The following is a 57671-nucleotide window of genomic DNA, read 5'->3' as shown; positions in this document are numbered from 1 at the left end:
GCTTCGTTTCGGTGAGCGTGATCTTGGTGAGCGTGTTCACTGTTCGTCTCCCGTTTCAGTCGCGGCCGGTCAGGGTCACGAAGGCGTCGTCCAAAGAGGTCTTCCCGGTGTGTTCGCGGAGTTCGAGCGGGCTTCCGGTGGCGACCACGCGGCCGGCGTCGAAGATCGCGAGGCGGTCGCAGAGGCGCTCGGCCTCGTCCATGAAGTGAGTGACCAGCAGGACGGTGACGCCGGTGTCGCGCACGCCCTCGACGAGCTTCCAGGTGTCGCGGCGGGCGTGCGGGTCCAGTCCGGTGGTCAGCTCGTCGAGCACGGCGACCTCGGGGCGGCCGACCAGGGCGAGCGCGATCGAGACGCGCTGCTTCTGACCGCCGGAAAGCTTGCCGAAGTACTTGTTCCGCTGCCCGGTGAGACCCAGCTGCTCCAGCAGTTCCCCGGGGTCGGCGGGGTTCGGGTAGAAGGAGGCGTAGAGGTCGAGTGCCTCCTGGACCTTGATCTTTTCCGGCAGGCGGCTCTCCTGGAGCTGGGAGCCGAGGCGCTGCCGGAGGGTGGCGTGATCCTTGCCCGGGTCGAGACCGAGCACCGAGATGCTGCCGGAGTCCGGCGCGCGCAGCCCCTGGAGACATTCGACGGTGGTGGTCTTACCGGCGCCGTTGGTCCCGAGGATCCCGAAGATTTCGCCCTGTTCCACGTGGAACGAAACGTCGTCGACCGCGACGTGCTCCCCGTACGTCTTGCGGAGGTTGGTGACTTCGATGAGTGGCATGCGAAAAACGTTATGGCGCAACGGGTTCGGTCAGAATGGCGCTGGAACCCCAACCAGGGTGGGGCTGGACCCACCCCCTTCGTGGGGCTGCGACCACTGCTTTCCGGCCGTTCGGTGCGCGAGACTTCTCGCATGATCCGCACCTACCGCACCTCGGTACGACGAGGGTTCGCGCTCGCCGGCCTGGCGCTGGTGAGCTGGTTGGACCTGCTGCTCGAACTGGTGGGTTTCTGCCTCCTCTGCGTCGGCCTGGTCTTCGCGTACACGCTGGCCTTGGAGGGGACGCGTCCGCGCGCCGCGCTCACCCGGCGGCTGGCCGGACGCTGGTGCGGTATCGAGGTCGAGCCGCCGTACCGGCCCGCCCCGCCGGAGCCGGAACGCGAGCGCGACGGCTGGTACCGCGACGGGAACAACCTGTTCAAACGGTCGTGGTTCCTGCGGTGGACCAAACGGTTCGAATGGATCTCCGACGATCCGGCCACCGGCCGCGACCTCGGCTGGCAGCTGTGGAACCCCTTCGCCGGGCTGCTGCTCGTGCCCGCGGTTCTCGTGGCAGGGCCGGGGGCGCTCCGGCTGTACGGGAAGTGGACGCGCTGGTGGCTCGGACCTCGTCCGGCCCGCTCGGAAGGCGGCTGGTTCAAGACGAGGCTGAAGGCGCTCGGATTCCAGCTGGCCCTGGTCGGCCTCTCGGTCGCGCAGCTCGCGATGGCGATCCCGACGCTGCTCGTGCTGGCCGTCGGCTTCGCGCCGCTGTTTCCCACACTGGTCGTCGCCGGCCGGTCGGTGACCGACACCTTGCGCCGCGAGGCCAAGAACTGGACCGGCGTCCGGATCGATCGGCCGTACCTGCCGGAGCCGTCGTTCCCCGTGCCGCGACCGGACGGGCTGTACCAGCGTGGGCGGCAGCTGTACGACACGCCGTGGTGGCCTGCCCGCTTCGACCGCTGCCGCTGGGCGATCCGTGACCGCGCGACCTGGCGCGACATGGCGGCCGCGGTGGTCAACTCCGTGGTGCTGTCGCTGATGGCGGTGCCGACGGCGGCGCTGGTGTTCTTCGGCCTCTGGGGTTTCCTGGCGCTGTGGGTCTGGCGGCCGATCGCGCGGTGGACGGACACCTCGTGGTCGATGATCGGCCTGCCGGAGGCGACCACGCACTGGCAAGCGCTCGCGATGACCCCGGTGGTCGTGGCGGCGTTCATCGCCGGGCTGGTCGCGACACCGTGGCTGGCTCGTAAGGGCGCACAGTTCGCGAAGCTGCTTCTGGGACCGACGGAGGCTTCGCGGCTGGGGCAACGCGTCGAACGGCTGAAGCAGACGCGGACGGACGCCTCGGTCGCGCAAGCCGCCGAAATGCGGCGCATCGAACGGGATCTGCACGACGGCGTCCAGTCGAGGCTGGTCGCGATGGGGATGAAGCTGGGTGCCGTCGAAGCACTGATCGACAGCGATCCGGCCGCGGCGAAACGGCTGGCCGCCGAGCTCCGGCAGACGTCGTCGGAGACGCTGACCGAGTTGCGGCTGCTGGTGCGCGGGATTCACCCGCCGGTGTTGTCGGAGCGCGGTCTCGGTGACGCCGTGCGGGCGATGGCGCTGGACAGTCCGCTGCGGGCCTCGGTGACCGGTTCTCTTCCGCGTCTCGAACAGCCTGCGGAGGCGTGCGCGTACTTCGCGGTCAGTGAGCTGCTGGGCAACGCGGCGAAGCACGGTGAGGCGCGGCGAGTGTCGATCGACCTGGATTACGACGACGGTCTGCTGCGGATCGAAGTGACCGACGACGGGAAGGGCGGCGCGAACGCGGCCGGGGGGAGCGGGATTCGCGGGATCGAACGCAGACTCGGCACCTTCGACGGTACTTTTGCTCTGACCAGCCCGCTCGGCGGGCCGACGAAGGCGACCCTGGAGATCCCGTGCCAGCTCGACCCCGATGCGTCGTCGCCGAGGACCAGTACCTCCTCCGAGACGGCCTGACGCATCTGTTGACCGCGCACGGTTTCGACGTCGTCGAGGCGGTCGGGACCGGGCCGGAGCTGGAACGGGCGCTGCGTTCGCATCGGCCGGACGTGTCGGTCGTCGACGTCCGGATGCCGCCGACGCTCACCGACGAGGGTCTCCAGGTCGCGTTGGCTGTGCGGCGCGACGTTCCCGGGCTGCCGATTCTCGTGCTGTCGCAACATGTCGAGCAGCTCTACGCGCGGGAACTGCTGGCCGACGGTGCCGGTGCGATCGGATATCTGTTGAAGGACAGGGTCTTCAACGCGGACCAGTTCATCGACGCGGTGCGCCGGGTGGCGGGCGGCGGGACCGCGATGGATCCCGAAGTGATCGCGAAACTGGTGGCGGGCAACGCTTCCGACCCGCTCGCCGCGCTGACCCCGCGTGAACGCGAGGTGCTCGGGCTGATGGCCGAGGGCTGTTCGAACGCCGCCATCGCGGGGCGCCTGCACTTCAGCGAGGGGGCGGTGGGGAAGCACACCGCGAACATCTTCGCGAAACTCGGCATCGTCGCCTCGGACGACACGAACCGCCGCGTGCTCGCGGTCTTGGCCTACCTGGGCACTGGCGGTTCGTGAGTGCCGCCGCGTGATCAGCCGCGAGTTCCGCCTCCAATCACACGAGTTCCGCCTCGGATCACGCGAGTCACGCCTTCAGGACGGCACGCGTGATCCGACGGACGACTCGTGTGTCCAGACGGCCGACACACGTGATCCGACGGCCGACACGCGTGTCTACACGGCCGACACGCGGCGGGACCCCGGCCGCAGGCCGTGTCGTCCATCCAGTCACGCGTGTCGTCCGTCTGATCACGCGTGCCGTCCGACCCACCCCTCCCCGAACGCCAAGAAGGACCCCACTCAGTGGGGCCCTCCGTGACTTTCCCGGCAGTTGTCCACAACCCTTCCCGGCTGTGGACAACCCCCTGTGACCAGCCCTTTTCCCTCCTCCAGCCGGTAGACTGAGTTCGGGGCCGCCCCCTGGGACGGGTGGGGGGCTGGGTAGGTGAGTCAAGAGCGGGAAATGCGGGTCATTTCGTCTCGTTCCACGACCTTGACGCGTTCCCGGCCGTGCGGGACGCCGAGGGACTTCTCGTGGGCGTCGAGTTTGCTCCAGCCGTCCCAGGTGGTGAAGGGGACGCCGCGTTCGGTGAGGAAACCGAGGATCGCGTCGGGGTCGTCCACCGCCGGGGCGGTGAGGTTGTCGGCGTCGGCGAGCAGGCTCGCGATCGTTTCGGCCGCGTCGCCCTTGGTGTGGCCGATGAGGCCGACGGGGCCGCGCTTGATCCAGCCGGTCACGTAGACGCCCGGCACCTGGTCCTCGTCGATGTCCAGCACCCGGCCCGCCTGGTTCGGCACGGTTCCGGTGGTGTGGTCGAACGGGATCTCCGGCAGGTGCGAAGACAGGTAGCCGACAGCCCGGTAGACGGCCTGGACGTCCCAGTCGTGGAACTCGCCGGTGCCGCGCACGTTGCCGTCACCGGTCAGTTCGGTGCGCTCGGTCCGCAGGCCGGTCACCTTGCCGTCCTCGCCGACGATCTCGCACGGCGAGTGCAGGAAGTGCAGGTGCAGCCGCTTCGGCCGGTCGCCCTGGTCGCGGATCGCCCACTCCTGAAGGGTCTTCACGACCATGTCGATCTGCTTCGACGCCCGCAGCGCGGCGATGCTGCCCTCGTCGAACTCGATGTCCTCCGGGTTGACGATGACTTCGACGTTCGGCGAGTGGTCCAGCTCCCGCAGTTCCAGCGGCGTGAACTTCGCCTGCGCCGGGCCGCGGCGCCCGAACACGTGCACGTCGGTGACCGGGCTGGCCTTCAAACCCTGGTAGACGTTGTCCGGGATGTCGGTGCTCAGCAGCTCGTCCGCGGTCTTCGCGAGGACGCGGGCGACGTCGAGCGCCACGTTCCCGACCCCGAGGACAGCGACCGACGTCGCGTTCAGTGGCCAGGTCCGCGGCACGTCCGGGTGCCCGTCGTACCAGGAGACGAAGTCGGCGGCGCCGTAGCTGCCGTCGAGGTCGATCCCGGGGATGTCGAGTGCGCGGTCGGCCATGGCGCCGGTCGAGAAGATCACCGCGTCGTAGAACTGGCGCAGGTCGTCGAGCTTCAGGTCGGTCCCGTAGTCGACGTTGCCCAGCAGCCGGATGTTCGGCTTGTCGAGGACCTTGTGCAGGGCGGTGACGATGCCCTTGATCCGGGGGTGGTCGGGCGCGACGCCGTACCGGATCAGCCCGAACGGCGCCGGCATGCGCTCGAACAGGTCGATCGTCACGTCGGCGTCGGACTTGTCGAGGATGTCGGCGGCGTAGATGCCGGCCGGACCGGCACCCACGATGGCTACACGAAGAGAACGGCTCACCCCTACCACGGTAAGTTAGGTTGCCCTAACAATCATTGTGATCTGGCGTACGGTCCACCTGGTGGGAGCCGCTAAGCTGTTTCCATGCGCGTACTCGTCGTCGACAACTACGACAGTTTTGTCTACAACCTGGTCCAGTACCTGGCCCAGCTCGGCGCCGACTGCACCGTCTGGCGCAACGACGTGGTGGACATCGACAAGCTCGGCGAGTTCGACGCGGTCCTCGTCTCTCCCGGCCCCGGAACCCCGGAACGCGCTGGTCAGAGCATGGACGTCATCCGCAAATGCGCCGACGAGCGCATCCCGATGCTCGGAGTCTGCCTCGGCCACCAGGCCCTCGGTGTCGTCTTCGGTGCCACCGTCGACCGCGCCCCCGAACTGCTGCACGGCAAGACCAGTCAAGTCCACCATTCGGGCGATGGGGTCCTCGCCGGACTCCCCGGTGAATTCACCGCCACGCGGTACCACTCGCTGACCGTTTTGCCGGAAACCATCGACGACGCCGTGTTCGAGATCACAGGCCGCACCGAGTCCGGTGTCGTGATGGGCATGCGCCACCGCGAGCTGCCGCTCGAAGGCGTCCAGTTCCACCCCGAGTCCGTGCTCACCCAGGGCGGGCACCGGATGCTGGCGAACTGGATGGCTTCGGCCGGGCACCCGGTCCCCGACGCCACGGTCAACGAACTCGAACAGGCCACCCGCGCGCTCCAGAAGGCCGCTGCTGCGTGACCTCGCTGATCCGGCTCGAAGGAGTCGGTAAGCGCTACGGGCGCGGCGAACCCGTGCTCGTCGAAGTCGACCTCGACGTCCCCGCCGGGCGCGTGATCGGCGTCCTCGGCTCGAATGGCTCGGGGAAGTCGACACTGCTCAGGATCCTCGCGGCACTTTCCCGCGAGACCTCGGGAACCGTCGTCGGCACCCCGAGGGTCGGCTACCTGCCGGACCGTTTCCCGGCGGGTCAGCGGATGAGCGCCAGGGCGTACCTGCGGCACATGGCCCGCATCGACGGACATGTCGACTTGTCGGCCATCGATCCGTTGCTGGACAGGCTGGCGCTGGTCGGCGGCCCGGACGCGCCCCTTCGGACCCTCTCGAAGGGCAACGCCCAGAAGGTCGGCCTCGCCCAGGCCGTCCTGGCCGGGCCGGAACTGCTGATCCTCGACGAACCCTGGTCCGGCCTCGACGTCGAAGCCCACACGGTGCTCGGCGAACTCGTCGCCGAGACCAAGGAACGCGGCGCGAGCGTCGTCTTCACCGACCACCGCGCGGCCGCCGTGCACGCCCACGCCGACGACGTCTACCGGATGGACGCCGGCCTCCTGACCCGCGTCGAAACGGCCGCGAAAACCGAAAGCGCGACAAGGATCGTCCTCGACGGGCCCGGCGGCGACTGGTCGGCGGAGCCCGGCGTCAGCGAGGCCGTGACCGACGGCGAAAAAGTCGTCCTGACGGTCGAAGCCGGGCACACGGACGCCGTCCTGCTGCGCGCGCTCAACCGCGGCTTCTCGGTCCGGGAGGTGGCGCCGTGCTCGCCATGACCCGCTACTACCTCGCGCTGCTCGGCCATTCCCAGCGCTACCTCCCCGCGATCCTCGCCTACATCGCGGTCAACACCGTGCTCTACACGGATCCGAAGTCGCCGTTGCTGCCGCAGTACGGGATCAGCGCGGGCTCGCTCCTGGTGGTCTCGTGCTGGCTGACGATCGCGATGCTCGACGTCGAGGACCCGGTCCAGCGGCTGGTGACCTTCAGCCACGCCCGGCGCTGGCGATCGGTCCTCGGCGGCGCCGCGTCGGCCGTCTTCGGCTGCGCCGCCGTGCTGGTCCTCGTCACGGTGCTCTGGTCAGGCCTCCGGACCGGCGGCTTCACGATCGGCACCTTCGCGCTGGGGGCGGCGGCGCACATGGTGTGCGCGCTGTTCGGGATCGCCATCGGCCTGCCCTGCTCCCGGTTGCTGATCCCGCGCGTCGGCTGGTCGGTGCTGGCCGCGATCTTCGCCCTCGCGGCCGTGCTGCTGGTGAAATGGCTGCCGCTGGCCAACCCGCTGCTGCGCGCCCTGACTTCGCAACAACCCTTGCTCGGCCCGTTCACGGTGGCCGTGGTGGCGGCGGTCGCCGCCTTGCTCGTGAGCACGACGGCCGTCGGATTCCTGCTGCGCCGCAACGCCTGATGCCGCGTCTCATCGTGCTCAACGGCCCGCCCGCCTGCGGAAAGTCGACGCTCGCCCGGCTCTACGCCGAAAACCACCCGCTGACGTTGAACCTCGACATCGACCGGATCCGCGGCCTGCTCGGCGCCTGGCGCGACGACGCCGCGAAGGCCGGCGTGCTCGCCCGCGAGCTCGCCATGAGCGCCGCGCGGACCCACGTGCTCCGGCGGTTCGCCGAACGCACGCGCGCGGCTGCCGAGCCCGAACACGTCGAAGCACACGAGATGCTGGGCGGTCCAGGCCAGCTGGCGGCGATGTACGACCGTCTCGTGGAACTCGTCTCAACGAGACCGAAAGCGGCCGTGGTGCGGACCCGCGACGGTCTGGTCAGGCAGGCGTACGAAGGGCTTCTCGAACAGCTGGCATGAAAAAGGGCCCGCACGAAACCGTGCGGGGCCCTTCGCTCAACCGTCGATCACGGAGGCGGGATGATCCCGCCGCGCGAACTCGACGACGTCGGTGAGTCGTCGTCTTCCACGATGAACAGCGTGATCGGCGCGTTCTTCGCGACCTTCGCACCGGCCTGCGGGTTGGTCTTGCTGATCTTGCCCGCCAGATCCCGGTCACCGTTCTTGTCGGCCTGGGTGTTCGGAGTACCGCTCCAGCCCAACTGCTGCAGCTGCCGGAACGCCTGCTCCTCCGTCATGCCCTTCAGGTTCGGCATGTCGAAGGTCTCCTGGCTGCCGTCCGAAACCGTCACCGTGACCACGCTGCCGACCGCGAGCTTGCCGCCGTTCGGGGACTGGTCGATGACGGTGTCCTTGGGCTCGCTGGAGCTGGCGGTCTTGAACGACGGGGTGAACCCTGCCGCCCGCAGCCCGGCGTCGGCCTCGGACTTCGTCTTGCCCTTGTAGTTCGTGACCGTCTTCAGTTCCTTGGACTTGGCGACCGTGATGTCGACCTTGGAACCCTGGTCGACCTCGGCCTGCGCCGCCGGGTTCTGGCTCAGGACCTTGCCGGCCTCGTTCGGGTCGTTGGTCTCTTCCTCGGTGGTCGCACCGAGCTTCAGCCCCGCCTCGGTCAGCGCCGCCAAGGCCTCGGCCGAGGTCTTGCCCTTGAGATCCGGCGCCTTGACCTTCTGCGGCTTGGAGCCGACGGTCAGCGTGATCTTGTCCGTGGTCGGCGTGACCTGCCCCTCCTTCGGGCTGATCGCGATGACCTTGTCGATGTCGTTCTCGTCGCAGGCGGGCAGACCGTTGACGGCCTCCCCGGTGCAGGGAACCTTCTTGGTCTGCTCGAACGAGTTGAACCCCGCGCCCCGGAGCGTGTCCTTCGCCGTGGCCTCGGACTGACCCATGACCGACGGGATCGCCTTGCTCTCGGCGCTGGTGCCGCCGAAGGCGTTCGACAGCCACATGATCAGCAGCACGATGGCCGCCAGCGACACCACGAGACCGGCGATCAGCCAGGCGCGGCGCTTCTTCTTCGCGGCCGGGTCTTCTTCGTCTTCCTCGTACTGGTCGTAGCGCGGCGGAACCCGGCGGTCGGAGTCCATGACCTGGGTGCGCTCGTCCTCCGACATCACCATCGGCGCGGACGGCCGCTGGCCGGACAGCGTGCGGACCAGGTCCGAACGCATCTCCGCCGACGACTGGTACCGGTTCGCCGGGCCCTTCGCGAGCGCCTTGAGCACGACGGCGTCGAGCTCGGGCGCCACGGCCGGGTTCACCGACGACGGCGGGTTCGGGTCCTCCCGCACGTGCTGGTACGCCACCGCCACGGGGGAGTCGCCGGTGAAGGGCGGCTCCCCGGTGATGAGTTCGTACAGCACGCAACCGGCCGCGTAGACGTCCGAACGCGCGTCGACCGACTCACCGCGCGCCTGCTCCGGCGAGAGGTACTGCGCCGTGCCGATCACCGCGGCGGTCTGCGTCATCGCGGACTGCCCGTCGTGCATAGCGCGCGCGATGCCGAAGTCCATCACCTTGACGGCGCCGTTCTTCGTGATCATCACGTTCGCCGGCTTGACGTCGCGGTGCACGATGCCGTGCCGGTGCGAGAAGTCCAGCGCCGCGCAGACGTCGGCCATGACCTCCATCGCCCGCTTCTGCGACATCGGGCCTTCGGTCTTCACGATGTCCCGCAGAGTCCGTCCTTCGACGTACTCCATGACGATGTAGGGCAGCGGGCCGAACTCGGTGTTCGTCTCGCCGGTGTCGTAGACGGCGACGATCGCCGGGTGGTTCAGTGCCGCCGCGTTCTGTGCCTCGCGACGGAAACGTTCTTGGAACTGGGGATCCCGCGCCAGGTCGGCACGCAGGATCTTGATCGCCACCTCCCGGCCCAGGCGCACGTCGTGGCCGTGATGGACCTCGGACATGCCTCCGTAGCCGAGCGTTTCGCCCAGCTCGTAGCGGTTGCTGAGCAGTCTTGGTGTGCTCATCTCTGCGTGCCGTTCCATTCCGTCCAAGGTTTGCTGCTCATCATTCCTGGATTCGCCTGCCCGGCAGACTCCTCGGTGCCGCCCTCCGTCGGCGCCGCGGGGTACGCGGACGTCGGCGTAGGACCTACAGGCTTCTTACCCGGAGCCGGTACCTGTTCACTCGTTTCCACGCCGCCCGACTGCTGTCCGTTGCCCGAACCGACCAGTCTCACGATGAGGAAGGCTCCTGCCACCAGTACTGCGATCAGGATCACCGCGAGCAGCACCCACCAGCCCCAGTGCGGCCGTCTGCCGGGCAGACGACGGACCGCCATCGGGGGCGGGCCGGTGACCGGGTGCATCGCCGGATGCGACGCGGGTCCGATCGCCACCATCGGGTTCGGCGGCGAGTGCGGGCCGGGCGGCACCTGCTGCGGCAGCACCGGCTGACCCGCGGAGTAGGCCACGTTGACCAGCCCCGACGGCGTCGGCAGCGGCAGGCCCGCGCGGACCGCCGCCACCGCGGCCGCGAACTCGCCGCCGCTGTTGTACCGCTGTCTCGGATCCTTGATCAGGGTCGCCTCGATGACCGCGCGGGCGCCCGGCGGCACGTCCGGCGGCAACGGCGGCGGGAGATCGCGGATGTGCATCATCGCGACCGTCACCGCGTTCTCCGAAAGGAACGGCCGGTGCCCGGTGAGGCATTCGTAGCCGCACACGGCCAGCGAGTAGACGTCGCTCGCCGGTTCGGCGTTGTGCCCGAGCGCCTGCTCCGGAGCGATGTAGTGGGCGGTGCCCATGACCATTCCGGACCTGGTCACCGGGGCGGCGTCGGCGGCCTTCGCGACCCCGAAGTCGGTGATCTTCACCTGCCCGGCCGGGGTCACCATGATGTTGCCCGGTTTGACGTCGCGGTGCACGAGGCCGGTTTCGTGCGCGGCCTGCAACGCGTTGCCCGCCTGTTCCAGGATGTCCAGGGTGCGCTCGGCGTTCAGCCGCCCCTCGCGGGTGATGATCGCGGCCAGCGGATCGCCTTCGACCAGCTCCATCACCAGATACGCGATCGACAGCTCGTCCGCGACCGTCTCGCCGTAGTCGTGCACGGCGGCGATACCGGGATGGTTGAGCGACGCCGTCATCCGCGCCTCTGTCCGGAACCGGTGCAGGAACTCCGCGTCGCCGGACAGCTCCGCCTTCAGGATCTTGACCGCGACCGTCCGGTCCAGCCGCGTGTCGCTGGCCTGCCAGACCTCGCCCATCCCGCCGACGGCGATCCGGTTCGTCAGCTTGTACCGGTCGGCCAGCAGCTGACCCGAGGACAGCATCCGCTATCCACCCCCGAGCATGGCGTTGACGGCGGCGCGGCCGATCTCCGCGGCCACGGTGCCACCGGTCGCTTCGAGCCCGCGGTTGCCACCGGACTCGACGACCACCGCGACGGCGATCTTCGGGTCCATCGCCGGCGCGAACCCGGTGTACCAGGCGTGCGGCGGGGTGTTCTTCGGGTCGTTGCCGTGCTCGGCGGTGCCGGTCTTGGAGGCGATCTGGATGTCGCCGCGCTTGCCGGCGCCCTTCGTGTTCTCCTCCGACGCGAGCATCATGTCGCGCAGGATCGCGGCGTTCGCGCTGGACATGGCGGCGTCGCCGGTCAGTTCGCTCGGTTTGTAGTCCTCGATGGTCGACAGGTTCGGCGCCAGCAGCGACTGCACGAGCTGCGGCTTCATCGCCATCCCGTTGTTCGCGACGGTCGCCGAAAGCAGGGCGTCCTGCATCGGGGTCAGGCGCACGTCGCGCTGCCCGATGGCGCTCTGGAACAGGGCCGCCTTCGAGTCCAGCGGGCCGAGGGTGGACGCGGCGACCCGCATCGGCACGGTCAGATCCTCGCCGACACCGAAGTTCTTCGCGGTCGCGTTCAGCTTGTCCTTGCCGAGTTCACCCGCGAGTTCGGCGAACGGCACGTTGCAGGAGTACCGCAGCGCTTCCTTCAGCGTGCTGCCCTTGCAGGCCGCGCCGCCGTAGTTCTCCAGCGTCGTCTGGGTGCCGGGGAGCTTGACGTTCGGCGCGGTGTTGACCGGCATGTCCGCCGTCTTGCCGTCTTCGAGCGCGGCCGCGGTCACCAGCAGCTTGGCCGTCGAACCCGGCGGGTAGCTTTCCGAGATCGCGCGGTTCAGCATCGGCTTCTTCGGATCGTCGCGCCACTGCCCCCACGCCGCGATCTGCTCCTTGCCGACGTGCGAGGCGAGCTTGTTCGGGTCGTACGACGGCGTCGAGACCATGGCCAGGATGCGCCCGGTCTTCGGCTCGAGCGCGACCACCGAACCGGTGTAGCCCTTCTGCGTCATCAGGTCGTACGCGGCCTTCTGCACGGCCGGGTTGATCGTCAGCCGCACGTTCCCGCCGCGCGGGTCGCGGCCGGTGACCATGTCCGACAGGCGCCGCACGAACAGCCGCGGGTCGGAACCGTTGAGGACGTCGTCCTCGGACCGCTCCAGGCCGCCCGAGCCGTAGTTGATCGAGTAGTAGCCGGTGACCGGCGCGTACATCGGGCCGTCGACGTAGGTCCGGATGAACTTGTACTTGTCGTTCGACGGGTCGACCTTCGCGAGCGCGGAGCCGTCGGGGGTGACGATCAGGCCGCGCTGACGGGAGTACTCCTCGTAGAGCACCCGCAGGTTGCGCGAATCCGTGCGGTAGTCGTCGGCCTTGACCACCTGGATGTAGGTGGCGTTGGCCAGCAGGAGCACCACCATGACGAGCATGGCGACGCCGACCTTGCGGAGCGGGGTGTTCACGACGTGCTCCCCTCACCGTTCGCGGACGGCCGCTGGACCATCACCGTGTGCGCTTCGGCGAGCGGCGCCTGGGGCTGCTGCGGCTTCGGCCGCACCGCGGGTTTGCGGGCGGCGTCGGAGATTCGGAGCAGAAGGGCCACCAGGATGTAGTTCGCGAGCAGTGAAGAACCACCGCGGGAGAGGAACGGGGCGGTGATCCCGGTGTTCGGGATCAGGTTCGTGACGCCGCCGACGACGACGAAGATCTGCATGACCAGGGCGAACGACAGGCCGCCGCCGAGGAGTTTGCCGAAGGTGTCGCGGACCGCGAGGGCGCTGCGCATCCCGCGCATCGCCAGGATCAGGTACAGCATCAGCATCGCGGCGAGGCCGATGAAGCCGAGTTCCTCGCCGATCGCGGTGGTGATGAAGTCCGTCTTGGCCTCGGGGACCATGTCCGGCCGTCCGGCGCCGAGGCCGGTGCCGCCGACCCCGCCGGTGCCGAGCCCGAACAGACCCTGCGCGACCTGATAGCCGCCGCCGGCGTCGTCGTAGGTGGCGAGCGGGTCGATCCAGTTCCGGACGCGCTGCTGGACGTGCGTGAACAGGTTGTAGGCGATGATGGCGCCCGCGGCGAAGAAGCCGACGCCCAGCACCACCCAGATGACCCGTTCGGTCGCGACGTACAGCATCACCAGCGTGACGCCGAAGAACAGCAGCGACGTCCCGAGGTCCTTCTCGAACACCAGCACGCCGAGGCAGGCGGCCGCCGCGATCAGGATCGGGCCGAGGTCACGGGCACGCGGAAGTTCGACGCCGGCGATCTTCTTGCCCGCGACCATGAACAGGTCCCGCTTCGTCACCAGGAACGAGGCGAAGAAGATCATCAGCAGGATCTTCGCGAACTCACCCGGCTGGATCGAGAAGAACGGCAGCTTGATCCAGACCTTCGCGCCGTTGACCTCGGAAAGGCTCGACGGCAGCACCGCGGGCAGCGCGAGCGCCACGATGCCGACCAGACCGCAGATGTAGCCGTAGCGGGTCAGCGTGCGGTGGTCGCTGATCACGATCAGCACCACCACGAACAGCACGAGCGAGATCGCCGTGAACAGCACCTGCTTGGTGACGTCCGGCGTGTACTCCTTGCCTTGCTGGACCGCGCGTTCCGCGAGCGCCAGGTCGATCCGGTGGATCATCACCAGGCCGAGCCCGTTCAGCAGCGCGACACACGGCAGGATCACCGGGTCCGCGTACGGCGCCCAGCGGCGGACGGCCAGATGCGCGGCCGTCAGCACCCCGAGGTAGGACAGTCCCAGCCAGATGATCGAGCTGGTGAGCTCCTGCTCCTGGTTCGCCTCCACCAGCACGAGCGCGACGGTGACGATGAACGTCGCGAAGGCCAGGAGGACGAGCTCCGTCCCGCGCCGCTTGGGCAGCTCGCGCGGAGGGTTCGTGGCGAACTGGGCCGAAGCCGGATCGGCGAGCGGCGTGCTCATCAGTTACCGCCTCCCGGTGCTGCCGGTTCCGGCGTCGAGCAGTCCCTCCCCGCTGGCTGGTTCGCCGAACTCGGCGAGGCGGGGGTAGAAGGGGGAGCCGCCGACGACGACACCGGAGGCGACGACGCGGAAGGCGGCGTGGAAGTCGAGCTGGTGTTCGGCTTGCAGTCGGCCAGCTGCTTGTGCGGCCGCAGGAAGTCGTCGATGTACTTGCGGGCGTCGTCGAGGTTGTCCTTCTTGACGCCGTTCTTCACCGCGATGCGCGCGTCCTCCTGGAGGGCGGGCACCAGCAGCTTGTCGGTGCACAGCCCGCCCGGCGGGCACGAGCCCTGCTCGTAGGCGTGCAGGTCGATGCCGAGGATGCTGCCCGGGACGCCGCGGTAGATCACGACCTCCTCGCCGGGGCCCTCGCCGACGTAGTACTGGCTCAGCACGAAATACCGCGTGGCGATCGCCGCCGCGGCCAGCACGATCAGGACGACCACCGCTCCCGCCAGCCAGCGAAATCGCCTCCGGCGCTTGACCTTGGGGTCCTCCTGTTGGGGCTGGACCTCGGGCCGCGGCTGCGGCGCGGGCTGGGTCAGCGCGCGGGCGCGGGCGGCGGGGGAGTCGCCCTGGTGGAACTCGTCACTGCCGTCACCGGCGGCGCCGCCCACTATGGGCGCGTCCTCGCCGAAGTCGACGTCGACGACGTCGGCGATGATCACCGTGACGTTGTCCGTGCCGCCGCCCTTGAGCGCCAGCTCGATCATCCGGTCGGCGCAGGCCTGCGGATCCGGGATCTGGATCGCCTCGGACAGCGTCTCGTCGCTGACCATGCCGGACAGGCCGTCCGAGCAGATCAGGTACCGGTCGCCGGCGCGGGCCTCGCGCACTGTCAGGCTCGGCTCGACCTCGTGCCCGGTGAGCGCCTTCAGCAGCAGCGACCGCTGCGGGTGCACCGCGGCCTCTTCCGGCGTGATCCGGCCTTGTTCGAGAAGTTCGTTGACGAAGCTGTCGTCCCGCGTGATCTGCGAGAACTGCCCGCCGCGCATCAGATACGCGCGCGAGTCGCCGACGTGCACGACACCCATCCGCGAACCGGCGAACAGCACGGCGGTCAGGGTCGTGCCCATCCCGTCGAGGTCCGGGTCCTGCTGGACGAGTTCGGCGATCGCCGCGTTGCCGTTCTGGACGGCTTCCCGCAGCTGCGCCAGGAGATCGTCGCTGGGGTCGTCGTCGTCGAGCGGGGCGAGGGAGGCGATGACGACCTTGCTGGCCACCTCACCCGCGGCGTGACCGCCCATGCCGTCGGCGAGGGCGAGCAGGCGGGGACCGGCGTACACGGAGTCCTGGTTGCTGGAACGCACCAGGCCCCGGTCGCTGCGAGCCGCGTAGCGGAGGACGAGAGTCATGGGCGAAGCTCGATCACCGTTTTGCCGATCCTGATGGGGACTCCGAGCGGGACCCGGAGGGGTGCCGTGACCTTAGCCCGGTCAAGGTACGTCCCGTTCGTCGAGCCCAGATCTTCCACGTACCAATCCTCCCCGCGCAGGGCGATCCGGGCGTGCCGGGTCGACGCGTAGTCGTCGTCCAGCACCAGGGTCGAGTCGTCGGCGCGGCCGATCAGGATCGGCCTGCCGTCCAAGGCGATCCTGGTGCCCGCCAGCGCACCATGGGTCACGAGCAGCTGCTGAGGCGACTTCCCGCCACGCGGCTTCTTGTTTTCCTTCTTCTTGCGACCGAACGTCGGGACGGCGACTCGCAGCCCGGAGGCCGCGTACAGATCCGAACGGACGACACGCAACGCGGCGAACACGAAGAGCCAGAGCAGCACGAGAAAGCCCACCCTGGTGAGTTGAACGACCAGCTCTGGCACTTGTTGTGTCCGCTCCCGTTTCTCCTGTACGCCGCGGAGAGCGCGTGCCGTCCGGGATGGTCGGCTCCGAACGGCCTTGCTCTCCGCAGCCGACCTGAGGTGCCGATCCACCACAGGCCCGCACCGCAATTCTGCGATACCCCCTCCGGACCCCGCCGGTCAGCCCTGCGTACGGAACACGAGAGACGAGTGGCCCACGCGGATCACGTCCCCGTCCGCCAGCTGCCAGGTCTGCACCGGGGTGCCGTTGACGGTCGTGCCGTTCGTCGAACCGATGTCCGCGAGCGTCGCGCTCTGGCCGTCCCAGGTGATCTCCAGATGACGGCGCGAGACGCCCGTGTCCGGGAGCCGGAAGTCGGCGTCCTGGCCACGGCCCACGACGTTCCCGCCCTGCTTCAGCGAGTACGAGCGGTTCGAACCGTCGTCCAGCTGGAGGCTCGCGGAGAGCTGACGGCCGGCCGCGGGCTGGCCGCCGTAGCCGCCACCCTGCGCGTACGGGTCCGCGGCGGGCTGGCCGTACTGCTGCTGGCCACCGCCGTACTGGTCGTAGCCACCCTGCTGCTGCTGGCCGCCGTACTGGTCATAGCCGGGCTGCTGGGCGCCGCCACCGTAACCCTGGTCGTAGCCGCCTTGTTGCTGCTGGCCGCCGTACTGGTCGTACCCGGGCTGCTGGGCGCCGCCGCCGTAACCCTGGTCGTAACCACCCTGCTGCTGACCGCCGTACTGGTCATAGCCGGGCTGCTGGGCGCCGCCGCCATAGCCCTGGTCGTAGCCGCCTTGTTGCTGGCCGCCGTACTGGTCGTAGCCGGGCTGCTGGCCACCGCCGTAACCCTGGTCGTAGCCGCCCTGCTGCTGGCCGCCATAACCCTGGTCGTACCCGGGCTGCTGCTGGCCAGCCTGCTGTCCGTAGCCGTACTGGCCCTGCTGCTGGCCGTACGGGTCACCCTGGTCGTATTGGCCGTAGCCGGGGGGCTGGCTCATTGCTGGGTCTCCTGCGTTGCTGGGTCGTGCCGACCGTGACGATCCCTCGACGCCGTGGGGCTTGACGTCGGGATCGACGGACGAACGGGTCTTGAACTGTCCAGTATGCAGCGCCTCGTTGCGCTCGAGCGAAACTACGACGTCACCATAGGTGTCCCAACCGTGCTCGGCGAGGTGTTCCTTGACCGCCTCCGCCAACACCGACGTGACCCGACGTTCGTCTCCGGCCATGCGCTCGTGATCAGCCTGCCCCAACGACACGATGTAGTGGTTGGGAGCGAGCTGTCGACCACCGGCCAGCTCACGAACGTTCTCCTCGCTCTCGCGCTCAAGCGCCACCGCCACTTCCTGCGTGACGACGTTGCCACCGAACATGCGCGCGAAGGTATTGCCCACGAGGTTCTCGAGCCGCCTATCAAAGCGCTCTACGCGGCCCACCGGGCAACCTCCTCACACGTGTGCTTCCCCGTCGATCCTATCCGGGTACGGCCAGTCGGACACGGCCCCCGGTGAAACCCGTCAAAACCGCCTGCTACGCTTTGCGAGCTGTCAGAGAACGAAGCACTCGGGCGAGTGGCGGAATGGCAGACGCGCACGGTTCAGGTCCGTGTGTCCGAAAGGACGTGAGGGTTCAACTCCCTCCTCGCCCACTCTTGGTTGAGGCCCCCGTCGCTAGCGCGACGGGGGCCTCTTTCGTGTGGTCGTCGGTCGTCAGTACCCGGGGGGCCGAGCCCCCCCCGGACCTCCACGGTGCGTTAGGGCGGCGGTTGGCAAGTGGGTAAGGGCTGAAGGGGACTTTCGCCTCATTAGATGCAGCGAAAGGGCCCTTCACCTCATGTGATGCGGTGAAGGGCCCTTTCGGCTCGTCGTGTGTGGGTCAGTTCACGCCGATCAGGTCGACCACGAAGATCAGGGTCTCGTTCGGCTTGATGACACCGCCGGCGCCGCGTTCGCCGTAGGCCAGATGCGGCGGGATGACCAGCTGACGGCGACCGCCGACCTTCATCCCCGCGACACCCTGGTCCCAGCCGGGGATGACCTGACCCTTGCCGAGGCCGAAGCGCAGCGGCTCACCGCGGTCCCACGACGCGTCGAACTGGTCACCGGTCGAGTGCGAGACGCCGACGTAGTGCACCGAGACGGTGTCGCCGACCTTCGCCTCCTGGCCGTCCCCGACGGAGATGTCGGTCTTCACCAGGTCGGCGGGCGCTGCGCCCTCCGGGCGGTCGATCTGGGGCTTCTCCAAAGACATGGTGACAAGCTACCTGTGCAGGTCCGGGGTCCGCAGGACGAGTGTTCGGCCGAACGGTGGCAAGAACGCGAATAGTCTTCACAAATTTGAATACCCGTGGGTAGTGTGCGCCTCGTCACTCTCCGACGACGGAGGTCTTTCATGCGACGAGGCATACGGGTCTTGACGACGCTAGCGGGATTGACGCTGGTGGCGGGAACCGTTCCGGCACTTCAGGCGAGCGCGGCGGAAGCCCCACAGAGCTCCGTGGTGGCGGCCGCGCTCGACGACTACTGCGGTGGCCAGTGCGGCGACATCCTGCCGCCGGGCACGAAGGGGAACGCCACACTCGCCGAGATCCTGGCGCACAAGGCGTTCGGCACCCGTCCCGCGCATTCCGCCGACCAGCTCGGCAAGTACGCCTCGCTCGCCGACGGCTACAAGACGCTGACCACGGACAAGATCAACCAGTTCTTCAACGACGCATCGTTCGGGGTCCGGTCCGGACAGGTCGAGAGCACGATCAAACCGCGTTCGGACGTGACGATCACCCGCGACAAGGCGACCGGCGTCCCCCGGATCGTCGGCACGACACGGCCGGGCACGATGTACGGCGCCGGGTACGCCGCCGGGCAGGACCGCCTGTGGCTGATGGACATCATGCGCCGGGTCGGCCGCGGCCAGCTGACCTCGTACGCCGGTGGCGCGCAGGGCAACCGCGAACTCGAGCAGAGCTTCTTCGCCTCGGCGCCCTACACCGAACAGGAACTGCAGAAGCAGATCGACGACGCCGCCGCCAGCGGTCCGCGCGGCGCGCAGGGCAAGGCCGACGCCGAGGCCTACGTCGAGGGCGTCAACAAGTACATCTCCGACGCGCACAGCGGCCGCTACTTCCCCGGCGAGTACGTCCTGACCGGACACGTCGACGCGATCACGAACGCCGGGACCATCGAGCCGTTCAAGCTGACCGACCTCGTCGTCCTCGCCGCCGTCGTCGGCGCGCAGTTCGGCGCCGGTGGTGGCGGTGAGGTGCAGAACGCCATCGCGAAGATGGCGATGCAGGAGAAGTACGGACTCGAACAGGGCGACAAGGTCTGGAAGAGCCTCCGGTCGGAGGACGACCCCGAGACCGTCAAGACCCTCCACAGTGGACAGAACTTCGACTACGGCAAGGCGCCCGCGAACCCGCAGGGCGCCGCGATGCCGGACAAGGGTTCGGTTTCCGGGCAGCAGCTGGTCTTCGACCCGACCGGTTCGGCCGGAACGGCGACGCCCGCCAAGGTGGACGTTCCGGCGCCCGAGGACCAGAAGGCCGTCCGCGGCATCTTCGACGACGGCGTCCTGCCCGGGAACATGCTTTCCGAGAAGCACGGCATGTCCAACGCGCTGGTCGTCTCCGGCGCCAAGACCGCGAGCGGTCACCCGGTCGCCGTCTTCGGCCCGCAGGCCGGCTACTTCGCGCCGCAATTGCTGATGTTGCAGGAACTCCAGGGCCCGGGCATCAGCGCCCGCGGCGCCTCCTTCGCGGGCATCAGCATGTACGTGCTGCTCGGTCGCGGCAAGGACTACTCGTGGAGCGCGACCTCGGCGTCGCAGGACATCACCGACACCTACGCCGTCGAACTGTGCGAGCAGAACGGTTCCGCGCCGACCAAGAACTCCAACTTCTACCGCTTCCGCGGCCAGTGCCTACCGTTCGACGTCGTCGAGCGCAAGAACGCCTGGAAGCCCACCATCGCCGACGGGACCGCCGAAGGTTCGTACACGCTGCGCAGCTTCCGCACCAAATACGGACCGGTGACGAGCCGGGCGCTGGTCGGCGGCAAACCGGTCGCGTACGCGTCGCTGCGGTCGACCTTCCAGCACGAGATCGACACGATCATCGGCTTCCAGAAGTTCAACGACCCGGACGCGATCAAGTCGGCGAAGGACTTCCAGGCCGCGGCGGCCGACGTCAACCAGACCTACAACTGGTTCTACGCCGACTCCCGCGACATCGCGTACTTCAACTCCGGCTCGAACCCGGTCCGAAATCCGAACGTCGACCCGGCGATGCCGGTGAAGGGCGACGCCGGATTCGACTGGCAGGGCTGGAACCCCGACGGCAACCTCGCGAACTACACGCCGTCGTCGCAGCATCCGCAGTCGGTCAATCAGGACTACTACATCAGCTGGAACAACGCGCAGAGCAACGGCTACGCGGCCAGCGGCGCGGACAAGAGTTCGGTGCACCGCGGCGATCTGATCGACGCGCGGGTCAAGAAGATGGTCTCCAGCGGCACCAAGGTGACGCGGGTGAACCTCACGCAGGCCATGGAGGAGGCGGCACTGGCCGACCTTCGCGCGGAGAAGGTGCTGCCGGAACTGCTCAAGGTGCTCGACAAGGCGCCGGTGACCGGGCCGGCCGCGGACGCGGTGGCGAAGCTGAAGACGTGGCTTTCCGCGGGCGCCCTGCGCTCGGAGACCTCGCCGGGCAGCAAGGCCTACGCGAACGCCGACGCGATCCGCATCATGGACGCCTGGTGGCCGCTGCTGGTCAACGCCCAGTTCAAACCCGGCATGGGTGACGCCGCCTACGCCGCCATGGTGGGCGTGCTGAAGATCAACGAGTCGCCTTCGGGCTGGCAGAACGAGATCCCGGGCAAGCACGTCGGCCAGGCGCACGCGGGTTCGTCGTACCAGTCCGGCTGGTGGGGCTACGTGCACAAGGACATCCGGTCGGTCCTCGGGCAGAACGTCGCCGGTCCGCTGCCGGTGAAGTACTGCGGTGGCGGCGACGTCAACGCCTGCCGTCAGGTGCTGCTCGATTCGCTGACGCAGGCGGCCGCGCAGCCCGCCAACACCGTGTACCCGGGTGACGGGGACTGCGGCGCGGGCGACCAGTGGTGCGCCGACACGATCATCCACCGCGCGCTCGGTGGCATCACGCAGGACAAGATGAGCACGCAGAACCGGCCGACCTTCCAGCAGGTCGTGGAGTTCCCGGCGAAGCGCGGCGACAACATCGCCAACCTCGCCACCGGCCGTTCGGTGAGCGCGAGCAGTCACGAGACCGGCTGGTACAACTCGCCGCCGTCCAACGCGATCGACGGGAACCCCTCGACGCGCTGGGCGAGCGACTGGAGCGACAACCAGTCGATCACCGTCGACCTCGGTTCGGCGCAGCGCGTTTCCCGGGTCGTCCTGCACTGGGAATCCGCGTACGGCAAGGCGTACAAGGTGCAGGTCTCGTCCGACGGGACGAACTGGCGCGACGTGGCGTCCATAGTGGACGGAGACGGCGGGCAGGACAACGTCGCCTTCGAGGCGACCGACGGCCGTTATGTCCGGATGGCCGGTGTCCAGCGAGGAACGAAGTACGGCTACTCCCTCTACGAGTTCGAGGTGTACGCCCACTAGCCGGAACACGGTTTACGGTGGCGGGGTGAACACGAACGACTGGTCACCCCGCACCCTCGCCGTCGCCGCCGGACGCCCGGAGGGCCCCGGCGAACCGCTGAACGTGCCGATCGTCGCGGCGAGCACCTTCGACGCCGGCGCCGATCGCGCGTATTCGCGGGAGAACGGCACCCCGACCTGGGAAGCCCTCGAAGCCGCGATCGGCGCGCTCGAAGGCGGGCACGCCACCGCGTTCGCCTCGGGGATCGCGACGCTCAGCGCCGTCGTCGACACACTGCCGGTCGGCGCGAAGGTCTGCGCCCCGACGTACTCCTATGCCGGGTCGCGTGGCCTGCTCGCGCACGCGCATCGCACCGGCCGCCTGGTGGTCACCGAGATCGCGCCGGACGACACGGCCGCGTGGGTCGCCGCCGCGGACGCCGACCTGCTGTGGCTCGAATCGCCGACCAACCCGACGCTCGACGTCATCGACATCGAGACGATCGCCGCCGCCGCGAACGGCCTGGTCGCCGTGGACAACACGTTCGCCACCCCGCTCGGGCAGCGGCCCCTCGAACTCGGCGCCGACATCGTCGTGCACAGCGCGACGAAACTCATCGGCGGCCACAGTGACTTGCTGCTCGGCCTGACTATCGCGGCCGACGAAGGCGTCGCGAAGGACCTGCGTGACGCGCGCACCCGGATGGGGGCGACGCCGGGAGCGCTCGAAGCGTGGCTGGCGCTGCGCGGGCTGCGGACGTTGCCGGTCCGCCTGGCCGAGCAGACCCGCACGGCCGCGCTGCTGGCGGCCCGGCTGGTCGACCATCCCGCGATCACCCGGGTGCGCTATCCCGGTTCCGGCACGATGATCGCGTTCGAGCTGCCGGACGCCCAGACCGCGGACAAGGTCATCGGGTCGCTGCGGCTGATCCGCGCCGCCACCAGCCTCGGCGGGGTGGAGAGCCTGGTCGAGCGGCGGGCGTGGCTGGCGGGTGACGCCCACGTTCCCGCCGGGCTCGTCCGCTTCAGCGTCGGGCTCGAAGATCCGGAAGACCTGTGGACCGATCTGGCTTCCGCGCTCGGCTAGCGCTTCGAGGCCCGGTGTTCTGATCGTGACCTTGAGGTTGCCGGGTACCCGTTTTGACGGCTGAATGGTCAGTCTCTCACCGGTAGGTACTCCGAACGTGTGAACCGGTCGGTAACAAACGCCTGGGTAATCGCGAGAATTCGCAGCTTCGGGCACTGAAACCGACGTTTTCGCGCCGTTCGGAGGCTGCCGAAAAAATGCTTCCGCAGCGCAACCGTTCCGGCCGTCCGGGTGTTAACATTGCCCCGTCGCCCGGAGATTTTCCCTCTGCTGGGCGACTTTCAGGCCCTTGTATCGGGCCGGATCATTCTGATGTTACCGGTTTTCCCAGTGGTTCTTGTCACTGTCCTTTCGCTACTGAAGACCCGCACTTTTCGGGCAAGATCGCGCTGTCACCCGAACGTGGGATTTTCCCCCGGGTGGTCGCATGGTGGGGGTCACCATGCGTTGCGATGCTTTTCACTGGGAGATCACTTTGAAGAAGACGTTGGGCCGCCTCGCGGGCGCGGTGCTGGCCGGCGCCGTCATCTCGCTGGCCGTGACGCCGGTCGCGATGGCGCAGACCGAAACGACGACGGAGCCCCCCGCGGCGCCGACCGAGACGTCGGCCTCCGTGCCGCCGGGGCCGACCTACACCGGTGGTCCCGTGACCACGGCTCCGCCGGAGACGAGCACCCCGACCTCGTCGTCCTCGCAGCAGCCGACGCCGACCAGCGGCAAGCCGTCCGAAACCTCGGGCAAGCCGACGCCGACCAAGACGTCCAGCCCGACCCCGACCCCGACCGAGGAGCCGAAGCCGGACTTCACCGTCGGCGCCGGCTACATCGACCCGGACGGCATCGGCGCGCTGGCCGTCATCTGCGCTTCGGAGCCCACCGGCGTCACCGCGGCGGACTTCGAGATCCTCGAGTCGTTCGAGGACGGCAGCGGCACGTACACCTGGATCTACATCGTCCAGGTGAAGCCCGGTTTCAAGGGCAAGTCGAGCACCTTCACCTGGACCTGCGACGGCAAGCCGGGTCAGGGTGACATCGAGTTCGAGGAGACCGTCGGCGGCGGCGCGACCGCGCCGGGCGCCAAGGTGAAGAAGCAGGTCAAGCTGAAGCCCAAGGGCGGCATCGAGACCGGTTTCGGCGCCACCGCGGCCTGATCGGATGTCCATGAAGTTTCCGAGGCGGGGTGGTCGCGCGGTCGCGGCCACCCTGTTCCTTTCCTTCGCACTGGCCGGTTGCGGTTCCGACGCCACCCCTCCGGCTGCGCCGCCCGCGACCGCCGCGGCAGCGGCTCCTTCGGTCGCCAAGCCGTTCAACGGTATTCGCCCGACGAGCGTGAAGATCCCCAAGATCGGCGCCGAGTCGAGTCTCGTCACGGTCGCGATCGACAAGGACGGCAAGATGTCCGTGCCGACGGCGAAGCACCCGATGCAGGCGGCCTGGTACCGGCTTTCCCCGGTGCCCGGTGAGGTCGGGCCCGCGATCCTGCTCGGGCACGTCGACGGCAACAAGCAGCCGGGTATCTTCTTCAAGCTCAAGGACGTCAACCCGGGCGACGAGGTGCTCGTCGAGCGCAGCGACGGCAAGAACCTGAAGTTCGTGGTCGAGAAGAAGGACCAGGTTCCCAAGGACCAGTTCCCCGAGGAAGCGGTCTACGGCAACACGGACAAGCCGCAGCTGCGGCTGATCACCTGTGGCGGTGTCTTCGACAAGGAAGAGCACAGCTACAAGGACAACGTCATCGTCTACGCGAATCTTGTCGCTTGACGACTGACATGAAAGGCCCCTTCATTGCAAAATTTGCGATGAAGGGGCCTTTCATAGCATCTGGGGGAGAGCTCAGCCCACACCCGCGGCGGGGAACGGGAACCCGCCGGGAGCGGCCGCTTCGGGATCGACCCACTTCCGCATCCCCGCGTCGCAGGCCGCGTAACCCCAGTTGATCAAGCGCTCCTGGAGTACTTCCGGCAGCTTCGTCAGCCGCGTCGGGGTCTCGGCCAGTTCCTGGGTGGACTTCACCGGCGACGGAAGCGCGTCCTCCAGCTCGAAGTTCTCGAGGTTCACGTAAGAACCCCAATAGGCGCCCGCGAAATCCTTCTCCACATACGACTTCAGCAGCGCGCCCCGCCGCAACTCGCGGACCTGGTTGTCGATCACATCGAGGACGCGCAGCAGCTGCCGTCCCCAGTCACGCTTGACCTTCGGCGTGACCTTCATCCGCTTGCCCGCGTCGCTGACCAGTACCGTCGCGTGCGCTTCGACCGGATCCAGGCCGAGGTTGTCGTAGACGCCGGCGTCGCTCAGCACGATCTTGCGGCCCGCCTCCTCCGACAGCGGATCGTGCAGCACCACCGGCGACAGCATCGGCGGGAACGCCGAGGACGCGGCCACCGCGGTGGCGAGCGGGATGTTCCCGTGCGGTCCGTCCTGCCGGAAGAACCACCACAGCGCGCCGTCCTGGAGGTTCGTCGCGGTGAAGACGAACTGCGGGCCGTCGGGGTCCAGATCCTTGAGACAGCAGTCTCCGAACAGGTGTTTCGCGTACACCCGCGCGAGTTCCTCACCGGCGCTTCGCCACGGCATCGCCATGGCCAGCAAGGTGACCGGGATGTCCAGTCGCGTACGCGCCAGGTTCCGGACCGGCGCGACGACCGCGTCGTGGAAGTTGTCCGCGACACCGTTTTCGAACTTCAGGTCCGACCACGCGTGCGCGAGCGCGCCCGCGGCGATCGAACCGCCCGAGACGCTGGAGAACGTCGAGATCTTCGACAGCCAGCCGAGTTCGTTGAGCCGCCACAGGGCTCCGGTGTGAAACAGCATCGCGCGATAGCCGCCGCCGGAAAGCGCCAGGCCGACGCCTTGGCGGGGGCTCGAAGGCTCCGTGTCATCCCCCATGTGAGCGAGTGTAGGGGGCTCAAGCAAGCAGAGGCCGCAACAGGCGTCGCTGTTCCACGGGGACGTACTCGGCGTAGTTGTCGTAGAGCGCCCGCTTGGCCAGCCGCGACGCGCGTTCGCCGTCCGAGTCCCGGATCGCTCCCAGCACCTCTTCGTGATGCGTGAGCCAGTTGCACATCAACGCGGTCCGGTCGTCGGCGTGCTCCAGTTTGTCTTCGATGAGTTCCAGGACGACGCCGCGGACGACCTCGCCGCTGATCACCAGCAGCGGATTGCCCGTCGCACGGGCGATGGCCTCGTGGAACGCCACGTCCGCGTGGGAGAACTCCGCGAATCCCTTCGAGACACCCGCGCGCATCGCCTCCAGTGCCGCGTCCAGTTCGGCGAGATGCTCTTCGGTCCTGAGCTGCGCGGCGAGCAGATGTGCGGAACCGTCGAGCACCATGCGGAACTGGAGGAGTTCGGACAGGCCGAGGTTCTCGGCCCGCGCCAGCCGGTGCATGGACCGGTGCAGCGCGGCGGGTGAAGCGGCCAGGACCTCGGGGCCGCGCGGGTCGCCAGGCCGCGAGCGGATCATTTCCGCCGCTTGCAGCACGCGCAGCGCTTCCCGCACGGTCGAGCGGCCGACGTCGAACTGGACCATCAGCTCGCGTTCGCTCGGCAGCCGGTCGCCGGGTTTGATCCGGCCGCTGAACACGGCTTCCTCGATCTGTTCGACGACGCGCTGGTACGCGCGGACAGGGGCGACCGGCTCGAATTCCATCTTGACCCTGCCGTCTCGTCTGGTTTACTGGTCAGACCAGTCTACCGGTCAGGGGGCAGGATGAAAGCCCGGATCCACGCGGCCGCGGTGGCGTTGCTGCTGGTGACGTCGGGTTGCTCCGCCGGTTCGAGCGCCACGGTCGCCAAGGATCCCGGCACGCTCGCCATCGGCTACACCGCCGAACCCGCGAATTTCGACTTCACCCGCACCGACGGCGCCGCCATCCCGCAGGCCCTGCTCTACAACGTCTACGAGGGCCTGGTGAAACTCGACGCGGACGCGAAGATCGTGCCGCTGCTGGCCGAATCGTGGACGGTTTCGGGAGACGGCAAGACCTACGACTTCAAGCTCCGGAAGAACGCGAAGTTCTCCGACGGCGCGCCGTTCACCGCCGAGGACGTCAAGTTCTCGCTGATGCGCGTCAAAACCGACTGGACCGTGTCGATCAAGTCCACAATGGACGTCGTCGACCGGGTCGACGTCGTCGCGCCGGATCACGCGCGGGTCGTGCTCACGAAACCCAGCAACGGCTGGCTGTTCAGCCTCACCAGCAGGCTCGGCGCCATGTTCAGCCAGACCGGCGTCGCGGATCTGGCGAACAAACCGGTCGGCACCGGGCCGTACACGGTGTCCTCGCGCCGGCGCGGCGATTCCATCGTGCTCAAGCGGAATCCCGGCTACTGGGGCACGGAACCGGCGTACTCGACCGTGGTCCTCAAGTACATCAAGGATCCGACGGCGCTCAACAACGCCTTGCTCAGCAACGGGATCGACGTCATCTCCGCGATCACCGTGCCGGATTCGATCCCGCAGTTCCAGAGCGACGACCGGTTCACCGTCGTCGAAGGCACGACGAACAGCGAGGTCACGCTCGCGTTCAACAACGCCCGCCCGCCGCTGAACGACGTCCGCGTCCGCCGCGCGCTGTCGTACGCGATCGACCGGAAGGCGTTGCTGGACACGGCCTGGGCCGGTCGCGGCACGCTCATCGGCAGCATGGTCCCGCCGACGGATCCCTGGTACGAAGACCTCTCGAACGCGTACTCGTTCGATCCGGCGAAGGCGAAAGCGCTGCTCGCCGAGGCAGGACTGTTTCAGTCAGGGCGAGCTACTCCCTCGCTGCGGCTTCGGATCCCGAACCTGCCGTACGCCGTTTCGGCCGCGCAGGTGGTGGCGTCGCAGCTGGCGGACGTCGGGGTCACGGTGACGACCGAGCCGCTGGACTTCCCGGCGGTGTGGCTCAAGCAGGTCTTCACCGACCACGACTACGACCTCTCGATCATCCAGCACGTCGAGGCACGCGACATCGTCACCTTCGGCAAGCCCAAGTACTACTGGGGTTACGACGGCAAGGACGTCCAGCAGGAGCTGGCGAAGGCCGACGCCGGAACGCCCCAGGAGCAGATCGACGCGATGCGGCACGTCGCGCGGCGGCTGTCCGAGGACGCGGCCGCGGACTGGCTCTTCCTGTTCCCCAACGTGATCGTGGCGAAGAACAAGGTGACCGGGTTCGTCCGCAACCAGGTCAGCGAGTCCTTCGATCTCACGGGATTGGCGCCGCGATGACGGTCAAGGTCGTGCGCCGGGTGGCGATCCTCGTGGCCAGTGTGCTGGTCGCGTCCATCGTGGTGTTCCTGTTCATGGCCGTGCTGCCGGGCGATCCGGCGCAGGTCGCGCTCGGCGTCAACGCGACGCCGGAGCTGGTCGCGAAGACCCGCGCCGAATTCGGCATCGACAGGCCGCTGGTGACGCAGTACTTCGACTGGATCGGCGGTGTCCTGCACGGCGACTTCGGCCGCTCGTACGTCACCCGCGAGGAGATCGGACCGGCGCTGACCGACCGGCTCGGCGTCACGTTGTGGCTGGTCGGGGCCGGGATGCTGGTGGCGTTGCTGATCGCCGTCCCGGCGGGCACGTTCGCCGCGGTGCGGCACCGGAAGGCCGACGGCGCAGCGGTTTCCGGGCTGTCGCAGCTCGGCGTCGCCATCCCCGCTTTCCTCGCCGGCATCATCTTGGTGCAGATCTTCGCGGTGCAGCTGCGCTGGCTGCCCTCCGGTGGCTGGACGCCGCCGGTGCAGGACCCCGGCGAATTCCTCCGCGGTCTCGTCCTGCCCGCCTTGTCGCTGGGGCTCGTGCAGGGCGCGGTGCTCACGCGCTATGTGAGGTCCGCTGTGCTCGACACGCTCGGACAGGACTACCTGCGCACCGCGCGCTCCAAGGGACTCCGCCCGTTCCAGGCGCTGTTCCGGCACGGCCTGCGCAATGCCGCCGTACCGGTGGTGACGGTGCTGGGTCTGCAACTGTCGACGCTGCTGATCGGCGCCGTCGTCGTCGAGCGCGTGTTCGTACTGCCGGGGCTGGGCAGCATGCTGCTCGACTCGGTGGCGTCGCGGGATCTGTTGTCCGTGCAGGGGATCGTGCTGGTCTTGGTGGTCGGCGTGCTGCTGGTGAACTTCGTGGTCGACGTCCTGTACACGGTGCTCGACCCGAGATTGCGGGGTTCCTGATGCGTAACCGCAATCTCGTGATCGGCGGTGTCCTGGTCGCGCTGATCGTGCTCGCCGCACTGCTTTCGTTCGTGTGGACGCCGTTCGATCCGGTGAAGGTCGACGCGCCGAACCGGTTGCACGAGTTCAGCGGCTCGAACCCGCTCGGCACCGACAGCTTCGGCCGCGACGTGCTCAGCCAGATCATGGTCGGCGCGCGGACGACGCTGTACGTCGGCGTGGTCGCGGTCGGCATCGCCGCGCTGATCGGGACGCCGCTGGGCATCCTCGCCGGGATGTCGTCGCGGTGGCTCGGCGAATTCGTCATGCGCGTCAACGATCTCGTCCTCGCGTTCCCCGCGCTGCTGCTGGCGATCATGTTCGGCGCGGTGTTCGGGGCCGACACGCTGACCGCGATGGTGGCGATCGGCATCGCGACCATCCCGTCGTTCGCGCGGATCGCGCGTTCGGGGACGCTGCAGGTGATGAGCAGCGAGTTCGTGCTGGCCGCGCGGTCGGCGGGCCGGTCGCGGCTGAACATCGCGGCGCGGCACGTGCTGCCGAACATCTCCGGGCTGCTGATCGTGCAGGCGTCCGTGTCGTTCGCGATCGCCGTGCTCGCGGAAGCGGCGTTGTCGTTCCTCGGCTTCGGCACGCGGCCGCCGACGCCTTCGTGGGGCCGGATGCTCCAGGAATCCCAGGTGTTCCTGACCCTGCACCCGCGGCTCGCGCTCGTGCCCGGCGTCGCGATCGCCATCGCGGTCCTCGGTTTCAACCTGCTCGGTGACGGCCTTCGCGATCGTCTCGACCCGCGATTGGCGGCGCGGCTATGACCCTCGAAGTCCACGATCTCGGGATCGGCGACCTGGTCCGCGGCGTCTCGTTCGACGTCGCCCGTGGTGAGCGAGTCGGGCTGATCGGCGAGTCGGGGTCCGGGAAATCGCTGACGGCGTTGTCGATCATGGGGCTGTTGCCCGAAGAGCTCGCCGCGTCCGGCTCGGTGAAACTCGACGGTCGCGAACTGCTCGGCGCTCCAGAGAAAGAACTGTCGCGGCTGCGCGGCAACGACCTGTCGATGGTGTTCCAGGAGCCGATGACCGCGCTGAACCCGGCGATGCGCGTCGGCGCGCAGGTGGCCGAGCCGATGCGGATCCATCGCAACGGGGGGAATCAGCGCGCCGAGGCGTTGCTGGATTCCGTGGGACTACCCGGGACTTCCCGGGCGTATCCGCATCAGCTCTCCGGCGGGCAGCGGCAGCGCGTCGTCCTCGCGATCGCGCTGGCCAACGACCCGAAGCTGCTGATCTGCGACGAGCCCACGACGGCGCTCGACGTCACCGTGCAGGCGCAGATCCTGGAACTGATCCTCGACGGCGTCCGCGAGCGGGAGAGCGCGCTGCTGTTCATCACGCACGACCTCGCCGTCGTGGCGTCGGTGTGCGAGCGGGTGCTGGTGATGCTGGACGGCGAGATCGTCGAAGCCGGCACCACCCGCGACGTGCTCACCGCGCCACAGCACGAGTACACCAAGAAACTGCTGGCCGCTTCGGATCTGGAGGCGGGCCGATGATGATCTCCGTACGGGACCTCGAACGCCGCTACACCCGCCGCGATGTGCACGCCTTGCGCGGCGTCTCGTTCGACGTCGAAGCGGGTCAGCGCTTCGGGATCGTCGGCGAGTCGGGTTCGGGGAAGTCCACATTGGTCAGATTGCTGGCCGCGCTGGACAAGCCGACGGCAGGCAGTGTCTCGTTCCAGGGCAAACGCGTCGACACACTGCCGGAGCGCAAACTCGGCTTCCTGCGTTCGGAACTCCAGATCGTCTTCCAGGATCCGATGGGCTCGCTCGACCCGCGGATGCGGGTGCGCGACATCATCTCCGAGCCGTTGGGGCGCCGGGATCCCACGCGGGTCACGGAGCTGTTGAACGCGGTCGGCCTGCCCTCGGACGCCGCGGGGCGGTATCCGCATCAGTTCTCCGGCGGACAGCGGCAGCGCATCTCGATCGCGCGGGCGCTCGCGCCGAATCCGAGCGTCCTCATCGCGGACGAGCCGGTGAGCGCGCTCGACGTCTCGGTGCGGAAGCAGATCCTCGACCTGCTCGCGTCACTGGTCGAGCTGTACTCGCTGACGTTGATCTTCGTCTCGCACGACCTTGGCGTGGTGCGGCACGTCTGCGACCGGGTCGCGGTGATGCGGCGCGGCGAGATCGTCGAACTGGGCGACGTCGACCAGGTCTACGACGCGCCGGAGCACGAATACACCAGGGAGCTGCTGGCGGCCGCGCCGAATCTGCGGGCCGAGCTGGCGCGGCTTCGCAACGGAGGCGACGATGCTTGAGTATCCGGAAGGGCTGCCGATCGGTGACGGCTGGGTGTCCACAGTGGACTCCGTGCCGGTCGTGTTCCCGTACGACGGGAGCGAGATCGGCCGGGCGCCGGTCGGGACGCCGGAGCTGGCCACGCGCGCGATCGACGAGGCCGTCGCGGTGTTCAAGCAGGTCGCGGGCCTGCCGTCCCGGGTCCGCCGCTCGCTTTTGAACGACGTCGCGGCCGCTTTGGAAGCCCGGCGCTCCGACTTCGAGCAGCTCCTGGTCCTCGAAACCGGGAAGCCGCTGGTCGATTGCCGGGTCGAGGTCGCCCGCACGATCGTCACCTGGCAGGCCGCCGCCGAGGAGGTCTCCCGACTGCACGGCGAGACAGTGCCGCTCGATCTGCTGCCGTCCGGTGACGGGCTGGTCGGGTTCTGGAAGCGCAAGCCGATCGGCGTCGTGGTCGGGATCGCCGGGTTCAACTATCCGCTGCTGCTGGCGTCGCACAAGATCGCGCCCGCCATCGCGGCCGGCTGCCCGGTGGTGGTGAAACCCGCGCCGCAGACGCCGCTGGCGACGTTGTGGCTGGTGCACTTGATCCGGGAGCTGACCGACCTGCCCGCGATGGTCCAGCTGGTCACCGGGGACGCGGCCGTCGGTTCGGCGCTGGTCACCGATCGGCGGGCCGGCGCGGTGTCGTTCACCGGATCCGCGCTGGTCGGGCACCGGATCGCGCGCGACGCCGCGCCGACGAAGACGTTGCTGGAGCTGGGTTCCAACGCCGCTTTGGTGGTCGCGGAGGACGCGGATCTCGACACGGCCGCGGACGCCGTCCTGCGCGGCGGGTTCTACGCGTCCGGGCAGGCCTGCATTTCGGTGCAGCGCGTACTGGTCGTCGACGCCGTCGCCGAGGAATTCACCGAACGGGTGCTCGCGCGGCTCGGTGAGGTCGTCACCGGTGATCCGCGAGACGAGAAGACGCGGGTCTCGGCGCTGATCGACCCCGGGTCGACCAAGCGCGTTCAGGAGTGGGTCGACAAAGCGACATCGGCCGGTGCGCGGCTGGTCGGCGGTGGTGTCGACGGCAGAGTCATCCGGCCGACGGTGCTGCTCGACGTGCCCGACGGCCTCGACTGCTGGGACGAGGAGATCTTCGGTCCCGTCGTCTGCGTCCGCCGCGTGTCCTCTGTGGACGAAGCGTTCGACGCGGTCAACGCCTCGCGCTACGGCCTGCACGCTTCGGTGTTCAGCGCCTCCTTGAAGACGGCGTTCCGCGCGCTCGACGAGCTGGAGGTCGGTGGCGTGGTGGTCAACGAGGTGCCCGGTTTCCGGTCCGACACCATGCCGTACGGCGGCGTGAAGGACTCCGGGATCGGGCGGGAAGGGCCGCGATTCGCGGTCGAAGAACTGACCGTGACGAGGATGGCGGTGCTGCGACCGTGAGCTACGAGAACCTGTTCCGGCTGGACGGCAAGCGGGCCGTCGTCCTCGGCGGCGGCAGCGGGATCGGCCGCGAATCGGCGAAAGCCCTGGCCGCGCACGGCGCCGAAGTGATCGTCGCGGACCGCGACGTCGCCGCGGCCAAGGCGACCGGCGCCGGAGAGGCGTACGAGATCGACCTGCTCGCCTCCGGTGCCGCCGCGAAAGCCGCCGCCGAACTCGGCGAGATCGACGTGGTGGTGCTGACCGCCGCGACCAACGTGCGCAAACGGCTGCTGGAGTACTCGCGCGAGGAATTCGATCGGGTGATCGCGCTGAACCTCGGCGCGACGTTCGAGGTCGTCCGCGCGTTCGGCGCCGGGATGGTCGAGCGCGGGCGGGGGAGCATCGTCGGGTTCTCGTCGATCCGCGGCACCACCGTCGAGCCGGGACAAGGTCCGTACGCGGCGACGAAAGCCGGGCTGGTGCAACTGTTCCGCACGGCCGCGGCGGAGTTCGGCCCGGCCGGGGTGCGCGTCAACGCGATCGCGCCCGGCGTCGTCGAGACCCCGCTGACAGCGCAGATCAAAGCGAATCCGGACTGGTACGACGCCTACGCGACCAAGGGAGCGCTCGGCCGATGGGCGCGCCCGGACGAACTCGCCGGCGCCGTCGTCTACCTGGCCTCGGACGCCTCGTCGTTCGTGACCGGCTCCGTGCTGGCGGTGGACGGCGGCTGGACCGCGGTCGACGGCCGCTTCGAACCACCCGCGACGTAAGGAGCCCGCCGTGCCGGAGTTGCCCGATCTGACCGCTGTCGAACTGGTCGCTCAGTACCGCGCCGGGACGTTGTCGCCGGTCGAGGTCACCGAAGCGGTCCTCGCCCGGGTCGAGGCGCGCGAACCCGAACTGCACGCGCTCTACGCGTACGATCCTAGCGGCGCGCGCGAAGACGCGAAGGCGTCTGAAAGCCGTTGGCACGCCGGGGAACCGCTCGGCCCGATCGATGGCGTTCCCTTGACGCTCAAGGAGAACATCGCGACCCGCGGCACGCCGGTCCCGCTCGGCACAGCCGCTTCTTCGCTGGAACCGGCCTCGGCCGACGCGCCCGCCGCCGCTCGCGTGCGCGAGTCCGGCGGGGTCCTGCTTGGCAAGACGACCATGCCGGACTACGGGATGCTGACGTCCGGGCTGTCGAGTTTCCACACCGCCTCACGGAATCCGTGGGACACCGCCCGCACGCCTGGCGGCTCCAGCGCGGGTGCGGGCTCGGCGGCCGCCGCCGGCTACGGCCCGCTGCACGTCGGCACCGACATCGGCGGCTCGATCCGGCTGCCCGCGGGCTGGTGCGGACTGGTCGGGCTGAAGCCGAGTTTCGGCCGGGTGCCGGTGGATCCGCCGTTCCTCGGCCGCGTCGCCGGGCCGATGACGCGGACCGTCGCCGACACCGCCCTGCTGATGAGCGTCCTGTCCGGTGTGGACGGTCGCGATCACCTTTCGCTGCCGCCTTCGTCACTCGACTGGACTTCGTTGTCCGGTGAGGTCAAAGGCTTGCGGGTCGGGCTGCACCTGAACCCAGGCGTCGGACTCCCGGTGCTGCCCGAGACGATCGCCGCGGTCACCGAGGCCGCGCGGGTGTTCGAGACCGCGGGCGCCGTCGTCGAGCCGGTTTCGCCGTTCCTGCGCCGCGAAATGCTCGACGGGCTCGACACCTTCTGGCGCGTCCGCGCCTGGTCGGACCTGTCGGCCCTGCCCGAAGACCGCCGCGCGAAAGTCCTGCCGTACATCGCCGACTGGGCCGCCGGTGGCGCCGACGTCAGCGGTGTCGACGCCTATCGCGGCTTCGCGCAGATCGACGCCATCGCCGTCGCGACCCTGCGCGAGACCGAACGCTTCGACGTCGTCCTGTCGCCGACCTGCCCGGTCTCGGCCCCACCCGCCGACTGGCCCTCGCCGACCAACGACCCGCGCCGCCCGTTCGAGCACATCGCGTTCACCTTGCCGTACAACATGTCCGGCCAGCCCGCGGTCTCGATCAATTGCGGCCACACCAGCGACGACCAGCCCATCGGCCTGCAAATCAGCGGCCGCCGCTTCGCCGACCTCGACGTCCTTCGCGCCGCTGCCGCCTACGAAACCCTTCGCCCCACTCCGCGCCCCTGGCCCTGACCCCCACGCGTTTAGAGGACTAATTGCGTCAAACCCTGGAGCCGAGTTCGTCGAGCCAGGCGGAGAAGTGCGGACACTGGGCTCGGAGGCCGTCGATGCCCAGGTCCGCGATCGCCAGCGGCCCCTCGAGTGTCTTTACATAGCCAGGGCAATACCTAGCCAGACGCTTCGAAGGCGCGTTCTTCGGATCGTCATTGACGAGTTCAGGCCCACCTGCTTCGGCGCAGTCCTGCTTGATCCGCTCGGCCAGCGCGGAATCGTCGCGAAGGTCCGCAAGCTGGTCTCCGGCAGCGAACACCCAGGATTCCAGTTCGTGCTGGACGAGGTGAGGGACGAATCGATGGTCACCGACAGCCGCTCGTATCGCTTCCTCGACGTGCGTGACCTTGGTAGTGGCTGAGCTCGACGGCCTTGTCGACATGCCAGGTGAGTCAGGCGGGAACCCGTAGTAGTCGAACAGCGTCGTCAGCACGGTGAGACGGGGGCTGGCTAGCAGTTCCTTGATCTCCCGGTGCAGCTTCGGCCAGGACGTGACACCGCCCCGGTAAGTCACGGACGAGGTGTGCGTCCGGACCGTCGAATAGGTGACGAACCAACCTTGGTGACGGAAATGACGGGATAGCAGATCCCGAACGACAGCCGCCTCGGTCTGGCCCTCCACCAGCAGATGAAGGCGTCTCGGCTCAGACATCCAGAACGCTGCCCGTCGATCCCGGCTGACCGCCGATGATGTTCTTCTCCCACAGCTCGCCGAGCGAGTACTCGTCGAGCCAGCTCTCCAGTGCCGCCGTGTTCGGCCGGGTGAAGACCGAGTTCCCGTCTCGCTGTTCGACGACGATCAGGTCCTCGGCGGAGAACTGGTTCATCAAAGTCACCGACTGAGTCGCGATCAGGACCTGGCTACGGGTCGAGGCGGAGCGCAGCATGTCCGCCAGCTGGACGATGGCCATCGGGTGCAGGCCGAGTTCCGGCTCGTCGAGGACGACGAGCGCGGGAAGTTCCGGTTGAAGCAACAAGGTGGCCAGGCAGACGAAACGCAGTGTTCCGTCGGACATCTGATTCGCGGAGAAGATCGTGTCCGAACCCTGTCGGCTCCAGCGAAGCAAAATGCGGTCGGTGCTGTCCGGCCTGAGTACGAAGTCACGAAAGAACGGAGCGACCAGCCGGATCGCGCCGACGATCCGGCGATACGCTGCCTTGTCCGCCCGATCCGAGCTTTCCTTTAGACGCAGCAGCATCGCAGCGATGTTGCCCGCGTCGGCGCGCAAAGCCAGATTGTCGGCAGTGGGAGACAGGCGCTTCACCGGAGCGTCGACACTGGTGTCGTGGAAGTGATAGACACGACAGCCTTGAAGCAACTCGATGATGTGCGAAGCCTCGGGACCCACGTCTCGTTTTCCCGAGGCTTTGCCCAGCCTGGTTTCCCTATGGCCTCGGCCGATCGTCCGGCTCCAAGGCTCCGGATTGCCTTCTTGGAGGTTCTCGATGACTTCCTCGTCGAAGATCAGCTCGTCGTCCGGTGCGGCGGCCAAATAAGCCGTGTAGAAGTTCGGTGGTGCGTCCAGCTTCAGGCCGATCTCTTGGCCGTATGCGCTGTCGTTGATCAGCGCGGACGCACCACCATTGCGCCCCACGAATAGGTTCAGCTGGTCTTCGCTGATCCTGCCCAACAACTCGAAGGCTTGGACGAAGTTGCTCTTGCCCGCGCCGTTCGCGCCGATCAGCACGTTCATCGCGCCCAGCTCGACGCGCGCCGAACGGATCGAGGTGAAGCCCTCGATCTCGATCGAGGTCAGGCGCTGTTGGCTCATGCGCACAGCTTAGGCAATCGTCCGAGAAAGTTGACGATCGCTCGTTCGTGCAAGTCGCGTGCGACTTTGCCTTGCCGGTCGGCAACAGAAAAGATCAAAGCCCCGGTGACATGACCAGCAGGTCAGGGGCCATCCGGGGCTATTCGTCGACCAGCTTAGCAGAGGAGTTTCGAGAGTGACCAGCGCTGGCGCGGGGGACTGGATCGAAACCTGGCTGTCCAAGCCGAGGTTCGAGGTCTATCTGCGAGCGGCGAACCAGGACCGCGAGCGAGCCGTGCGCTTGTACGAGTGGAACGCGGCCGTTTCCGCGGCGTTCCATCACGACCTGTGCCACCTGGAAGTGGCCCTGCGCAACGCCTATGACCGGGCATTGGGCAACGCCGTCGCGGCCGGGACGGCACATTGGGTTTTCCAAGCGGCGACCATCTTCCCGTCGCGATGGCAGAAGGCGGCGAACGGTACGCGGTACGACGTCAACGAGACAAGCCGAAGGCTGATGGCCGAAGCCATCGGGAACGCGACCCCGAAGAGCAGGCGGCCCGCTGAACCGGCTGCGCCGCCGGCGCCCGGAAAGGTGATCGCCGAGCTCAGCTTCGGCTTCTGGCGGTATCTGTCCGCACGACGCCATCACGACCCGCTGTGGATTCCTTACCTGCATCTGGCTTTTCGCGCCGGGACTGACCGCCGTGACGTCGACAAACACGTCGAGCGCTTGCACAGACTTCGTAACCGCGTCGCCCATCACGAGCCGCTGCTCACCCTCGACGTCCGAGAGCACTGGAAAGACGTACAGGACCTCGCTGCGCTCATCTCGCCGCAGGTAGCCGCCTACATCGCGGCCAACAGCTCCTGTAACCGGCTGTTGGCCGCACGTCCCTGCTAGCCGGCGATCGCGTCGGCCAGCGCCAGGATCCGCCGCGCGTTCTCCACGTGCAGGTTCTCGATCATCCGCCCGTCCACGGTCACGACGCCCTGCCCGGCCGCCTGCGCCTCCTCGAACGCCGAGATGATCTTGCGCGACCGCGCGATCTCCTCTTCCGAAGGCGCGAAGATCCGGTTGCACGGCTCCAGCTGCGCCGGGTGGATCAGCGTCTTGCCGTCGAAGCCGAACTGGCGCCCTTGCAGGCATTCCGCTTCGAAGCCTTCGAGGTCCTTCACGTCGTTGTAGACGCCGTCGAGGATCGCCTTGCCGGTCGCCCGCGCGGCCAGCAGCGCGAGCGAAAGCCCGCCCAGCAGCGGCGCGCGGCCGGGGACGAACTCGGCGTGCAGTTCCTTCGCCAGGTCGTTCGTGCCCATGACCAGCACGGTCAGCCGCTCGGACGCCGCCGCGATCTCCTCCGCGTGCAGCATCGCGACCGGGGTTTCGACCATCGCCCAGATCTTCGTGTGGTCCGGCGCGCCGCCGAGTTCCAGCGCGCGCTCGATGTTGTGCACCTCGGCGGCGGAGTTCACCTTCGGGACCACGATCGCGGCCGGTCCCGCCTGCGCGGCGGCGCGGAGGTCCGCGTCGTGCCATTCGGTGTCGAGGCCGTTGACGCGGATGGTCACCTCGCGCGAGCCGTACTCCTTCGACGAAGCGGCGGCGCAAACGCGTTCACGTGCGGCTTCCTTCGCGTCGGGCGCGACGGCGTCTTCGAGGTCGAGGATGAGGCCGTCCGCGTCGAGGGTCTTGGCCTTTTCCAGCGCTCTTTCGTTAGCGCCGGGCATGTAGAGGACGGAACGCCGGGGGTTCATGCGGAAGCCTCCTTGGTGGCCGCGTCGTAGGCAGCGGCGAGTTCGGGGTCGTCGGCGGCCAGGGCGTCGGCGAGTTCGGCGACCACCCGGCACTGCTTGACCGAGGCGTCGTCCTGCATCTTGCCGTCGATCATCACCGCGCCGGTGCCGTCACCCATCGCGGCGATCACGCGGCGCGCCCAAGCCACGTCTTCGGGCGAAGGCGAGAACACCTTCTTGGCGATGTCGATCTGCACCGGGTGCAGGCTCCAGGCACCCACGCAGCCGAGCAGGAACGCGTTGCGGAACTGGTCCTCGCAGGCCACGACGTCGCGGATGTCGCCGAACGGCCCGTAGTACGGCAGGATCCCGTTCGCCGCGCAGGCGTCCACCATCCGCGCGACGGTGTAGTGCCAGAGATCCTGCTGATACGTCGTGCGTCCCTCGTTCAGGTCCTCGCCGGTCGGGTCCGTGCGCACCAGGTAACCGGGGTGCCCGCCACCCACCCGGGTGGTCTTCATCCGACGGCTCGCCGCGAGGTCGGCCGGGCCGAGCGAGATGCCCTGCATCCGGGGGCTCGCGCCGGCGATTTCCTCGACGTTCGCGACGCCGCTCGCGGTCTCCAGAATCGCGTGCACCAGCAGCGGCTTCGTCAGCCCGGCCCGCGCTTCGAGCTGCGCGAGCAGCCTGTCGACGTAGTGGATGTCCTGCGCGCCCTCGACCTTCGGCACCATGATCACGTCGAGTTTGTCGCCGATCTCGGTGACCAGCGTGATCAGGTCGTCGAGCACCCACGGCGAGTCGAGGCTGTTGACGCGGGTCCACAGCTGCGTCTTGCCGAAGTCGGTCGCCTTCGCGATGGTGACGAGCCCGTTCCGCGCGGCCTCCTTGCGGTCGGCGCGCACGGCGTCCTCTAGGTTGCCGAGCAGGACGTCGACCTTCTTGGCGAGATCCGGGACCTTGGCGGCCATCTTCTCGTTGCCGGGGTCGAAGAAGTGGATCATCCGCGAAGGAGGCACGGGGATCTGGCGGAGTGGTTCCGGCGCCCCCACGGCGAGCGGGGCGAAGAAATCCTTCGGCGAACGCATCGTTCCTCCATCGCAACGGGCTAAGTGACCGACGAGTAACCCTAAACCCGGAAGGTGGGGAACCGCTGCGGCGCAGCTCACCTCCAAGGGGACACGATCGGGAATCGCGGAGGAATCTGTGGACGACTGGGCCTTGCCGGGTTTCACCGAGATGGGGTCGCTGGGCGAAGGCGGATTCGGGCGGGTCGTCCTGGCCCGGCACGACGAATCCGCGCAGGTCGTGGCCATCAAATACCTCTACGCGAGGTTCGCGGCCGACCCGCAGAGGCTGGCCGAGTTCCGCCATGAGGCCCAGGTCCTGAGCCGCGTTTCGGGGCCTCACATCGCCCGTCTGCACCAGTTCGTGGAGACGCCGCAAGGTGCGGCGATCATCATGGAGGCCGTTCACGGAATCTCCCTGAAAGAGATCCTCGGCCGCCAGGAGAAGCTCGAACCCGAAGCCGCGCTGGCCATCCTCAAGGGCTCGCTGCTCGGCCTCGCCGGCGCGCACGCCGCGGGCACCGTCCACCGCGACTACAAACCGGCCAACGTCCTGGTCACCCGGGAGGGGCAGAGCAAGCTCGTCGACTTCGGCATCGCCGTGCTCGCCGGACAGGCCGGAGTCGCCGCGGGCACGCCCGCGTACATGGCGCCCGAGCAGTGGGCGGGTGGGATCGCCACGCCGGCGACCGACGTCTACGCCGCGACCTGCGTGTTCTTCCAATGCGTCGCCGGGCACAAGCCGTACGAGGCCGAACAGACCGAAGTGCTGCGCACGCTGCACGAATACGCGCCGATCCCGTTCGGCGAGGTCCCCGAACCGGTCCGCGACCTCATCGCGCGCGGCATGGCGAAGGACGTCACCCAGCGACCGTCGGGCGCGGCCGAGTTCGTCGCCGAACTGGAGTCGTCCGCCAGGAAGGCCTACGGCGAAGACTGGGAACGCAACGGCTGGCACTGGCTCGCCAAGGGCGCCGGTGTGCTGGTCGCGCTGTCCCCGTTGGCTTTACTCGGCGCCGGGACCGCCGCCGCGCCGGTCATCGCGGGCGGCGCGGCGGGCGGTGTCGCGGCGACCACCGGCGGCGGGATCGCGGTCGGCCTCAAGGTGACCGCCGCGATCGCCGCCGTCACCGCGGCAGCCGTCGGCACGGTCGTGGTGGTCAACGCCGACAGTGACGATCCGCCGACCACGACGGTCTCCGCGATGCAGGTCGACCTCCTCACCCGCACCGAGAAGTTCGACGGCTTCGACTACGACGGCAAGTACGTCCGGATCAGCGGCCTGAAGGACAAAGCCGCCGAGGAGCGGGTCAACAAGGCGCTGATGGCGCCGATCGACGGCTGGCTCGAGAACTTCTGGCCCGACAGCTACCAGCCGCAGCGGGAACCCGACGGCGACATCCCGCACATGAAGACCGAGGCCGAGATCCTCCGCAAGGACGACAAGCTCGTCTCGGTCGTCTACAAACGCTCGATCGACTCCACCCAGTTCGGCAACCACGGCGGGTTCAGCGTCCGCCCGATCGTCATCGATCTGGCCAAAGGCGAGCAGATCTCCTCCGCGCACCTCTTCGACAACGTCGACGGCACCGCCTCGCGGATGCGGAAGCTCGAAGACCTGATCCTCGACTCGGCGAGGCCTGGCGACTGCCTCGCCGACAAGCCGACCTCGCCCGAGCACCTCCCGGCGACGGCGCTTTCGGCGCGGTACACCTTCGATTACGACTCCATCCTGCAGGCGGCGCCCACGGCCAACGGCATGCGGTTCTACGTCTACGGCTCCGCGCTCGGCTACCCGCGCGTCTGCGACCCGACCGAGGTCACCACCGAGTACGCGCGCTTGAGTGATCTGCTGAGTCCCTCGGTGAGGAATCTCCTCGGCCTCGCCAACGGCGGCACGCAGGGCGAACGGACCAAAGAGGACAACGTCGGCGCCTTCACCATCACCACGCCGGAGAAATGGTGGCTGCTCTCCAGCGCGCCCATCGAGCGCTATCTGGTCACCGCCGATCAGTGCTCGAACGACGGGATGCAGCCGTTCCACTGCGCCGGGGTCGTCTTCAGCGACAACTCCCGCATCGACGCGGCCACTCCGCCGTATGAACCGGGCAAGCCGTACAACCGGTCCAACGGCCCACGTCCGTGCCACTCCATCGGGGCACCGGGCGAAACGCAGGGATCACCCATCTTGCAGAAAAAGGACCTTCGCCCGATCGGCACGAAGAAGGCCGCCTACGAGGAGTGGCGGCTCACGTGCTCCGGAGGCGGCGCGGTCACCCAGCGAGTGTGGTTCCTGCCGAAAACGCAGCTCGTGATCGTGGACGAATGGAACACTCCAGGCCTCGACAAAATCCTGGAAGAGGCGCGGTGGAACTAAACGACGAGTGGAGACTGCCCGGTTTCACCGAGCTGGAGCAGCTCGGCACGGGCACTTTCGGCCGCGTGGTGCTCGCGCGCCAGGACAACACCGGCCACGTCGTCGCGATCAAGTACCTCTTCTCCCGCTTCGCCGCCGAGCCCGCCTATCTCGAAGCGTTCCGCCAGGAGGCGCTGGCCCTTCACCGCGTCGCCAGTCCGCACGTCGTGAGGCTGTACGAGTTCTTCGAGACGCCGCAGGGCGCCGCGATCGTGATGGAGGCGGTCAACGGCGTCTCGCTGCGCGCGGTGCTCCAGGCCGAAGGCGCTCTTGAACCCGAAGCAGCTCTCGCGGTCCTGAAAGGATCGCTGCTCGGGTTGGCCGCGGCGCACTCCGCGAACGTCGTCCACCGGGACTACAAGCCGGCCAACGTCCTCGTCGCCGACACCGGCGAGAGCAAGCTGGTCGACTTCGGCACGGCCGTCCTGGCGGGTGAACGGGGCCCGGCGGTCGGCACGCCCGCGTACATGGCGCCCGAGCAGTGGGCCGGTGGGCAAGCCACTCCGGCGACCGACGTCTACGCCGCGACCTGCGTGTTCTTCCAGTGCGTCGCCGGTCATCGCCCGTACGAGGCGGAACAGACCGAGGTGCTGCGCACGCTGCACGAACACGCGCCCATCCCGTTCGGCGAAGTCCCTCAGCCGGTGCACGAGATCGTCGCGTTCGGGATGGCGAAGGACCCGTCGAAACGGCCTGTCGACGCGCTCACGTTCGTCGGCGAACTCGAACGCGTCGCCCGCGCCGGGTACGGCGAGGACTGGGAGCGCAAAGGCTGGTCCCGGCTGGCGAAGGCGACAGGTGTCCTCGCGGCAGCGACGCCGTTGGTGCTGCTCGGCGCCGGTACGGCGGCCGCCCCCGGGGTCGCCGCCGCCGGAACGGGCGCGGTGGCCGCGTCGACCGGCGGGATCGCGGCCGGACTGAAGATCGCCATCGGTGTCGTCGCCGCGACGGCCGCCGTGGTCGGCTCGGTGGTCGTCTTCTCCGACGCGAGCACCCCGCCGCCGCAGCCGCCGCCGACCAGTCAGCGGGCCGTCGCGCTCAAGGTCGCCATGAAGGACCGCTCCGGGACGGTGCCCGGCACGACCCTCCAGTTCCGCGGGCAGTACCCCGAGGTGACCGGCGGACCCGATCAGGCCTGGTCGAAACGGGTCAACGACGCGCTGACCGCGCCGATCGACGAGTGGAACTCCGAGACCGGACCGGGTGCGGCGAAGCTGGTCGAAGAACACGGCGGCGGCCCATACGTCCTCACCACCAAAGCCGACGTGCGGATGCAGAACGAGAGGTACCTCTCGGTCAGCTACGAACACGGCCTCGACAACGCTCCCCACCCGACGTGGAACTTCGGCCGCTCCAGCGTGCTGATCGACCTCACGAGCGGCACCGCTGTCGCGCCCGCGGACCTGTTCCGCCCCGGGATGTTCTCCGACCAAGGCATGCTGACTCTCAGCGACCTGCTCTGGCCCGATCACGACCAGGGTTGCGCGCTCACCACCTGGACGCCGATCAAGCCGTCCGACCTGGCCGGACCGGGGGAGCTCAAGGTGTTCCCGGCCTTCACTCCCGCCGAGGTCGAGCTCACGATCAACTTCAACCGGCTCGGTTTCGAGACCGCCTGCGGCGTCCAGACGATGAAGCTCCCCTATGACAAGCTCTCCGATCTGCTGAAACCCGAACTCGTCGCGGGGCTGACGGGCGGCAAGACCGTGAAAGGGACGTCGTCCGCCCCGCCCGCGCGAGGATTCACCGACGTCTCGGCGGGCGCGCTGACCCTGCACCTGCCGAAGGACTGGGCCGTGGTCTCGCAGGGACTGGAAAAGGTGCTCGTCGCTCCCGGCTGCCCGGACCCGAAGAAGTACTTCAACTGCAAGTACGTCCTCCTCACCGACAACACCCAGCAGTCCGCCGAGCAGCCGCCGTACCGGCCGGGCGGCTTCTACCGGCGCAGCGCGGGCGGCCGGGCCTGCAACGCCGCCGGACGCAAGGACCTCCGCCAAGAGGGTGACGCCGCGCGGACGGCTTCCGCCACCGCACCGGTCGGCGCGGCGACGGCGACCTACGAGGAGTGGACGATCCAGTGTGTTCCTCGTGGACGGACGGGTGGAAGCGGCGAGACACAAGTGACCCAGCGGATCTGGTTCGTCGCGGACAGGCAAGTAGTGGTGATGGACGAGTGGCGGACACCGGGCGTCGAAGATCTCCTCCGCGCCGCGACCGTCTCCTGACCTGACCTGCGATGGTCCACAGTGGAATGAGTATTCAGTGGGCTGAATGGCCTAACGTTTTGCTTCCCTCGCCGCGCCAATGTTCGGTGTCGGTCAGTCCGTACTCGTGACCGTTCGGAGACAACCGGTAACACCACTTACCTCGTTCTCACTCGGTTGGCGGCACGGTCGGACTGAAGTCGAATGACCGCCTACCGACCGGTCACCGATGACAAGGTGCCGCCGATCGCAGCCACTCGCGTTGTCCGGCGCCGCCGCCTCCCCGCCCTGTTAGACAGTTCATGTGCCGCTTCCACCGAGGTGGCACGGGATGAAGAGCCTTAGGGAAACCAGGTTCGAAGGAGGCGGAACGTGGCGGCTACACCGAACATGGAGAGCTCGACGGTCGCCGGTGGCGCGAAGCGCAGCCGGTCACTGCCGAGCCGGGTGGTGCCGCCGATCGAACTGCCCGCGAGCGTCGAGGAGCTTTCACGCAAGGCGGCGGCCCTGCTCGGCTGGAACGGCATCGTCTTGCCGGAGACCACCGTGCTCGGCCGCAAGATCTGCGTGGTCGCCCGGCTCCGCACCGACGTGCACGCGGAGCGCATCGCGATGGGCATGGGTCCCGTCGTCGATCGCGCCACCGTCGACACCTGGACATGGCCAGAGCTGGCCGCGACCGCACCCGCGCCGGCCGCCGAGATCATCGGTGTCCTCGCGGTCGCCCGGCACTGGCGCACCGCGATGGCCTCCGCGGTTCCGTTCGCACGTTACGGCGAGGCCGCGATGGTGCTCCCATCGCCAGCCGTATTGACGGAAGACTACGTCGGCAACTGCCTGCCGCGTGCCCGCGCCTACGGGCTCGGCATCGTCACCGCCGACCCCAACGCCGTGACCGACCTCGACCTCGAGGGTCACAACGAGCGTATGCTCCTGGACGAGGACCCGGTCTCGCGCCTGGTCAACGAGATCGTCTACGACCAGCTGCTGCGCGCGACCGAGCTCCCTGCCGAAGTCGACTGAACCGGCTACCGTCGGGTCCATGCGAGTAGTCATTGCGGGTGGACACGGACAGATCGCGCTGAAGCTGGAGAAGCTCCTGGCTTCGCGCGGTGATCAGGCGGTGGGGATCGTGCGCAATCCCGACCACGTCGCCGATCTCGAAGCGGCGGGCGCGGAAGCCGCCGTCCTCGATCTGGAGAAGTCCGATGTGGACGCCGTCGCCAAGGTGCTCGACGGCGCCGACGCCGCCATTTTCGCGGCGGGCGCCGGTCCCGGCAGCGGTACGGCTCGCAAGGACACTGTGGACAGGGCGGCCGCGGAACTCTTCGCGGCCGCGTCGGAACAGGCGGGCGTCCGACGGCACATCCAGGTCGGGTCCATGGGAGCCGACAAATGGGAGACAGCGGACGTCCCGGATGATTTCCGGATCTACCTGAAGGCCAAGAAAGCGGCCGAGGACGATCTGCGGGCCCGCGATCTCGATTGGACGATCCTGCGGCCGGGGCAGCTCACGAACGACGAAGGCACCGGCCGGATCCTGATCGCCGAATCCACCGGACGCGGACCCATTCCCCGTCAGGACGTCGCCGCGGTCCTCGTCGCGCTGCTCGACGATCCGTCGACGGCGGGCCGCGTCCTCGAAGCGATCTCGGGTGATACTGCTATCTCTCAGGCCGTTTCCGCTCTGTGAAAGCCCCTGCTCTGGCTAGTGTGTGGACGTAATCCGTCAGATAAGTGAACGGAGAAAGTCCTTGCGCGAGGACATCGCGGTCTTCAGCGGCAGCGCACATCCCGAGCTCGCCGAAGAGATCTGCACTCATCTCGGAGTTCCCCTGCATCCCGTGAAGGTGCAGCGGTTCGCCAACGACTGCCTCGAAGTCCAGCTCGAAGCGAACTGCCGCGAGCGCGACGTCTTCCTGATCCAGCCTTTGGTGCGGCCGGTGCAGGAACACCTCGTCGAACTGCTGCTGATGCTGGACGCCGCGCGCGGCGCGTCGGCGAAGCGGATCACCGTCGTCATGCCGCACTACTCGTACGCCCGGTCGGACAAGAAGGACGCGCCGCGGATCTCGATCGGCGGCCGTCTCGTCGCCGACCTGCTGGCGACCGCCGGCGCCGACCGCGTCCTCGCGATGACCCTGCATTCGCCGCAGGTGCACGGCTTCTTCAGCGTCCCGGTCGATCACCTGCACGCGTTGCAGGAGCTGGCCAAGCATTTCCGCCAGTACGACCTCTCGGCGACCACCGTGGTCTCGCCGGATCTCGGCAACGCCAAGGAAGCCGCGCATTTCGCCCGGCTGCTCGGGGTTCAGGTCGCCGCCGGTGCGAAGCAGCGTTTCGCCGACGACAGGGTCGAGATCAGCTCGGTGATCGGTGAGATCACCGGCCGCGACGTGATCGTCCTCGACGACGAGATCGCCAAGGGCAGCACGGTGATCGAGCTGCTCTCGAAGTTGCGGGAGCTGAAGCCGCGCTCGATCCGGGTCGCCTGCACGCACGGGTTGTTCTCCAGCGGCGCGCTGAAGCGGATCGGTGAGCAGGACGACGTGCTGGAGATCGTCTGCACCAACACCGTGCCGATCCCGCCCGAGGAGCAGAGCCCGAAGCTGCGGGTCCTGTCGATCGCGCCCGCGCTGGCGGAGGCGATGCGGCGGATCCACAACGGGGAGTCGGTCAGCGCGTTGTTCGAGACCGCCTAGCCGAGGACCCGGTCGAGGTAGGTGTTCGCGAAGACACCGGCCGGGTCCACCTCCTTGCGGACCCGCGTGAAGTCGTCGAATCGCGGGTACCGCGAGCGCAGCGTCGCCGCGTCGAGGTCGTGCATCTTGCCCCAGTGCGGGCGGCCGCCGACCGCGCCGACGATCGACGCGAATCCGGCGAAGTACTCGCGGTAGGGCATGCCGACGAACTGGTGGATCGCGATGTAGGCGGAGTCGCGGCCGTTCGCCGTCGAAAGCCAGATGTCGTCCGCGGCGGCGACGCGCACCTCCACCGGGAACGCGACCGGGTTCTCCAGCTTCGGGACGAACGCGCGGAGTTCGGCGAAGACGTCGTGCAGCGATTCGCGGGGGATCGCGAACTCCGACTCGACGAACCGAACGCCGCGATGCGTCACGAAGACGCGATGCGATGTGTCGCTGTATTCGCGGGCGGAGAGGATGTTCGAGGCGAACCGGCCGAGCGGCTGGACGAGTTTCGGCACCGCGCGGCCGAGACGGCACAGGCCGCCGAACGCGACGTTCTCCGTGACCTCGTAGTCGATGAATTCCTTCACCTTGCTCAACGGCTTGTGTTCGCTGCCCGCCGGAAGCCGGTTGTTGCGCTTGACCAGGGCGTTCTTGCCGTAGGGGAACCAGTAGAACTCGAAGTGGTCGTTCTCGTCGGCGAACCGGTCGAAGCCTTCGAGGACCTGTTCGAGGGGTTCCGGCCGTTCCTGGGCGGAGAGCAGGAACGACGGTTCACACCGCAGGGTGACCGTGCTGATCACGCCGAGGGCACCGAGGCCGACCCTCGCGGCGGAGAAGAGGTCGGGGCGTTCGTCGGCCGAACAGGTGACCACGGTGCCGTCGGCGAGGACGAGTTCGAGCGCGGCGATCTGGGTGGCGATCCCGCCGAGCCGGGCGCCGGTGCCGTGGGTGCCGGTCGAGATCGCGCCGGACACGGTCTGCGCGTCGATGTCGCCGAGGTTGGTCATCGCCAGCCCGAGCGCGTCGAGTTCGGCGTTGAGCTGCTTGAGCGTGGTGCCCGAGCGAACCGTGACCAGGCCTTTCGCGACGTCGGCCGACGCGATGCCGGTCCAGCCGGTCAGGTCCATGGCGTCCGAATCGGCGGCGGCGATCGCCGTGAACGAGTGACCGCTGCCCAGCGGGCGCAGGCGCCTTCCGTCCGCGGCGGACCGGCCGATCGCCTCGGCGATCTCCTCCGTGCCGCGCGGCCGGTGCACGCGCAGCGGCGACGCCGTCGCGGTTCCGGCCCAGTTGGTCCACCGAGTCATGCGCCACCCGTTTCGTGAGGCTCTGCTCTTGCGATGTTCGAGTGCCGAAACAGTAAGTGAATAGTATTCGCGTTTCAAGCCCTTCTGTCGTACCTTAGTTCGGGTGACCAGTGCGACGGTGTACGACTTGGCGACGAAGGATCTGGATCCTCCGTTCGCGGTTGTCGACTTGGATGCGTTCGACGCGAACGGCGCCGACCTGCTGAGGCGGGCGAACGGCAAGCCGATCCGCGTGGTCAGCAAGTCCGTCCGCTGCCGATATCTGCTCGAACGCGTGCTCGCGCGGCCCGGCTTCGAAGGCCTCATGTGCTACTCGCTCGCCGAAGCCGTCTGGCACGTCGAGCAGGGGACGTCCGAGGACATCGTCGTCGCGTATCCGACCGCCGATCACGGCGCGTTGCGACGGCTGGCGGCGAACGACCGGGCGCGCGCGGCGATCTCGATCATGGTCGATTCGCCCGAACACCTCGACCTGGTCGATGCCGCGCTGGGACAGGGGCATCCCGAAATCCGCGTGTGTCTCGAACTCGACGCTTCGTGGCGGCCGCTGCCCGGAGTGCACATCGGCACTCGGCGCTCACCGGTGTTCAGCCCGCGGCAGGCCGCGGATCTGGCGCGGACCATCTTGTCCCGCAAGGGTTTCCGGCTCGTCGGGATGATGGCGTACGAAGGCCAGATCGCCGGGCTCGGCGACGCGGCGGGCGGTGGCGTCAAGAACTCGGCCATCGGCTGGATGCAGCGGAAGTCCATTGTGGAGATCGCGAAACGCCGCGCGGCCGCGGTGAAAGCGGTGCGGGCGCTGGCGGATCTGGAGTTCGTCAACGGCGGCGGCAGCGGCAGCGTGGAGTCGACCGGCGCCGAAGCGGCCGTCACCGAGATCGCGGCGGGCTCGGGCCTGATCGGGCCGACGTTGTTCGACGGCTACGCGCACTTCTCGCCGCGCCCGGCCGCGATGTTCGCGCTCCCCGTCGTCCGGCGTCCGGCGCCGAAGGTCGCGACGCTCTTCTCCGGCGGCTACATCGCTTCGGGCCCAACGGAGTCTTCGCGCCAGCCGACGCCGTACCTGCCCGAAGGTCTCTCGCTGCTCGGATTCGAAGGCGCCGGCGAAGTCCAGACTCCCGTGTCCGGCGAAGCGGCCCGCCATCTGCGGCTCGGCGACCGCGTCTGGCTGCGCCACGCGAAGGCCGGCGAACTCGCCGAACGCTTCACGCACTACCACGTCGTCATCGGCGACCGCGTCGACCGGACGGTCCCCACCTACCGAGGCGAGTCCCAAAACTTCGGCTGACCCGCGAACCCCACCCCCCACCCGTCCCTGGGGGGCGCGCCCCGCACCAGCGTATCGGGAGGGGGTGTCGGGGGAGGGGGAGCCGAGGTGGGAGGGGCGAGGTTGTCCACAACTGTGGGTGGGTGTGGACAAGTTGTGTGGATAACTGGATAAGGCCAGGTCAGACTAGGTCGTGGCGTGGTTGGTGGGGGACGTGTGACTGCTGAGACTTGGGATCCGGGCATCGGTGGACACGAATGGAGCAAGGGGGATCCACCGGTGACGGCAAGGCCCCCTTCGAGACGATGAACGTCCTGAAGGGGGCCTTCCCACCAGACTCCAAGTCCACAATGGACCGATCAAGGCCGAGGTGCTCCCAATGTGGCTTTGGGGACACTCAACGTCCCCAATGCCACATTGGGGACGCTAGCCCAGGAACGCAAGGAGCCTCAGGCGCCGAACTTGCTCGCCAGGTAGCCCTTAACGACCGACTTCGCCTCCGCCACGATCCGCTCGTCCCCTCGCGGGTCCCGGCGGAAAGCCAGCTTCAGCAGCGCGTCCGCCGTCTCGTTCGCGATCGTCAAAGCGAACCGGATGTCGTCCAGCGGCGACGCGATCCGCGCCGAAAGGATTTCGGTGAGGGCGTCGACGATGACGGCGTTGTTGTCGCGAGTCTCGTCCAGGAGCTGCCGGTCCACGACGTCACCGAAGTGGACCTTCGAGAATCCGGGCACCTCACGGTGCATCGCCAGATAGATGTCGAGGATCGAGTCCACGACGTCCCACCAGTGTTCGGGCGCGAGTTCGTTGAGCGTCTCCGAAACCGAGGCGACGAACCGTTCGAGATTGCGCTGCGTCAGCGCCTGCACCACGGCCCGCTTGTCGGGGAAGAACTGGTACAGCGACCCGACGGCCACCCCGGCGCGCTTGGCGATCAGCGTGGTCGTCAGTGCGTCGTAACCGAGTTCGTCGATCAGCTGGGCGCTGGCGTCGAGCATCTGCTCCACCCGCTTGGCACTTCGTTGCTGGACGGGCTGCCGCCGGAGCGGAGTCGTCTCCGCTTGCGGTTTCGCGGCCTGGATGTCGGACACTCGGGCTCCTCCTTCGCTGATCTGCGACTTTATCGTGCCGACGGGGTTCCCCACGGTCGAGTGAAGGCATAGTATCTGAGAACTTTTCATGTTCGGCCGAGTCTGAAGAGGAAAGGTGCGTAGCCGGTGGAGAATCCGACCTTCCCGTCCGATTTCCTGTGGGGTGTTTCGACCTCCGCCTTCCAGATCGAGGGGGCGACCGGGGAAGGCGGCCGGGGACAGTCCATTTGGGACACGTTCACCGAAACGGAGGGAAAGATCGCGCGGGCCGAGCATGCCAGGGTGGCCGCCGACCACTTCCACCGCTTCCGCGAGGACATCGCCCTGATGGCCGAACTCGGCGTCGGCGCGTATCGCTTGTCCTTCGCCTGGCCCCGGATCCAGCCCGACGGCGAGGGTAAGCCCAACGCCGAAGGCCTTGCCTTCTATGACGAAGTGATCGACGAGGTCTGCGCCGCCGGCATCGCGCCGACGGGGACACTCTTCCACTGGGACCTCCCGCAGGCGCTCGAGGACAAGGGCGGCTGGCTCTCCCGTGATACCGCCGAACGCTTCGGTGAGTACGCCGCCATTCTGGGCGAGCGCTTCTCCGATCGGGTGAAAATGTGGATCCCGCTCAACGAGCCCATGGTCATGTCGATCTTCGGGTACGCGATCGGCGAGTACGCCCCCGGCAAGACGCTCCTGCTCGACGCCCTGCCCACCGCGCACTACCAGAATCTCGCGCACGGTCTCGCCGTCCAAGCCCTCCGCGCGGCGGGCGCCCGCGAAATCGGCACGGCCAACAATCATTCGCCGATCTGGCCTGCCTCCGATTCGCCGGAAGACAAGGCCGCGGGCGAATGGATCGACGCCCTCATCAATCGCACTTACGCGGATCCGGTGCTCCTCGGCCGTTATCCCGAACAAGTCGTCGAACATCTCCCGAAGGATTTCGCCGACGATCTGCCCACCATCGCGCAGTCGCTCGACTTCTACGGTGTGAACTACTACGAGCCGCAGGGGGTCGCTGCGCCCGGTGAGGGCAACCCGCTGCCCTTCGAGCTTCGCGCGATCGAGGGCTATCCCATGACCACCAACGATTCCCCGATCGTCCCGCACGGCCTGCGCGATCTGCTCGTCGGCTTCCACGACCGCTACCGCGAGCACCTCCCGCCCGTCTTCATCACCGAGAACGGGTGCAGTTTCGACGACGTCGTCGCCGAAGACGGGCACGTTCACGACCAGGAGCGCATCGACTTCCTCGACAGCCACCTCGTCGCGGTCCGCGAAGCGATGGACGCCGGCGTCGACGTCCGCGGGTACTTCGTCTGGTCCTTGATGGACAACTTCGAATGGTCGAAGGGCTACCAGCCGCGCTTCGGCCTGGTGCACATCGACTACGAGACGCAGAAGCGGACGCCGAAGGATTCCTTCGGCTGGTACCGGGAACTGATCCGCCATGAGTGAGGTCAGGGATCTGCCCGAGGCGCTCGCCGAGCCGGTCGCCCGGGTCCGCGCCGGCTGGATGAGTCTGCTGTTCTTCGCGAACATCGCGCTCTGGCTCGGGGTTTACGCGCCCATCCAGGTTCTCCTGCCGAAGCAGGCCGAGATACTGGACGCGGCCGACAAGGAAGCGGTGTTCAGTCTCGTCACCGGGGTCGGCGCGGTCGTCGCGCTGATCGCCAACCCGGTCGTCGGCCTGCTCTCGGACCGGACCTGTCACGCCCGCGGCCGTCGTCATCCGTGGACGGCCGCCGGGGCGGTCATCGCCGCGGCCGGACTGCTCGTCCTCGCGTTCGCGCCGAACGTCGCGGTCATGGTGCTCGGCTGGTGCCTGGTCCAAGCAGGCCTGAACGGAATGCTCGCGATGCTCGTCTCGGCGATCGCGGACCGGGTGCCCGTGCCGCAGCGCGCGCAGGTCGGCGGGCTGGTCGGCATCGCCCAGATGCTCGGGACCGTGCTCGGCGCGGTGGTGGTCGTGGTGATGCTCGACCTCGCCGGTCTCCCGCTGGGCTACGCGGTCTGCGCGGCCATCGTGCTCGCGGGCGCGGCGGCGTTCGTCCTGCGCACGCCGGACGCGCGACTGCCGGTCGCGTACCGCCCGTCCGCGCGGACCCGGGACGTACTGGCGAACCTGTGGATCTCGCCGCGTGAGCATCCGGACTTCGCTTGGGCGTGGGGCTGTCACTTCATGATCGGTCTCGGCAACGCCTTCGGCACCCTGTACCTGCTGTTCTTCCTCAAGGACGCGGTGCATTACGAAGACCCGGACACCGGCCTGCTCATCATGATGGGGCTCTACGGCGCCGCCCTCGTCGTCGGCGCGCTCGTCGCCGGGCACTTCTCCGACAAGTCCGGGCGGCGCAAACCGTACGTCCTCGCCGCGTCGGCGGTGATGGCCGTCGCCGCGCTGCTGCTGGTCGTCTGGCAGAACTGGACGGCCGCGCTCGCGGCGTCGCCACTGCTCGGAGTCGGTTTCGGCGCGTACATGGCTGTCGCGCTGGCGATGCTCACGCAAGTGCTGCCCGCCGCGCAGGACCGGGCGAAGGATCTCGGGGTCATCAACATCGCGAACTCGCTGCCGCAGGTGGTGGCGCCGATGCTGACCGCGCCGATCCTGGCCTACCTGGGCGGCTACCCGAGCCTCTTCGCGGCTTCGGCACTGTCCACCGTCATCGCCGCGGTGCTGGTCACGCGGGTGAAAACGGTCAGCTGAGGTTGGAGACCGCGGACCGGTGCCGGTCGGGGGAGGGGAGTGCAACGGCACCGGCCCGCGGGGTTCGGGGGATGACAGCGCTGGCCTCGGGGTAGGTATCGCGCTGCGTTTGTGATCTTGAATCTAGCGACCGATTACTACGTTCGCTAGGTGTTCTGCCGATAATTTTCGATTAATCGCGGTGGGGACCGGGATGATTACCGAGAGCGGCTCGTCACGTTCGGGGGTACGCGCGAACCGCCGCCGGCGAAGGCGAGATCGTGGCGTGGTTGCCGAGGGGGCGCTCGGACCGCCGTTCACTCGCCGGCTTTTCAGGCTGTGATGGGACGACGCGGGTCGACCAGCGCGTGCCTGCCGGTGGTTTCGGCCGCGCTCACGCGGCTCTGCCCGGGGACACGGCGCCGACGGTCTTGGGTGGCGGCGGTCTGCTGAGGGGCGAGGCCACCGGCGACCAGGTGCTCGTGCGCGACCTGCCAGACCGAGCAGGGGGCCTTGCACCTGTGCCAGCGGGTCGAGCACGTGGGGCAGTCGCCGCGCTCGTCGGGCTCGTGCGCCTGGAGCATCGCGCGCCAGCCTTCGGTCAGCCGGGGGAGCTCCGAGCGGGCGACGGAGACGAGCGACTGCGCGTCGGCCCGGGTCGCGAGATCGGAGAGCATGTCGAGGCGTTCCCAAACCGCGTTGCGGAGGACTTGCCCTAGGACCTGATCCACGGAGAACTCACCGTTACCTTTCCGCCATCTTGGCGGCTTCGTTGAGCGCTGCCCTGAGCTGTCCGAGCTGGCCGGACGTCAGGCGCGCGGTCTCTCCTGGCGGCGAGACGAGAACCACCTGGTTGTCTTCGACGAACACGGTGACGGCGCGTTCACGGCTGATGAGATCGCCGCACTGCACGCGCCAGATCAGTTGTCCGCCTTCGTAACGGCGCACACTCGCGGTACGGGGGTCGACCGGGGCCGAAGGAGAGACCGGGCGGTTGGCGCCGGGTGCGACCGCGACCGCCTGCTGACCGGCGGGGCCGGCCGCACGCAGGTGGCGCGTCGGCATACCGGGCCGTCCCGCGGTGATGGAGCCTGTTGCGATCGAGTCCACGAACTCCACTGGCTCTTCTCCGCTCTCTCGTTCCACGTCGTCTTCATATCCGCGTGTCCGCACCTTTAGGGGGTTCGGAGACTTGGTAGCTCTCTGTGATCGCTGCCGGTGGCTGGTCGGTCACGGAGATCTGACAACTACAGTGATGTGAAACCGAGGGCGAAAGAAGGTCGAACCGCCGTCATAGCGGTGACCGGACGAGGTTTCACGGTAAGCGGTCAAACGACTTCTGCCGGGCCGATCACGACGGGCGATCCGGTGTTTCGCACGGTTGAATAGGTGTGCCTACGCTGTTTCTCGACCCCAACGGAACTGTGAGGGGGCGCAATGGACGCCAGTATCGGTGGCGGCGCTGTCGCCGGCTCGGACACGAACACTTCGGGCCGCCAGAGTCACCCCGTGCCGCCGGATGCCTGGGAACAGGCGGAGATGCGGGCGGCACTGGCGACACGGGAGATTTCGTCCGTGTACCGCCTGTTGCGCAAGCACGGTGTTTCGCAGCGCCAGATCGCCGCGATGACCGGCCAGTCGCAGTCCGAGGTGTCCGAGATCCTCAAAGGTCGCCAGGTGATGGCGTACGACGTGCTCACCCGCATCGCTGACGGCCTGGGTGTCCCGAGGGGATACATGGGTCTCGCCTATGACGAGGCGACAGCGATAAAGGTCGTCGGCGCCGCCGACGGCCAGCAGGCGGAGGAGGACGAGTCCGTGAAGCGACGGAGGTTCCTCGCACACGCCGCCCAGGTCACGATGGGTGCGGCGGTGTTCGGTCCCGAGTCGGGGACGTGGTCGTCGGGGCCGGCGAAGACGCCCGCCCCCGGGCGGATCGGCATGACCGACGTCCGCCAGGTGGAAGCCGCGACCAGAGCGCTCCGGTCCCTCGACTACCAGTACGGCGGCGGTTTCTGCCGCGACGCCGTGGTCGCGCAGCTGTCCTGGGGACAGCAGATGCTCGAGTCCAACGGCACCGAAATGGTCAAGAACCGGCTGTACGTCGCGCTCGCCGACCTGCATAGCCTGGCGGGCTGGACGTCGTTCGACACCGGCCTCATGGATTCGGCCCGTGGTCACTTCGCGAACGCGCTGGACCTGGCCAAACAGGGAGACAGCCACCCGCTGGTGGCCAACGTCCTCTACCGGATGGGCCGCGTCTACCTGCACAACGACGCCCCGAACGACGCGCTGAAGCTGTTCCAGCTGGGCCAGATCGCCGCCCAGGAATCGGGCTCCGAGCTGGCGGTCGCCGTGCTCTGCGCCAACGAGGCCTGGGCCTACGCGATGATGGGCAACGAGGAGCAGGCGACGAAGCTGCTCGGCCGGAGCAAGGACGAGTTCGCCCGCGCGGACCTGGCCGAGGCCGAGTCCTGGGTCAAGTTCTTCACCGAGACCGACGTCTACGCCATGATCGGCACCGTGCACACCGTGCTCGCCGCGAAGAACGCCGAGCACACCAAGTACGCGATCCCGGCGCTGACCAAGGCCGTCGAGTCCTACGACGACGACATGGCCCGCAGCAAGACCTTCATGCTCAGCGCGCTGGCCACGAATCACCTGCTCGAAGGCGATCTCGATCATGGCGCCAAGGTGGGCTCGAAGGCCGTCGACTGCGCCGAGGGCATCAAGTCGGAGCGGGTGAAGGACCGGATGCGGCCGTTGCAGGTCGAGGCGGAACGCCGCCGGAACAACGCCGACGCCCGTGACCTCGCCGACCGGCTCAACTCCTTCTACGCCGCCTGAGCCGGGCCGGTTCACGCCCGGCAAGCTGCGTGACGCCCTGGGGCGGACATGCGAACTGCTGGGCGTGGACCCTGACGGCGCCCGGTTGCTGCGGTTCACCAACAACGCCGTCTACGAACTGGCGAGCGCGCCGTTCGTCGTCCGGATCGTCGGCTCCACCCTGCTGCGGCATCGTGTCGGCACGGTCGTGCGGGTCGCGCGGCATTTCGAACTGCACGGAGTGCCCGCCATCCGCCTGGTTCCCGGCGTCGAGCAGCCGCTGCCGGTCGGCGAACATCTCGTGACGGTCTGGTGGAAGGTGCCCGAGAGCGGCCGGAAGCCGAGGTCGGCGGACCTCGCCGGGCTGCTGCGCCGGGTCCACGCGCTCGAACCGCCCGAGGGGCTGGCCGAATGGGCGCCGTTCGCCGCGGTCCGCGCCCGGGTCTCGGACGCGGAGGAGCTGGCCCCGGGTGACCGGCGGTTCCTGCTGGAGCGCACCGCCGAGGTCGAAGCCGCGCTCGCGACGCTCGACTTCCCCCTGCCCAGGGGCCTCGTCCACGGGGACGCGCACACCGGGAACGTGATCCCCGGCCCGGACGGGCCGGTGCTGTGCGATTTCGATTCGTCGTGTGTCGGGCCGCCGGAATGGGATCTCACGCCGCTCGCCGTCGGCCATGAACGGTTCGGTGATCCACCCGCCCGCTATCGCGTGTTCGCCGAGCGGTACGGATTCGACGTGACCACCTGGTCCGGTTTCCCGGTACTGCGCGCTATCCGTGAACTGAAGCTCACGACGAGTGTTCTCCCGATTCTCCGCAGTCACCCCGGCGTACGCGATGAGCTGCGAAAACGGTTGGACGATCTCCGGAACGGACAAACCGGCGCGCGCTGGAACCGGTATCGCTGAGTCACCCGGAACACTCATCTGCACGTGCATTCGCCGACGCCGAATGACCGTTCGTCGCTTGCCCGAATTCACCGATCAATCGGTGACGAATTCGCCCCGGCTAATCACTTCAATTGGCTCAGTGCTCCCCCAAATGTGCAACTTGCAGCTACGCTGAGTTATTTAGCGTGCTGGTTTCACCTCGTCGTAGGTGCACCGATCGGTCTCACCGGCTCACAGCTGTTCCAAACGCCTACGCAGAGCGTCGGCCTCCGGGCGGCCGAGGCCGACGAAAATCGGCAAAGCCTGGTCGAAGAGACTCCGGGCTTCGGCCGGATCGCCCTCCGCCTCGGCGATCTCGCCGAACGCGGTGAGCGCCCTGGCCACCTCGAACCGCGATCCGCGCGCCTCCATGGTGGCGCGGGCGGGTTCCAGCTCGGCCCGGGCCGCCGCGAGATCCCCGGTCACCGTGAGGGCGCGGCCGAGTTCGATCCGGGCGCGGGCCACGTTGTAGTCGTCGCCTTCGAGGACGTCGCGGGCGCGAGTGAGGTCGGCGATCGCGGCTTCGGGCTGTCCGGCGCGGGCGCGGGTCGCGCCGAGGTTGATCAGCGCGAGCCCGATGTCGTGCCGTCGGTCCAGCCGCTCGCTGAGCAGATGGTCCTCGGTGAACCACTCGATGGCGTCGTCGAGCCTGCCCTGCTGGAGGGCGACCAGGCCGAGCCCTTCCACCGACCGGATCTCGACGACGCCGTTCCCCGCCGTCCGCGCGGCTTCGCGACCCGCCGTGTAGTGCCCGACGGCTTCGTCGTAGCGGCCGGTGCCGCGGCAGGCGGCGCCGCTGCGGTTGTGCATCAGCGCCTCCGCCGACGCGTTGCCCCAGGCTCGTGCGCAGCGCATACCCGCCTGGCTCACCCGCAGGAAGTCCGGATAGTGCTTGCGCAGCAGGAAAAGTGGCCACATCGCGGCGGCGAGCTGCCAGCCGAGCTCGGGCAGCTGCCACGTTTCGGCGGCTTCGATGGCGGCGATGAGGTTCTCGCGCTCCAGTTCGAGCCAGGCGAGTTCCTCGTCGGACGAGTCGAACGAAAGCGGTGCCGGCGGCCGGTACTCGTAGCGGTACGGGATCGGATCCTGATCGGGGACGGTCAGGCTCGTGGTCGCGGAGGCGGTGAGGAGGTACCACTCGAGCATGCGG

The 57671-nt window shown here is 68.2% G+C and carries 51 protein-coding genes and 1 tRNA gene (2 of these 52 only partly in view); 30 read left to right on the top strand and 22 right to left on the bottom strand.

Features of this window, described 5'->3' with window-relative positions; genetic code table 11:
• A protein-coding gene (locus CFP71_RS16035; protein WP_093934648.1) for an ABC transporter permease crosses the window boundary here: on the bottom strand, positions 1 to 40 show its 5' portion. The gene continues 695 nt to the left of window position 1, outside the view; 40 of the gene's 735 nt are visible here — the first part of the coding sequence; it begins with the start codon at positions 38 to 40; its stop codon lies off the left edge, out of view.
• 15 nt (positions 41 to 55) lie between these two features.
• Complete coding sequence (locus CFP71_RS16030) at positions 56 to 766, bottom strand: ABC transporter ATP-binding protein (RefSeq protein ID WP_093934647.1); 711 nt, start codon at positions 764 to 766, stop codon at positions 56 to 58.
• 132 nt (positions 767 to 898) lie between these two features.
• Between CFP71_RS16030 and CFP71_RS16025 the strand changes: the two genes are divergently transcribed.
• A complete protein-coding gene (locus CFP71_RS16025) occupies positions 899 to 2734 on the top strand; it encodes a sensor histidine kinase (RefSeq protein ID WP_093934646.1) in 1836 nt (611 codons plus the stop codon).
• Positions 2674 to 3336, top strand: coding sequence for a response regulator transcription factor (locus CFP71_RS16020; protein ID WP_093934645.1), 663 nt, complete (start codon positions 2674 to 2676; stop codon positions 3334 to 3336). Before CFP71_RS16025 ends, CFP71_RS16020 begins: the two co-directional genes overlap by 61 nt.
• A gap of 432 nt (positions 3337 to 3768) precedes the next feature.
• On the opposite strand, the gene CFP71_RS16015 is transcribed toward CFP71_RS16020, so the two are convergent.
• Entirely contained in the window at positions 3769 to 5088 is a 1320-nt protein-coding gene (locus tag CFP71_RS16015) for an FAD-dependent oxidoreductase (protein WP_093934644.1), read from the bottom strand.
• A gap of 111 nt (positions 5089 to 5199) precedes the next feature.
• On the opposite strand from CFP71_RS16015, the gene CFP71_RS16010 reads away from it, so the two are divergent.
• Genes CFP71_RS16010 through CFP71_RS15995 form a run of 4 tightly spaced genes read left to right on the top strand, consistent with a single transcriptional unit; the run spans position 5200 to position 7692 of the window.
• Positions 5200 to 5844: an aminodeoxychorismate/anthranilate synthase component II gene (locus CFP71_RS16010; protein ID WP_093934643.1), complete on the top strand. Its 645-nt coding sequence runs from the start codon at positions 5200 to 5202 to the stop codon at positions 5842 to 5844.
• Positions 5841 to 6653, top strand: coding sequence for an ATP-binding cassette domain-containing protein (locus CFP71_RS16005; protein ID WP_093934642.1), 813 nt, complete (start codon positions 5841 to 5843; stop codon positions 6651 to 6653). Before CFP71_RS16010 ends, CFP71_RS16005 begins: the two co-directional genes overlap by 4 nt.
• Complete coding sequence (locus CFP71_RS16000; RefSeq protein ID WP_093934641.1) at positions 6641 to 7285, top strand: hypothetical protein; 645 nt, start codon at positions 6641 to 6643, stop codon at positions 7283 to 7285. The genes CFP71_RS16005 and CFP71_RS16000 overlap by 13 nt, the downstream gene beginning before the upstream one ends.
• A complete protein-coding gene (locus CFP71_RS15995) occupies positions 7285 to 7692 on the top strand; it encodes a P-loop NTPase family protein (protein WP_093934640.1) in 408 nt (135 codons plus the stop codon). Before CFP71_RS16000 ends, CFP71_RS15995 begins: the two co-directional genes overlap by 1 nt.
• A gap of 47 nt (positions 7693 to 7739) precedes the next feature.
• On the opposite strand, the gene pknB is transcribed toward CFP71_RS15995, so the two are convergent.
• From pknB to CFP71_RS15960, 7 genes are all read right to left on the bottom strand, one after another.
• A complete protein-coding gene (gene pknB, locus CFP71_RS15990; protein ID WP_093934639.1) occupies positions 7740 to 9707 on the bottom strand; it encodes a Stk1 family PASTA domain-containing Ser/Thr kinase in 1968 nt (655 codons plus the stop codon).
• A complete protein-coding gene (locus CFP71_RS15985; RefSeq protein ID WP_093934638.1) occupies positions 9704 to 11011 on the bottom strand; it encodes a protein kinase domain-containing protein in 1308 nt (435 codons plus the stop codon). Before CFP71_RS15985 ends, pknB begins: the two co-directional genes overlap by 4 nt.
• 3 nt (positions 11012 to 11014) lie before the next feature.
• Positions 11015 to 12478: a peptidoglycan D,D-transpeptidase FtsI family protein gene (locus CFP71_RS15980; RefSeq protein WP_093934637.1), complete on the bottom strand. Its 1464-nt coding sequence runs from the start codon at positions 12476 to 12478 to the stop codon at positions 11015 to 11017.
• Complete coding sequence (locus CFP71_RS15975) at positions 12475 to 13953, bottom strand: FtsW/RodA/SpoVE family cell cycle protein (protein WP_093934636.1); 1479 nt, start codon at positions 13951 to 13953, stop codon at positions 12475 to 12477. Before CFP71_RS15975 ends, CFP71_RS15980 begins: the two co-directional genes overlap by 4 nt.
• The gene (locus CFP71_RS15970; RefSeq protein ID WP_093934635.1) at positions 13953 to 15347 is read right to left on the bottom strand and encodes a PP2C family protein-serine/threonine phosphatase; all 1395 of its coding nucleotides are present in this window, start codon (positions 15345 to 15347) and stop codon (positions 13953 to 13955) included. The genes CFP71_RS15975 and CFP71_RS15970 overlap by 1 nt, the downstream gene beginning before the upstream one ends.
• Positions 15344 to 15811, bottom strand: a complete 468-nt coding sequence (locus tag CFP71_RS15965) for an FHA domain-containing protein FhaB/FipA (RefSeq protein ID WP_007030429.1) — start codon at positions 15809 to 15811, stop codon at positions 15344 to 15346. The genes CFP71_RS15970 and CFP71_RS15965 overlap by 4 nt, the downstream gene beginning before the upstream one ends.
• 159 nt (positions 15812 to 15970) lie before the next feature.
• Positions 15971 to 17230, bottom strand: coding sequence for a DUF3662 and FHA domain-containing protein (locus CFP71_RS15960; RefSeq protein ID WP_093934634.1), 1260 nt, complete (start codon positions 17228 to 17230; stop codon positions 15971 to 15973).
• Positions 17231 to 17359: 129 nt separating this feature from the next.
• On the opposite strand from CFP71_RS15960, the gene CFP71_RS15955 reads away from it, so the two are divergent.
• Positions 17360 to 17442: transfer RNA gene (locus tag CFP71_RS15955), tRNA-Leu, on the top strand.
• Positions 17443 to 17669: 227 nt separating this feature from the next.
• On the opposite strand, the gene CFP71_RS15950 is transcribed toward CFP71_RS15955, so the two are convergent.
• Positions 17670 to 18044: an FKBP-type peptidyl-prolyl cis-trans isomerase gene (locus CFP71_RS15950; protein WP_093934633.1), complete on the bottom strand. Its 375-nt coding sequence runs from the start codon at positions 18042 to 18044 to the stop codon at positions 17670 to 17672.
• A 141-nt stretch (positions 18045 to 18185) separates the two neighbouring features.
• Here CFP71_RS15950 and CFP71_RS15945 point away from each other — a divergent pair, with 141 nt between their 5' ends.
• From CFP71_RS15945 to CFP71_RS15930, 4 genes are all read left to right on the top strand, one after another.
• Positions 18186 to 21422: a penicillin acylase family protein gene (locus CFP71_RS15945; protein ID WP_093934632.1), complete on the top strand. Its 3237-nt coding sequence runs from the start codon at positions 18186 to 18188 to the stop codon at positions 21420 to 21422.
• A gap of 25 nt (positions 21423 to 21447) precedes the next feature.
• Positions 21448 to 22488, top strand: a complete 1041-nt coding sequence (locus CFP71_RS15940) for a trans-sulfuration enzyme family protein (RefSeq protein ID WP_093934631.1) — start codon at positions 21448 to 21450, stop codon at positions 22486 to 22488.
• A 475-nt stretch (positions 22489 to 22963) separates the two neighbouring features.
• The gene (locus CFP71_RS15935; RefSeq protein ID WP_093934630.1) at positions 22964 to 23638 is read left to right on the top strand and encodes a hypothetical protein; all 675 of its coding nucleotides are present in this window, start codon (positions 22964 to 22966) and stop codon (positions 23636 to 23638) included.
• A gap of 4 nt (positions 23639 to 23642) precedes the next feature.
• Complete coding sequence (locus tag CFP71_RS15930; RefSeq protein ID WP_093934629.1) at positions 23643 to 24248, top strand: class F sortase; 606 nt, start codon at positions 23643 to 23645, stop codon at positions 24246 to 24248.
• A 72-nt stretch (positions 24249 to 24320) separates the two neighbouring features.
• Here the strand turns inward: CFP71_RS15930 and CFP71_RS15925 are convergent, their stop codons facing one another.
• Entirely contained in the window at positions 24321 to 25376 is a 1056-nt protein-coding gene (locus CFP71_RS15925; protein ID WP_093934628.1) for a patatin-like phospholipase family protein, read from the bottom strand.
• A gap of 19 nt (positions 25377 to 25395) precedes the next feature.
• Positions 25396 to 26139, bottom strand: coding sequence for a FadR/GntR family transcriptional regulator (locus CFP71_RS15920; RefSeq protein WP_093934627.1), 744 nt, complete (start codon positions 26137 to 26139; stop codon positions 25396 to 25398).
• 60 nt (positions 26140 to 26199) lie between these two features.
• On the opposite strand from CFP71_RS15920, the gene CFP71_RS15915 reads away from it, so the two are divergent.
• From CFP71_RS15915 to CFP71_RS15880, 8 genes are read left to right on the top strand one after another with little or no spacing between them, the layout of a single operon-like run.
• Positions 26200 to 27705 carry an ABC transporter substrate-binding protein gene (locus CFP71_RS15915; protein ID WP_093934626.1) on the top strand — a complete coding sequence of 502 codons (1506 nt, stop codon included), beginning with the start codon at positions 26200 to 26202 and terminating at the stop codon, positions 27703 to 27705.
• Entirely contained in the window at positions 27702 to 28646 is a 945-nt protein-coding gene (locus CFP71_RS15910) for an ABC transporter permease (protein ID WP_093934625.1), read from the top strand. Before CFP71_RS15915 ends, CFP71_RS15910 begins: the two co-directional genes overlap by 4 nt.
• Positions 28646 to 29458, top strand: coding sequence for an ABC transporter permease (locus CFP71_RS15905; protein ID WP_093934624.1), 813 nt, complete (start codon positions 28646 to 28648; stop codon positions 29456 to 29458). The genes CFP71_RS15910 and CFP71_RS15905 overlap by 1 nt, the downstream gene beginning before the upstream one ends.
• Positions 29455 to 30195: an ATP-binding cassette domain-containing protein gene (locus CFP71_RS15900; RefSeq protein ID WP_093934623.1), complete on the top strand. Its 741-nt coding sequence runs from the start codon at positions 29455 to 29457 to the stop codon at positions 30193 to 30195. The genes CFP71_RS15905 and CFP71_RS15900 overlap by 4 nt, the downstream gene beginning before the upstream one ends.
• Complete coding sequence (locus tag CFP71_RS15895; RefSeq protein ID WP_093934622.1) at positions 30192 to 30965, top strand: ABC transporter ATP-binding protein; 774 nt, start codon at positions 30192 to 30194, stop codon at positions 30963 to 30965. The genes CFP71_RS15900 and CFP71_RS15895 overlap by 4 nt, the downstream gene beginning before the upstream one ends.
• The gene (locus CFP71_RS15890) at positions 30958 to 32379 is read left to right on the top strand and encodes an aldehyde dehydrogenase family protein (protein ID WP_093934621.1); all 1422 of its coding nucleotides are present in this window, start codon (positions 30958 to 30960) and stop codon (positions 32377 to 32379) included. The genes CFP71_RS15895 and CFP71_RS15890 overlap by 8 nt, the downstream gene beginning before the upstream one ends.
• Positions 32376 to 33134: an SDR family NAD(P)-dependent oxidoreductase gene (locus CFP71_RS15885; protein ID WP_093934620.1), complete on the top strand. Its 759-nt coding sequence runs from the start codon at positions 32376 to 32378 to the stop codon at positions 33132 to 33134. Before CFP71_RS15890 ends, CFP71_RS15885 begins: the two co-directional genes overlap by 4 nt.
• 10 nt (positions 33135 to 33144) lie before the next feature.
• On the top strand, positions 33145 to 34524 hold the full coding sequence (locus CFP71_RS15880) for an amidase (RefSeq protein WP_093934619.1): 1380 nt from the start codon (positions 33145 to 33147) through the stop codon (positions 34522 to 34524).
• Positions 34525 to 34552: 28 nt separating this feature from the next.
• On the opposite strand, the gene CFP71_RS15875 is transcribed toward CFP71_RS15880, so the two are convergent.
• Together CFP71_RS15875 and CFP71_RS15870 are read right to left on the bottom strand one after the other, a co-directional pair.
• Positions 34553 to 35185 carry a DUF4276 family protein gene (locus CFP71_RS15875; protein WP_244199705.1) on the bottom strand — a complete coding sequence of 211 codons (633 nt, stop codon included), beginning with the start codon at positions 35183 to 35185 and terminating at the stop codon, positions 34553 to 34555.
• A gap of 22 nt (positions 35186 to 35207) precedes the next feature.
• Positions 35208 to 36257, bottom strand: coding sequence for an AAA family ATPase (locus CFP71_RS15870; protein WP_425266621.1), 1050 nt, complete (start codon positions 36255 to 36257; stop codon positions 35208 to 35210).
• Positions 36258 to 36510: 253 nt separating this feature from the next.
• On the opposite strand from CFP71_RS15870, the gene CFP71_RS15865 reads away from it, so the two are divergent.
• On the top strand, positions 36511 to 37218 hold the full coding sequence (locus tag CFP71_RS15865; RefSeq protein ID WP_093934616.1) for an Abi family protein: 708 nt from the start codon (positions 36511 to 36513) through the stop codon (positions 37216 to 37218).
• Here CFP71_RS15865 and CFP71_RS15860 read toward each other — a convergent pair.
• Both CFP71_RS15860 and CFP71_RS15855 read right to left on the bottom strand, forming a co-directional pair.
• Positions 37215 to 38069, bottom strand: a complete 855-nt coding sequence (locus CFP71_RS15860) for an HpcH/HpaI aldolase/citrate lyase family protein (protein ID WP_005161741.1) — start codon at positions 38067 to 38069, stop codon at positions 37215 to 37217. The genes CFP71_RS15865 and CFP71_RS15860 overlap by 4 nt on opposite strands.
• Positions 38066 to 39136 (bottom strand): HpcH/HpaI aldolase/citrate lyase family protein, encoded by a 1071-nt coding sequence (locus CFP71_RS15855; RefSeq protein ID WP_093934615.1) that lies wholly within the window; start codon positions 39134 to 39136, stop codon positions 38066 to 38068. Before CFP71_RS15855 ends, CFP71_RS15860 begins: the two co-directional genes overlap by 4 nt.
• 118 nt (positions 39137 to 39254) lie before the next feature.
• Here CFP71_RS15855 and CFP71_RS15850 point away from each other — a divergent pair, with 118 nt between their 5' ends.
• From CFP71_RS15850 to CFP71_RS15830, 5 genes are all read left to right on the top strand, one after another.
• Positions 39255 to 41492: a protein kinase domain-containing protein gene (locus CFP71_RS15850; protein ID WP_093934614.1), complete on the top strand. Its 2238-nt coding sequence runs from the start codon at positions 39255 to 39257 to the stop codon at positions 41490 to 41492.
• Positions 41483 to 43756: a serine/threonine-protein kinase gene (locus tag CFP71_RS15845; RefSeq protein ID WP_093934613.1), complete on the top strand. Its 2274-nt coding sequence runs from the start codon at positions 41483 to 41485 to the stop codon at positions 43754 to 43756. Before CFP71_RS15850 ends, CFP71_RS15845 begins: the two co-directional genes overlap by 10 nt.
• Before the next feature lie 351 nt (positions 43757 to 44107).
• Positions 44108 to 44758, top strand: coding sequence for a hypothetical protein (locus CFP71_RS15840; protein ID WP_093934612.1), 651 nt, complete (start codon positions 44108 to 44110; stop codon positions 44756 to 44758).
• A 19-nt stretch (positions 44759 to 44777) separates the two neighbouring features.
• On the top strand, positions 44778 to 45428 hold the full coding sequence (locus CFP71_RS15835) for an NAD(P)H-binding protein (RefSeq protein ID WP_093934611.1): 651 nt from the start codon (positions 44778 to 44780) through the stop codon (positions 45426 to 45428).
• Positions 45429 to 45489: 61 nt separating this feature from the next.
• Positions 45490 to 46437, top strand: a complete 948-nt coding sequence (locus CFP71_RS15830) for a ribose-phosphate diphosphokinase (protein ID WP_093934610.1) — start codon at positions 45490 to 45492, stop codon at positions 46435 to 46437.
• Here the strand turns inward: CFP71_RS15830 and CFP71_RS15825 are convergent.
• Positions 46434 to 47732, bottom strand: coding sequence for a D-arabinono-1,4-lactone oxidase (locus CFP71_RS15825; protein ID WP_093934609.1), 1299 nt, complete (start codon positions 47730 to 47732; stop codon positions 46434 to 46436). The genes CFP71_RS15830 and CFP71_RS15825 overlap by 4 nt on opposite strands.
• A 103-nt stretch (positions 47733 to 47835) precedes the next feature.
• Here CFP71_RS15825 and CFP71_RS15820 point away from each other — a divergent pair, with 103 nt between their 5' ends.
• Positions 47836 to 49020 carry an amino acid deaminase/aldolase gene (locus CFP71_RS15820; protein WP_093934608.1) on the top strand — a complete coding sequence of 395 codons (1185 nt, stop codon included), beginning with the start codon at positions 47836 to 47838 and terminating at the stop codon, positions 49018 to 49020.
• A gap of 428 nt (positions 49021 to 49448) precedes the next feature.
• On the opposite strand, the gene CFP71_RS15815 is transcribed toward CFP71_RS15820, so the two are convergent.
• The gene (locus tag CFP71_RS15815; RefSeq protein ID WP_093934607.1) at positions 49449 to 50090 is read right to left on the bottom strand and encodes a TetR/AcrR family transcriptional regulator; all 642 of its coding nucleotides are present in this window, start codon (positions 50088 to 50090) and stop codon (positions 49449 to 49451) included.
• A 126-nt stretch (positions 50091 to 50216) separates the two neighbouring features.
• Between CFP71_RS15815 and CFP71_RS15810 the strand changes: the two genes are divergently transcribed.
• Together CFP71_RS15810 and CFP71_RS15805 are read left to right on the top strand one after the other, a co-directional pair.
• Positions 50217 to 51539: a GH1 family beta-glucosidase gene (locus CFP71_RS15810; protein ID WP_093934606.1), complete on the top strand. Its 1323-nt coding sequence runs from the start codon at positions 50217 to 50219 to the stop codon at positions 51537 to 51539.
• Positions 51532 to 52788: an MFS transporter gene (locus CFP71_RS15805; RefSeq protein ID WP_093934605.1), complete on the top strand. Its 1257-nt coding sequence runs from the start codon at positions 51532 to 51534 to the stop codon at positions 52786 to 52788. The genes CFP71_RS15810 and CFP71_RS15805 overlap by 8 nt, the downstream gene beginning before the upstream one ends.
• A gap of 311 nt (positions 52789 to 53099) precedes the next feature.
• Here CFP71_RS15805 and CFP71_RS15800 read toward each other — a convergent pair whose 3' ends face one another.
• Positions 53100 to 53498 (bottom strand): hypothetical protein, encoded by a 399-nt coding sequence (locus CFP71_RS15800; RefSeq protein WP_093934604.1) that lies wholly within the window; start codon positions 53496 to 53498, stop codon positions 53100 to 53102.
• A gap of 13 nt (positions 53499 to 53511) precedes the next feature.
• The gene (locus CFP71_RS15795; RefSeq protein ID WP_093934603.1) at positions 53512 to 53886 is read right to left on the bottom strand and encodes a hypothetical protein; all 375 of its coding nucleotides are present in this window, start codon (positions 53884 to 53886) and stop codon (positions 53512 to 53514) included.
• 318 nt (positions 53887 to 54204) lie between these two features.
• Between CFP71_RS15795 and CFP71_RS15790 the strand changes: the two genes are divergently transcribed.
• Both CFP71_RS15790 and CFP71_RS15785 read left to right on the top strand, forming a co-directional pair.
• Complete coding sequence (locus CFP71_RS15790) at positions 54205 to 55614, top strand: helix-turn-helix transcriptional regulator (protein ID WP_093934602.1); 1410 nt, start codon at positions 54205 to 54207, stop codon at positions 55612 to 55614.
• On the top strand, positions 55574 to 56500 hold the full coding sequence (locus CFP71_RS15785) for a phosphotransferase (RefSeq protein ID WP_279629226.1): 927 nt from the start codon (positions 55574 to 55576) through the stop codon (positions 56498 to 56500). Before CFP71_RS15790 ends, CFP71_RS15785 begins: the two co-directional genes overlap by 41 nt.
• A 213-nt stretch (positions 56501 to 56713) precedes the next feature.
• Here CFP71_RS15785 and CFP71_RS15780 read toward each other — a convergent pair whose 3' ends face one another.
• Positions 56714 to 57671: the 3' portion of a tetratricopeptide repeat protein gene (locus CFP71_RS15780; RefSeq protein WP_244199704.1), read on the bottom strand. The gene runs 1133 nt beyond the window's last position; the window shows 958 of its 2091 coding nt (coding positions 1134–2091); its start codon lies off the right edge, out of view; its stop codon occupies positions 56714 to 56716.

This window comes from Amycolatopsis thailandensis (genome assembly GCF_002234405.1).
Taxonomy (GTDB): domain Bacteria; phylum Actinomycetota; class Actinomycetes; order Mycobacteriales; family Pseudonocardiaceae; genus Amycolatopsis; species Amycolatopsis thailandensis.
This window is presented reverse-complemented; position numbering and strand designations above follow the sequence as displayed.

Coding starts and splice junctions, on each gene's coding strand:
- CFP71_RS16030 (WP_093934647.1), bottom strand. CDS start 766: ATGCCACTCATCGAAGTCACCAACCTCCGCAAGACGTACGGGGAGCAC.
- CFP71_RS16025 (WP_093934646.1), top strand. CDS start 899: ATGATCCGCACCTACCGCACCTCGGTACGACGAGGGTTCGCGCTCGCC.
- CFP71_RS16010 (WP_093934643.1), top strand. CDS start 5,200: ATGCGCGTACTCGTCGTCGACAACTACGACAGTTTTGTCTACAACCTG.
- CFP71_RS15995 (WP_093934640.1), top strand. CDS start 7,285: ATGCCGCGTCTCATCGTGCTCAACGGCCCGCCCGCCTGCGGAAAGTCG.
- pknB (WP_093934639.1), bottom strand. CDS start 9,707: ATGAGCACACCAAGACTGCTCAGCAACCGCTACGAGCTGGGCGAAACG.
- CFP71_RS15985 (WP_093934638.1), bottom strand. CDS start 11,011: ATGCTGTCCTCGGGTCAGCTGCTGGCCGACCGGTACAAGCTGACGAAC.
- CFP71_RS15975 (WP_093934636.1), bottom strand. CDS start 13,953: ATGAGCACGCCGCTCGCCGATCCGGCTTCGGCCCAGTTCGCCACGAAC.
- CFP71_RS15970 (WP_093934635.1), bottom strand. CDS start 15,347: ATGACTCTCGTCCTCCGCTACGCGGCTCGCAGCGACCGGGGCCTGGTG.
- CFP71_RS15950 (WP_093934633.1), bottom strand. CDS start 18,044: ATGTCTTTGGAGAAGCCCCAGATCGACCGCCCGGAGGGCGCAGCGCCC.
- CFP71_RS15945 (WP_093934632.1), top strand. CDS start 18,186: ATGCGACGAGGCATACGGGTCTTGACGACGCTAGCGGGATTGACGCTG.
- CFP71_RS15930 (WP_093934629.1), top strand. CDS start 23,643: ATGTCCATGAAGTTTCCGAGGCGGGGTGGTCGCGCGGTCGCGGCCACC.
- CFP71_RS15925 (WP_093934628.1), bottom strand. CDS start 25,376: ATGGGGGATGACACGGAGCCTTCGAGCCCCCGCCAAGGCGTCGGCCTG.
- CFP71_RS15920 (WP_093934627.1), bottom strand. CDS start 26,139: ATGGAATTCGAGCCGGTCGCCCCTGTCCGCGCGTACCAGCGCGTCGTC.
- CFP71_RS15915 (WP_093934626.1), top strand. CDS start 26,200: ATGAAAGCCCGGATCCACGCGGCCGCGGTGGCGTTGCTGCTGGTGACG.
- CFP71_RS15910 (WP_093934625.1), top strand. CDS start 27,702: ATGACGGTCAAGGTCGTGCGCCGGGTGGCGATCCTCGTGGCCAGTGTG.
- CFP71_RS15905 (WP_093934624.1), top strand. CDS start 28,646: ATGCGTAACCGCAATCTCGTGATCGGCGGTGTCCTGGTCGCGCTGATC.
- CFP71_RS15900 (WP_093934623.1), top strand. CDS start 29,455: ATGACCCTCGAAGTCCACGATCTCGGGATCGGCGACCTGGTCCGCGGC.
- CFP71_RS15895 (WP_093934622.1), top strand. CDS start 30,192: ATGATGATCTCCGTACGGGACCTCGAACGCCGCTACACCCGCCGCGAT.
- CFP71_RS15890 (WP_093934621.1), top strand. CDS start 30,958: ATGCTTGAGTATCCGGAAGGGCTGCCGATCGGTGACGGCTGGGTGTCC.
- CFP71_RS15870 (WP_425266621.1), bottom strand. CDS start 36,257: ATGAACGTGCTGATCGGCGCGAACGGCGCGGGCAAGAGCAACTTCGTC.
- CFP71_RS15860 (WP_005161741.1), bottom strand. CDS start 38,069: ATGAACCCCCGGCGTTCCGTCCTCTACATGCCCGGCGCTAACGAAAGA.
- CFP71_RS15855 (WP_093934615.1), bottom strand. CDS start 39,136: ATGCGTTCGCCGAAGGATTTCTTCGCCCCGCTCGCCGTGGGGGCGCCG.
- CFP71_RS15835 (WP_093934611.1), top strand. CDS start 44,778: ATGCGAGTAGTCATTGCGGGTGGACACGGACAGATCGCGCTGAAGCTG.
- CFP71_RS15825 (WP_093934609.1), bottom strand. CDS start 47,732: ATGACTCGGTGGACCAACTGGGCCGGAACCGCGACGGCGTCGCCGCTG.
- CFP71_RS15805 (WP_093934605.1), top strand. CDS start 51,532: ATGAGTGAGGTCAGGGATCTGCCCGAGGCGCTCGCCGAGCCGGTCGCC.
- CFP71_RS15790 (WP_093934602.1), top strand. CDS start 54,205: ATGGACGCCAGTATCGGTGGCGGCGCTGTCGCCGGCTCGGACACGAAC.